The organism is Aeromonas sp. QDB03 (assembly GCF_027707985.1).
In the GTDB taxonomy this organism is placed as follows: Bacteria; Pseudomonadota; Gammaproteobacteria; order Enterobacterales; family Aeromonadaceae; genus Aeromonas; species Aeromonas hydrophila.
In genome coordinates this window covers 112898-170568 of the sequence record NZ_JAPCJG010000002.1, presented here as the reverse complement: position 1 = coordinate 170568, position 57671 = coordinate 112898, and the positions used below count along the sequence as shown (strand labels likewise).

Genomic DNA, 57671 nt, shown 5'->3' with positions numbered 1-57671 from the left:
CTCTTCGGCCAAGCTGGGTTGGCTGACCACCAGCAGATGCTTCAGTTTGCGATAGGCTTCGACGCGGGCCTGTTCCATGCTAACCAGGCCGGTCTTGTAGACATCGGCGGCCAGCTGGGTTTGTACTTGAACCGCCTGATAATCGGCGTTGACCTCGTTGAGGGCTTGCTTCTCGCTGCCGGTCAGTCGCTGTTTCTCTTGCGCCAGTTGGCGGGTGAGGGCATCCACCCGATCTTTTACCGCCACCACGTCAGGGGCATTGGGGTTCATGTAGATCTGCAGACGTTTAAGCTCGGCGTCCTGGCGTACCAGTTCCGCTTCCAGCTCAGACACCACGCCCATCATGGCGGTACTGGTAGCCTCGGGGCTCATCAGCTGGTGTTGGTTCTGGAAGGCGAGCATCTTTTCCCGTTCACTCAGCAGCCGCTCGTGGGAGCGGGCAACCTGAGATTCGACGAACTTGAGTTGCTCGACGGCGACCTGACGGCTCAGCCGGTTGATGAATCCTTCGCTCTCCTTGAGCATCAGTGCGACCACCTGCTTGGCATACTCAGGCTCAAAGGTTTGCAAACTGACGGTCAACACCCCGGAAAGCTCATCTAGGCTGACGGTCAGGTGGTCACGATAGAAGGCCAGAAACTCTTCGCGACTGGCGTCTGCCGGTAGGCGGGAGAAAAGATCTGCGTTGTCGCTCTGGTAGTGCTGTTTTAATTGCAGCTTTTTATCCAGTGTATTGAGCATGTCCCAGGATTTAAGGTAATCCTGGATCACCAGCACATCCTGATGATTGCTACCACCCAGCCCCAGCATGGAGAGGGCATCCGGCATCATCTTGAGCTGATCTGCCTGCTTGATGATAAGGCTGGCTTGACTGACGTAGCGATCGCTTGCCACAAAACTGTAATAGAAGGTTGCTAACATGAAGCAACCTAGGATCCATAAAAAACTGCCTAGCTTGATTGCTTTTTTCCACGACTGGCGGGCTACCCGATAACCCTTGGAATCGATGAGAAAGAGTTTTGGGTCCCGCTTGAATTTGCGAAGTTTTCGCTCAAGCAGGGCACTGAGATTGGCTTTGGTCATAGGTATCCGTGGCAAGGCTTAAAAGGAAAAATCAGAGCTTTTGATAGATGGTGATGGCGTCTTCAATGTCATCGTGCAGGGTCAATTGCCCATTTTGCAGCACGATGCCCATATCACACTGTTGGCGTAAAGTTTTCATGTCGTGAGAGACCATGATCAAGCTGGCGGTCTGCCGCTTTTGGGTGAAGACATCGATGCACTTTTGCTTGAATCTGGCATCCCCTACCGAGGTGATCTCGTCGGTGAGGTAGATATCGAAATCAAAGGCCATGCTGACGGCGAAGGAAAACTTGGATTTCATACCACTGGAATAGCCTTTAATGGGCAGTTCAAAGTGCTTTCCTATCTCCGAGAACTCCTTGACCCACTCTTCCACGGCTGCTGTATCGTGCACACCATGGATGCGGCAGACAAAACGGGTATTTTCCCGCCCCGTCATGCTGCCTTGAAAGCCGCCGCTCAAGGCCAGTGGCCAGGAAACCCGACTATGGCGAGTCACTTTGCCTTTGTTGGGCATATCCATGCCGCCGAGCAATCGCAGCAAGGTCGACTTGCCGGCGCCGTTGGCTCCGAGAATGCCGATATTGCGATCTCCCGGCAGGGTGAAGCTGACATCTTTAAGCACGTAATGACGGCCAAATTTGGTCGGATAATATTTTGAGACGTTTTCCAGCGTGATCATACGGTTAGCTTGCAATTAAGCGGCGATGGCTGAGGCGATAGGCACTCATGGCAAAGGTAAGTAATATCAATGTGATACCCGTGAGATAGCCCCAACTGCCTCCCAGAGTCTGGAAGCCAGCAATCCAGCCGGAGCGGATCAGCTCCAAGGCATGCACAACAGGATTCCATAGCAATAGATGCTGATAGTTCTGTGGCACCGCTGCCAACGGAAAGAATACCGCCGAGATCCACATCATAGGTCGCATTAGAATAGGGATTAGTTTGCGTGCTTCCTCGGAAAGCGAAGTCGCAACGCAGAACAAGGTTCCCAACGCGAATGAAAAAATCATCAGCAATCCATAGCCGGTCAGCACGGCCAGCGGATCGGCGGGCATAGCATCGAAGCCAAACCAGATAAGTCCCAAGATCAGTACAAAGGCGACCAGTACACCAATCAGGGTTTCCAGCAAGAAACGGGAAAACAGGGTGGCAAAGGGGGTCACCTGCCGATAGCAAAACAGTCCCTTGTTGGCACTGACTGCGGATTGCAGTTGACCGACCACGTTTTGGAACATCATAAAGGGCAGGTAACCGGCGGCGATAAAGACCGGTGCTTCCACCCCGCCGAAGCCGGTGCGCTGGCGCATACCAAAGATGAAACAGAATACTGAAATCGCAAACAAGGGATCGAGCACGGCCCAGGTGTAACCCATCCGGTAACTGCCGAAACGGGTCTTCAGTTCACGCATCAGCAGGCCGAAGGTGACATCCTTCAGCACGGCCAGCGAGGTTCTGCGATGAGTTGAGAGAATAGGGGTGTTCAATGTTTAATCTAATATCGACAATTGAATTTTAAGAAGGTGCGACTCTATCACAAACTGCTGATCCACTGACTACTGCAATGGTAGTAGGGCGTCAGTTCGTATTTGATTAGTACAGACATGTTGATGCCATGTTGCTTTGTTGTTATTTTTAGGGCTGCGATTAGGCATAGCTACCGCACGGCAATGACATATTCCCGAAGAAAGAAAGCAGATTGTGTTTAACGAAAATAAAATGGGGGTGATAGCGAGGCGTTGCTTGCTGTGAACAGCAAACATAAATGGACTTGCAAAGCAAGTAATCAACCCGTGCATATCGCGTCATTCTGTGATGCGCATCATGCTTAATTTTATTTGTGCTGCATACTACCCACCAGTTGCAATTGAGTCAACACGCAATATCAATTGGTGGAAAAGTCAACTGTCAAGTCTAACCATTTGTTGTTAATGTGTTTTTTTTGAAACTTTATGGTGATTGACACAGATCCGATGAGTATTAATGGTGAAAAAATGATTAATTAAGACTTTTCTTACATACGATGTTTTTTCATTGAAATACTGTTTTTGTGATCTTGGTTTCTTGTATTTTTTAATTTTCAAAGAAGTGCATCATTACTATTCCACTGCTCAAATAATATCCTTCCCATCTGATTTGTTCTGTAATTCATTGTTAATGTCTCCGCTTGCTAGACTATTTCCCCTGAAATGTTGAACTTTTTAGTTTTTCATATCCAATTGACAAACATCTTCCTCACTGACTATGCCTGATGTGTACCCATTCGAACTTGAGTGTGGCTACGCAGAACAACAAGGACAACAACAAGGACAACAACAAGGACGTTGGAGGGGAAGATGAACGCTAACATGCTTTTGCTTGCCGGGGCGCTGGCGACCTTGAGTGCCGGCACGAACGTTGTGGCCGGTGATGACATTATGGCGTTGCAGCTCGGCAAGCCCGCTGAAAATGAGAAACTCGACATCTATAGCGTTGATGTGAAATACCACCATATGTTTTGGCGTTGGGGCGACACAGGCTGTCAGCTTGGTCTGGGGGCTCGGGGTGGTATGTTGAAGGTAGGAGATGACAGCACAGCCAGACTCGGAACTGGTGCCAGGGCTGAGTGCCTGTGGGGCAACTGGGTGGTCTGGATCCCGGTTGAAGTGCTCTGGCTGGCGGAGCATGAATTCGGCCACCGTGGCAATGGCTTCAAGGACTACGGTGGGCCGTTCCAGTTTTCAAGTGGTATTGGTCTTGGCTATGCACTGACTTCAAACTGGCTGATTGGCTATCAATATGAGCACATGTCCAACGCCAACATGTATGAGCAGAACCCGGGTCTGGATAGTCACTCCATCCACATTGAATATCGCTTCTAGCTATTCCTTACTGCATTGCATGAGCCAAGCCCCTCTCCTCAGGGGCTTTTGCTTTGCGGGTGTTCATCAAGCCTAACATCTAGATCAGCGGCCCAGGTATTCCCGGTCGAAGAAGGTGTTGACCCAGTGGGGGCGGTAGATGGCGAGCAGGGTCATAGTCATGCCGTTGAGCAGCGCTTCGGGGAAGAGCAGCAGCGGCCAGATGGAAAGGTAGTCGGCGCTGATGGTGTACCAGGGATAGGTGTCGCTAAGGCCCATCAGGAGGGCACTGGCCACCACCTTGACCGAGATGGAAAGGGCGCCGCCAAGAAAGGCCACCACGAACAGGTAGACGAACAGATGGCGCGGTAGCCAGGCCCAGCTGGCCAGAAACAGCAGCCAGGTGGTGGCGACCGGCAGGGCCACGCCGATGAGGGCCTGCCAGCCGATCTCGGCTAGCGGGATGACGCCAAAATAGCTGAGCACCAGCAGGGTGAGGCAGGGGGCGAGCAGGGCGAGACGCCAGCCCAGCAGCAGGGTCAGGCTGGTGAGGCCGAGAAAGTGCACGTCCAGTCCCTCGTGCAGGCCGGCCCGCAGGGTCCAAAGCGGCACCAGCACGATGGCGCCGCCGAGGCAGAGATGCTGATAGAGCGGATTGTGGTAGAGGGTGCGCAGCAAAGCGCCGCGCAGGCTGAATATGAGCAGCAGTACCCAGAGCAGCAGGGCGGCGGCTTGTCCTTCACTCATGGCAGATCCTTGTCCGGTGACGGCATGCAGGTGGGCGAAGCCCGATGTGAAAGGGGCCGGCGTTTTCCCGGCCAGCCCCTGAGCTATCAGTATTTTACGTTGTTGTGGTACTTGGCGAGGATGCCCTGGACGCGGTCCATGGTCTCCTTGCTGGGCGGCTTGATCCCGTTGAGATCATAGGTGTCGCCCAGTACGTCCCACTTGTGCTTGCCAAGTTCGTGGTAGGGCAGCAGCTCCACCTTCTCGACGCACTCTCCCAGTTCGGCGATGAACTGGCCGAGCCCTTCGGCGCTCTCGTCGTCGTCCGACCAGGTCGGTACCACCACGTAGCGGATCCACATGGTCTTGCCCTTGGCGGCCAGATAGCGGGCAAACTCCAGGGTGTACTTGTTGCTGACGTGAGTCAGCGGAATGTGCTTGTCGTCGTTGATCTGCTTGATGTCGAGCAGCACCAGATCGGTATTGTCGAGCACCTTGTCGAGCTGCTCGTCGTAGTGGCGCACGAAGCCGTTGGTGTCGAGGCAGGTGTGGATGCCCTTCTCCTTGCAGGCGGCGAACAGTTCGGCGATGAAATTTTGCTGCAGCATGGCTTCGCCACCCGAGGCAGTGACCCCGCCACCCGAGGCATTCATGAAGTGACGATAGCTGGTGATGTCGCTCATCAACTCCGGCACTGTCACCTCGCGGCCGCCCTGGGTGTCCCAGGTGTCGCGGTTGTGGCAGTACTTGCAGCGCATCAGGCAGCCCTGCATGAACACGATGAAGCGTATTCCGGGGCCATCGACGGTGCCGCAGGTTTCAACGGAATGGATCCGGCCAATGACCCCGGATGCATCGGCGGTCACACTGGTTTCAGCGGCGGTGGCGCTGACTTCGACAGCGGGGATCCGATTAATGACAGACATAGACGACTCCAATGATTCGAGCAGGCCGTTATTTTATTACATAAAGCCCTATAAATCCTACATGTTTAGCCCGGTACCGCGGCACCCAGCAGGCTCTCGAGGGCTTTGGCGGTGAGCGGCCGGCTGGTCAGGAAGCCTTGATAATGCTGGCATCCGAGGGATTTGAGGATGGCGAGCTGCTCTTCGTCCTCCACCCCTTCGGCGGTGACGGTAAAACGAAAAACCTTGGCCAGTTCCAGGATCGCCTTGACGATGGCCTTGTCCTGTTCGCTGTGTACCAGGGTCTGAATGAAGCTTCGGTCAAGCTTAACCTCGTCCGCCGGCAGGTCGCGCAGGTAGGCGAGCGACGAGTAGCCGGTGCCAAAATCATCGATGGAGAGCAGGATGCCGAGCTCCTTGAGCTGGCGCATTCTGGCGATGCTCTCCAGCCGGTTCTCCAGCACCACGGATTCGGTCACCTCCAGCAGCAGGCGGGAGGGGGGCACCCCGGTATCGCGCAGTATGTATTCCACCTGCTGCACGAAGCCGACGGTGTGGAACTGGCGGGCACTGACGTTGACCGACAGGTGGGGAATGGCCAGCCCGCGATTGAGCCAGAAGCTGTACTGGGCGCAGGCGGTCTTCATCACCCAGTAGCCGATGTCCTGGATGAGGCTGGTCTCTTCGGCAATGGGGATGAACTCCGCCGGCGGCACCATGCTGCCGTCGCTGCGCTGCCAGCGCAGCAGCGCCTCGATGCCGGACAGTGCGCCGTTGTCGACCCGGTATTGCGGCTGATAGTGCAGTTGCAGCTCGTGGTGGCGCAGGGCGTCGCGTAGCTGGTTGTTGAGCGCGAGCTTGCTCTTCTCTTTCTCGGCCATCGCCTCGCTGAAGAACACATAGTTGCCCTGGCCGGATCGCTTGGCCATGTGGGTGGCGGTGTCGGCCTGCTGCATCAGCACCAGGTGATCCTTGTCCTCGCTGGAGAAGAGGCTGATCCCCACTGAAGCGCTGCAGTGCAGCTTGTGATCCTCGATGTCGAACGGAATGCGAAACAGCCCCATCAGCTCGCGGGCGAAGTGCTCGGCGAGGATCTTGGCGGTGACATAGCCCTGACCCAGGGCGGTGAACAGCAGGGCGAATTCGTCACCCGAGATGCGGGCCAGCACCAGGTTGTCCTGCGGCAGCCCCTTGAGCCGCTCCACCACTGCCTGCAGCAGCAGATCGCCGCAGGCATGGCCGAGGGAGTCGTTGATCGACTTGAAGTTGTCCAGATCCACCAGCAGCAGGGCGCCCCACTGGCCGCTGGCCTCCTGCAGAGTGCGCTGCATGATGTCGTTGAGGCTGCGGCGGTTGTAGAGGCCGCACAGATCGTCGTAGTAGGCGAGCTGCTCGATGTGGCGTGCCGCCTCCTTCTCCTTGCTGATGTCGTAGAAGCTGCAGACGTAGTGGCTGATCTCGCCGTGCTCGTCCTGCACCCCGCTCACCATCAACCGCACCGGGAACAGGTGGCCATCCTTGTGCAGGCAGCGCTCTTCCCCCATCCAGAACTCCTGGGCCGCCACCGCCTGGCGCACATCCTGTTTCAGGTGATCGCCATAGTAGGTGGGCCTGAGCCGGACGATATGCTGGCCGATCATCTCATCGTCGGCAAAGCCGGTGATGCGGGTAAAGGAGTTGTTGACCTTGAGGATGATCCCCTTGTGATCCATCACCAGCAGGCCGTCGTGGGTATTGAAAGCCACCTCGGCCAGCCGCAAGGCTTCGTCGGCGGCCAAGCGCTGTAGTTCGACGGCTGCCCGCTCGTGCTGGCTGCTGAGGGCATCGAGCAGTGGCATGGGGTCCGCCAGCGGCGTGTCGAGCAGCAGGGTGAGCTGGCCTATGGGGGCACCGTGCTGGCCGTGCAGCGGAATGCCGACATAGACGGGGGCATTGAGTGCCAGCAGCTGGCTGGCCTGAGGATAGCGCAGGGGCAGGTCTTCCACATAGACCGCCTGGCCGTGCTGGAACAGCTCCTGGCCGGGGCCCGGGTCCATCTGGATGGGTTTGAGCACCGAGAAGGTCTCCCCCTCCAGCACGCAGCGCGGGATCATCCACAGCTCCTGGCCGCGGGGCTGGTACTCGCCGATCCAGCCGATGCGGGCGCCACTGACGCTCATGCCCCAGCGCACCAGGGCGCGGCAATAGGCGATGCCGGTCAGCAGGGTGAGCTCGGCCGGCAGGGCCAGCACTGGGTTGTGCACAGGTTCGGGGAGCGGTTGCCAGTGGCCGAGCAGCTGGGCGCTGTGCCGCACCAGTTGCAGCATCTCCTCGCTGAGCGGGGTGGCGTTGAGGTATTCAAGGCTCAGCACGCCGATGAGTTTTTCCTGCTCCAGCAACGCGCCGTCCAGGCGCGAGCTCACCCCCGCATTGGCCAGATAGTAGTGTTGGCTCAGCATGGGCTGGTGCGCCGCCTCCGAAAAGCTCAGGGACTTGCGGGTGCGCAGGGCGCGGATGTAGCGGCTGTCGCCGCGAATGGCGGCCACTTCGTCGGCCCCCAGGGTGAAGACCGGGGTCAGCTGCTCGCTGCCGAGGGGCCCGTTGGCCTGATAGTGCCAGAGGATGAGGCGATCGGCCCCCAGACTCTCCTTGAGGGTCTCCAGCATGGCGGCAAACTGTTGCTGGCTCGCCATCTGGCTCAGGCGCGGCAGGTGCAGCGCCAGATCGGCCACCGGCTCCTGGCGCAGGGTCTGCAGGCAGATGAGCCAGAAGGCATCCTGCTCATGGGAGAGGGCGACGTGCCATTGCTGGCCGGCAAAGCGCAGCACCAGCTTGCCGCCATGGCCGCTGGTGAGCGCCTGCTCGATGGGCAGGCGCAGCGCATCCGGCAACTGGGCCGGCCAGGGGCCTCTGGGCTCATCGAGCCAGTAGAGCGGGGTTTGCATCACATCGGTCAGGGCGACCAGCCGCTGGCTGCGCACGTCCAGACGAAAGAACAGCGGTGTCTGGCTGGCAGAAGAAAGGTGACTGAGCGCGGTTGACGACATGAACTGATAACATCCTGTTGAACGACTGTCGGGTGGCAAGAATACTGCAAAATCGGTACAAACAAAATTTCATTGAATTCTAAATTAGGAAATACTAATTTAATGACAATCTGTCGTTGACTGGAGTCTTGCTGATGAAACGGATCCTGATTGTAGGCGGTGTGGCCGGTGGTGCCTCTGCGGCGGCCAGAGCCCGCCGTCTGAGCGAAGAAGCGGAAATTGTGATGTTCGAGCGGGGCGAGTTCGTCAGCTTCGCCAACTGCGGGCTGCCCTATCACATCGGTGGCGACATCCCCAACCGGGATGCCCTTCTGTTGCAGACCCCCCAGAGCTTCAAACGCCGCTTCAACGTGGATGTGCGGGTCTTTCACGACGTCATCGAGATAGAGAAGGCCGGCAAGAGCCTGCTGGTGCGCAACCTGCTGACCGGCGAAGAGCGCCGTGAAGCCTATGACATGCTGCTGCTGAGCCCGGGTGCGGCCCCCATCCGGCCTCCGTTCCCCGGCATCGACAGCCCGGGTGTGCACACCTTGCGCAATATTCCCGACATGGATCGCCTTCTGGCGGCGCTGGCGCACGATCAGCCGCGCCACGTCACCGTGGTGGGGGGCGGTTTCATCGGGCTGGAGATGATGGAGGCGCTGCACCAGCGCAAGCTGGATGTCACCCTGCTGGAGCTCTCCGATCAGGTGATGGCGCCGGTGGATAAAGAGATGGCCAACATGCTCCATGCCCGTATCCGGGAGGAGGGGATCGATCTGCGCCTGCGCACCGGCCTCTCGGCCATCGAGAGTCTGGATGTGTTGGCGGAAAAAACCGCTGCCGTGGCCACTGAACAACGGGGTGGATTACGCCTGACCCTGAGCGATGGCACCCGGCTCGATACCGGCCTGTTGATCCTCGCCATCGGCGTCAAGCCCGAGACCCTGCTCGCCGCCAAGGCGGGGCTGGAGCTGGGGCCGCGCGGCGGCATCAAGGTGGACGCCGGCATGCGAACCTCGGATCCCTTCATCTATGCGGTGGGGGATGCGGTGGAGGAGACCGACTTCGTCACCGGCGAGTCTGTGCTGATCCCGCTGGCGGGCCCCGCCAACCGGCAGGGGCGCATCGCCGCCGACAACATGCTTGGGCGCAGCGAAACCTACAAGAAGACCCAGGGTACCGCCATTTGCAAGCTGTTCGATCTGGCGGTGGCCAGCACCGGCCTCAATGAGAAGCGGCTGCTGCAGCTGGGGCTGCCGTTCGAGAAGGCCTATGTCCACCCGGGCAGCCACGCCGGTTACTATCCCGGCGCCCACCCGGTCAGCCTCAAGCTGCTGTTTGCCCCCGATGGCAAGATTTACGGCGCCCAGGCCATCGGCAAGGACGGGGTCGACAAGCGCATCGACGTGTTGGCGGTGGCCCAGCGCGCCGGTCTCACCGTGTTTGATCTGCAGGATCTGGAGCTCACCTATGCGCCGCCCTTCGGCTCGGCCAAGGACGTGATCAACATGGCCGGCTTCGTGGCCAGCAACCACTTGAAGGGGGACACCCTGCTCTGCCATGCAGCCGAGGTAGAGGCTCGTCACCCCCATCAGCAGGTACTGGACGTGCGCAATGTCCCCGAACTCGACAAGCTGGGTCGCATCCCGGGCGCCTTGCATATCCCCCTCGATGAGCTGCGCGGCCGCCTCCATGAGCTGCCCAGGGATAAAGAGCTGCTCATCAGCTGCCAGGTGGGTTTGCGCGGTCACGTGGCCTGTCGCCTGCTGAGCCAGCACGGCTTCAAGGTGAAGAATCTCTCCGGTGGCTTCAAGACCTGGCAGATGACCACCGCCGAATAGCGCTGACCCCGAGGGGGGATCAGGGGCAATGCCAACCAAAGGCCACTCGGGAGAGTGGCCTTTTTGTTTTGATTGCTTAACGGATGGATGGCTAGTGCGGCGTGTTGCCCAGTTGCTTGCGAACATGGTGTTGCAGGATCGCCAGCATGCAGGCACCGGAGAGGCCTATCATCAGGGCGCCATTGACCGCCTCGAGCGGCCCGAGCAGCTTCCACTGCGCACTCATGACGATGTCGCCATAGCCCAGGGTGGCGAAGTTGACGCCTGAGTGATAGACGGCCTCCTGCAGCGTGTTGAACTCGCCCAGCCACAGGAACAGGGCGCCCCAGATGCCGATCTGCACCAGGTTGCCCAGCATCACCAGGGTGATGATGCCAAACAGAGCCAGCACCCCGGCCAGCATGCCTTCCCGCTCGCTGAAGCGCTTGACGTAGAAGCGGATGCACCAGACGGACATCAGGGATTGCAGCAGCATGTTGGCCAGGATCACCGGGATGCCGACCAGAAAAATGGAAAACATATCACTCTCCTATTGATGCTTGTGCCAGTGGTCGGCCGACGGGCCAGCACTGTTCAAGCAGCCAGATACAGAGCCAGCCGTAGCCGGCCACCAACAGATAGAGACCGCAGCGCATCGCGGCTGCCAGCCAGACATCCTTGCCGGTGGCACTGTCCTCGATCGCCGGACCAAACAGGATCAGCGCGGTGATCCAGGCGTTGCTCCAGAACGAGGGTGGAAAGCGACTTGGCACCAGCCGTACCAGCCGTCGTGCCAGCCAGAGCGTCATCAGGACCAGCAGCAGTACCAGCATCAACAGCGAGGGCCAGAGGCCGAGCCCCTGCCAGAGCAGGAACGCCAGCAGGGCGCCCGTCAGGGTCGACAGCACCAGCTCCTTGCCCGCCTCTTTGGCAGTGAGCGAGCTGCTCTGCTGGGCCAGCATCACCGTCTTCATCACTGCCGGGATATAGAAGGCTGGATTGCCGAGCGCCAGCAGCCACACCGGCAGCACGATGGCCACGGCCCGTAGCGCGAGTCGCTCCGGACGTTCGGGGCGCTGAGGCTTGGCCCTGGTCTGGGTTCCCGTCACCGGCTGGGGCGGGAACAGGCTGTGGGCAAGTCGGTTGACCAGGGTGCCTATCAGGATCCCCAGCGCCATCAGCTGGGCAAGGGCGATGGCAAGTGCCTGCTCGATGAGGCCGGCCACCGGGATCACTGTGATGGCCATGATGAGCAGCATGGCGGCCGCTCCCTTGCCCGTCAGCGCCTGTTGCATCAGACCATGGAGCAGCAGTGCGACGAGCAGCACCGCCGCCAGCGCATAGTGGGTCAGCAGGGGCACCAGCAGCACGCCGCCGACCATCACGGCCAGCAGCAGGGCGCCACCCAGCAACCCTTTGCCAAGGCCGAGCGGCTCGCCGGGGCGACACAGTACTACCCAGGCCATGATGACCCCGAGATGCGGCATGGGCAGCGCCAGCCCGTAGCAGATCAGGGTTGCCAGTGCGATGCCGGTGCCAATGCGCAGTACTGTCCTGTCGGCGTTATGCATGGGAGCCTCAGTAGAGGAAGGAGCAGAGGCTCATCAGCCGGATATGGAGCGAGCCCAGCAGGTTCATCACCCAGCTGCCGCCGGCATTCCCACCGGTATAGACCAGCACGTCGGCCTGACCGCCGACCCGCAGCGCCTCGACCGGGGGGAAGTCAGCGGCCTTGAAGGCGATCTTGACCGGGAAGCGCTGAGCCTGGCGCAGCCAGTCGCGGTTGTTGTCCACGCTCGGCAAGGTGCCCGCCGGTTGACCCTTACCATCGCTCACCCCGTAGCCGATGCTGCGCACCTCCCCCTCGAACAGGCGGCCGGGCAGGCTGTCGAGCAGGATGGCGACCCTGTCACCGGCGTGAATGTTGCCGAGGTTGTTCTCCGTCAGATCCGCCGACACCCAGACGTCGTGGATGGCGATCAGGGTCATGGCCGGGGCACCGGCACCGATAAACTGGCCTGCATCGGTGTGAAGATCCGTGATGAGACCGCGGCCTGGCGCCACCACCCGGGTGTTCTGGCGATCCAGCTCGGCCTTGTGTACCGCCGCACGGGCGCTGAGCAGCTGGGAGTTGTGATCGCCGTTCGCCCCGGCGGCCTCGATGGCGCGGCGCACGTCGGCCTGGGCTGCCGCCACCTGGCTCCTGGCCGTCTCGCGGCTGGCCTGGGCCACCTCGAGGCGACGCACCGAGATGGCGCCCGGATCTTCCCGATAGAGCCGCTCCTGCCGCTCGGCGTCCTTGGCCGCGTTGTCGTAGGCGGCGCGCATGGCCATCAGGGCCGCTTCGGCCGCCTTGACCCCTTCGCTACTTGCTCTGACACCGCTCAACACCGTCTGGTAATCGGAGCGCGCCTTGGCCAGCGCGATGTCATAGGATTCGGCATCGATCTCGAACAAGGGGGTGCCGGCTTCCACGTCCTGATTGTCGCGTACATATACCTGCTTGATCTGGCCGGATACCTCGGCGGCGACGGGAACCACGAAGGCCTGCACGCGAGCCTGGGAGCTGTAGGGGGTCAGCCGGTCAGCCAGCAGATACCAGATGAGCAGCAGGAGGATGAGTACCAGCAACCCGAGCGTGGCGCGGCGGCTGGCCTGGCCGGGGGAGGCGGAGCTGTCAGTCATTCGAGGTTACCTTTCGGGCAGAGGTTGGGGTGGGCGGCGTCGAGCAGCGGGGCCCAGTCGGCACGCTGGCGCAAGCGGGCTTCCACTGCCGGGGTGACCAGAGGACGTTCTCGCCCCTGTTCCCAACCGCCACCCAGTGCCTTGTAGAGGGTGATGAGATCGCGCATCCGGGCACCGCGGCTGTTGACCAGCCGCTCTTGCTGATTGAACAGGGCGCGCTGGGAGTCGAGTACCCGCTGGAAGTCCGCCATCCCCTCGCGATACTGGGTGTTGGCGATGTTGAGGGAGCGGCGGGCGGCCTCGCCGGTCTGGGTCAGCAGGGCGATCTCGTCCTGGCCGTTGGCGTAGGCTACGGCCGCGTCGTCCACCTCTCTGGCCGCCTTGAATATGCTGTCGCGATAGCGTTCGTGCAGTTGCTGGAAGCGGGCATCCTGCACCAGGATCTGGTTGCCGAGCCGCCCCTGATCGAGCAGGTTCCAGCTCAGCGATGGCCCGGCGGCCCAGGAGAAGGTGCCGCTCTCCCCGCTGGTAGCGCTGATGCCCAGGGTCCCGAGCAGGGTGATGGAGGGGTAGAGTTCGCTCTCGGCCACGCCGATCAGCGCCGACTGGGCGGCCAGCTGTCGCTCCGCCACCCGTACATCGGGGCGACGGCGCAGCAGATCGGCCGGCAGTTCGGTGACCAGTGCCAGCTCGCCCCGGGGGATCTTGCCGGTATCGGCATTCATCTCGGGCAGGGGCCCTGGGGCTCTGGCGAGCAGGGTCGAAAGAGCATTCTGGCTCTGGCGCAGGCTGGTTTCGAGCTGCGGAATGCCGGAGAGGGTGCCCAGGTACTGGGTCTTGGCCTGCTGCACGTCCAGTTCGGCGCTGTTGCCGCTCTTGAACAGCCGCTCGGTGATCTCCAGGCTGCGCTGCTGGATGCGGGCATTCTCGCGAGCGATCTGCAGTCTGGCCTCGACGGTGCGAATGCTCACATAGAGCTGGGCCACCTGAGCCGCCAGCAGGACCTGGATGTCATCATATTGCGCCAGGGTGGCGAAGTAGTTGGCATCCGCCGCCTCGATCCCGCGCTGGAACTTGCCCCAGAAGTCGAGTTCCCAACCGAGGTTGAAGCCGGCGCCATAGCTGCTACCCGAGCTGCTGTGGCCGTTGCGGGTCTGGCCCGCCTGCAGCAGCTCGGCGGTGCCGATGGTGGCCTGGGGGCCGAGCAGGCTCTCGGCGATGCCGAGCTGGGCCCGGGCCTCGAGGATCCGCAGCCCCGCTATCCGCACATCCGGGTTCTTGATGAACGCCTCTTCCACCAGCGTGCTCAGCACGGGGTCGTGCAACCGGGTCCACCACTGGCGATAGTCGGTGGCCGAAGATATCTGCTGGCCCGTGCTGGCGGGGTGCCAGCCGGCCATCTCCTCGACGCGGGGGGCCTGATAGTCAGGGCCAAGCAGAGTGCAGGCACTCAACAACAGGCATGCGCCCCCCGTAAGCAGAGGACGCATGGTATGACGTTGGGCGGCCATGGGGCTATTTTTCCGCAGTAGCCAGACTTTCGTTGACCCAAGCCATGAAGATGCGATAACCGATGGAGAGCAGGGTGGCCCCGATGAACATGCCGAGGATGCCGCTGGTGGCCATGCCGCCAAGGGCGCCCAGCAATACTACCGGCATGGGCGCATCGACCCCGCGCCCGAGCAGCAGCGGTTTGAGCACGTTGTCGGCCATGCCGGCGACGATCAGCAGGACGCTGTAGAAGATGTTCAGCAGGGTGCCGTGATCGCCTGCGCTCCACATGTAGGCGATGGCGGGCCCCGTTACCAGGATCACGGGCACCTGGGCGATACCGAGGATCAGCGCCAGGACGAAGAAGATGCCGACCGCCGGGATCCCTGCCAGCATCATGACGATCCCTGCCAGCAGGGCCTGGATGAAGGCCACCCCGATGACCCCCATGGCCACGGCCCGGATGGTGCTGGTGCACAACTTGGTCAGCGACAATCCCTTGCGTTCATCCGTGATGCGCATGGCGATGCGATCGGCGCTCAGGGCGCCCGGAGCTCCCCAGGCCATCATGATGCCGGCCACGATGAAGGAGACGACGAAACCCAGCAGTCCACCCCCCATGCTGGCCAGCATGCCGACCACCTGCTTGGCGAGATCGCCGAGTTGCGGCTTGTAGCTGATGAGGAGGCTGGGCAAGTCCACCGATGCCTTCAGCCAGATGGCGTGGAGCTTGGTGCCGATCAGCGGGAGGCTGGCGATGTCGGCGGAAGGCGCCGGGATCTGCAGGGTGTTGTTGTCCATTCGCTCCATCAGGGCGCTGACGCTGTCACCCAGGGAACTCAGCATGGCCACGGTGGGAGCCACGATCAGCAGGATGCCCAGCAAGACCAGCAGGGTGGAGGCCCGCCCCTGCTTTCCCCCCAGCCGCACGGCAAAGCGCTGGTGGAGAGGATAGAGGGTGACGGCCAGGATCAGGGCCCACAACATCATGTTCATGAAGGGGGAGAACACGGTGAAGCAGAAAGAGCCCAACGCCAGGATCAGGCCGAACTTGATGAACATATCCAGGAACCGGGCAACCAATCGCTTTTCGACGATGGACAGATCGTTATTTTCCATTCTGGTATGACTCCAACGAGGGATGAGCACACAACCGTGCTTGTCTGACGTGAAGGACTGCCCAGCAAGCGGGTTGTACGGTAATAAATAGACTGAGTTCAGAGTGTAGGGGGTATTTCGAGGTTGCCCCCGGTTTATTTGTTGTGCCGACAATCCATGTTTAATAAATATTTAACTGATTGATATCTAGTCGATTGGTTCAATGGCGCTGATGAGGCTGGATAATAAGGAGTCCGATCACCTGCGGCACCAGAGAACAGTTGTTTCCAGTCTAGTCTGCAGCCAGAAAACGGGGCGGATTTGCCTATATAAAATAGCGTCGGCAGTGTGCGCAGTAGAATGGCGGATATTGCGGCCCTGTCATGGCTGGATATTTCTGTTGCCACAGATGGCGGTGAGGAAGACGTGTCCGCAGCCAGGTGCTCGATGTTGACAGTTGGACATTGACAGGAAGCATGCTGACGGCATCCATGTGTTGATGTGTACCAAACCGGTGCTTGTCATATTTTGAAACATGTTTTCCGCCGGTTTGCCGTTACAAATTAAACCCCGGTACAGCTTGCGGTGGTTATAACCCTGTCAACGTGAAGACAATACCGCCATTGGTAGGGTAGGTCTCACTGCGAACACTAACCGGCTTGTGGCGACTCGAACGCAACTTATTTCTCGCTGAGGTTGTTTGCCTGTGCCATGCTGGCAATCGCCATCCAGGGCGTTGCTTGGCGCGGGCTACCAGCACTGGCATCTACACGTGTCTTCCGCCCTTGACGGTCCACCCCGTTTTCATCTCATGCAAAGGGATCTGAATGAACAAATCCACATGTTGCCAGGGGCTCTCCATCGCCGCCATGCTGGCCCTTTCCTCGGCCATCACGCCGGTAACGAATGCAAGAGAGAGTTTGCCGACGCAGGCCCATCTTCTCTCCAGCCAGCTGCTGACCCAGCTCAATGATACAGTGGCAAGTGACAGCGAGCGTCTGATCGCGCTTTACAAGGACTTGCACCAGCATCCCGAAATTGGCTACACGGAGGTGCGTACCGCCGGTATCGTCAGTCAGCAGTTACGCGAGTTGGGGTTCGACGTCACCGAAGGGATCGCCAAGACCGGGGTGGTCGGGGTGCTCAGAAACGGGGACGGTCCGACGGTCTGGTATCGGGCTGACATGGATGCGCTGCAGGTACGGGAGGCGACTGGGTTCGATTATGCCGCCAAGACCAAACAACGCCTGGCAGATGGCAGCGAGATCGATGTGATGCATGCTTGTGGTCACGATGCCCATGTCACCTGGTTGCTTGGCATGGCCAAGGCCATGGTCGCGCTCAAGCCCGCCTGGTCAGGTACCCTGGTGGTATATGCCCAGCCTGCGGAAGAGCCGGGGACCGGGGCGCAGAGTATGGTGGATGACGGTCTGTGGCAGCGCGGTTTCCCCAAGCCGGATTACGCCTTTGGTGCCCACGTGGTACCTGGCCCCACCGGGCTGGTTGCCAGCGCGGCGGGAGTGCGGATGGCGGGGGTCGATCAGCTCGACATTACTTTTCACGGGGTAGGCGGTCACGGTTCGACCCCCGAGCTGACGCTGGATCCCGTGGTGATGGCGGCCCAGGCTGTGCTGGCCTATCAGACCATCATCAGCCGCAATCTCGATCCCCAGCAACCAGCGGTGCTGACGGTGGGTGCCATCGAGGCGGGGCGTGACAACAACGTGATCCCGGCCAGTGCCGTGCTCAAGCTCAATCTGCGCTGGTTCAGCCACGAAGTGCGTGAACTGCTGCTGCGGCGTATCGACGAGGTCAACCGGGGCATCGCCATCGCTGCCGGGGTACCGGATGACAAGTTGCCGACCCGGCTGATGAAAGGCAGTGCCGGTGCCGTGGTCAATGATGCCGAGTTGATGAGCCGAGTCACGCCTGTCTTGCGTCAGCTGCTGGGGGAGCAGAACGTGATCAGTGATTTCCCCTCTGCCATGGGCTCAGAAGATTTTGCCGAAGCCTTCAAGGGGATGAATGTCCCTTATGCCTATCAATTCATCGGAGTGGCACCGCCCGCGGTATTTGCCAAGGCCAGGGCGGAGGGAAAAACCTTCCCTTATGGGTTGCACAATCCCGACTTCTTCGTAGATCTGGCCGCCATTCCGGTCGGGGCCAGGGTCAATACGGCGACCGCGCTTAGCGTACTGGCCAAATCGGCGGGTCCGGCACAATAGCTGCGTTGAGCATTGACTACGGGTAAATAAAGGCAGGGTGTCTCGCGAGAGCACCCTGTTGTCATCGTGGCAGTTACCTCCTGTGTTGTCGCAAACATGGCAATGAGTTTTGTGTCAAGCGAGCCTGATCCCTTATCCTGTTGGCTATTGCGCTGCACTGGCAGCGAGCCAATCAGGGATGACATTTATGCGCCGCGTCGACTCTCACCCTCGCCTCTCTTGTTCCTCACCGCAACAGACGGCCGCCCCCGGGCGCCGCTGGCCGACCCTGCTGCTGGCGGGGCTCACGACATTGCTGCTGAGCGGCTGCGGCCCCGATAAGCCTGTTGTCGCCAATGGGCCGACCACACAAGCGGCTGTCCAGCAGGAGGCTGGGTCGCCGAGTTCAGTCGTACAAGCCAATGCCCGTCAATATCGCGATGCCCCGGCGCTGGCGTTGGTCTTCTCCGGCCCCTTGGTGCCCAAGGCAAACTGGCAGAGCTGGCTTGGGGTCAGTGAAGGGGGCAAGCAGGTGCAGGGGGAGTGGATCCTGGCCGACGATAGTCGCACCCTCTATTTCCCGAACGTCCAGCCCGATAAAAGCTATGAGGTGAGCCTCAAGGCGGGGCTGGGCCCATCCCCCCAGAGTTGGACCCTCAAGACCCGGCCGCTGGAGGCGGGGGCCTCCTTTACCGCGAGCGGCATGGTATTGCCGCTGCGCGACGAGCTGCGCCTGCCCATCAGCGCGGTCAATGTGGACGAGGTCAATATCGACTTCTTCCGGGTTGATGCCGAATATCTGCCCCGTTTCCTGGCCGAGTATCGCCCCGGTGCCGGCATGGGCAACTGGGAGCTTGAACAGATCACCAAGCGGGCCAAGCGGGTGTTCAGCGGCCGCTACGGGCTGGAGCTCGATGCCAATCGGCGCGAGACCCGCCTCATCAATGTGAAGGAGCCGCAGCTGGCCGAGGCCGGCGTCTACTTTGCGGTGATGTCGCCTCTTGGCAACTACGACTGGCGCAAGGAGACCACCTATTTCGCGGTGAGCGACATGGGGCTCAGTGCCCGTCGTTACCGCGATCAGCTGGAGGTGTTCGTGAGCTCCCTGGCCAGCGCCGACCCGCTCAAGGATGTGCAGCTCTCCCTGCTCGACGAGAAGGGCAACCGGCTGCAGGTGCAAACCACCGATCCGCAAGGTCATCGTCGCTTCGATCGGGTGCAGGGTGCCCGCCTGCTGCTGGCCGAACAGGGCAGCCATCTGGCGGTGCTGCGTCTCGATGGGGCGGCCCTCGATCTCTCCACCTTCGATCTCGGCACCCAGCCCTGGCAGGCCCAACAGTTGTATCTGTTCAGCGGGCGCGACCTCTATCGCCCCGGCGAGCGGCTCGACAGCGAGATCCTGCTCAAGGGGCAGGATGGCCAGCTGCTGCCGGGCATGGCGGTGGAGCTGGAGGTGAAACAGCCGGACGGCCAGCTGCTCGAGCAGAAACGGCTGCTGCCCGATAGCCTTGGCGCCGCCCACTACGGCCTGCGTCTGCCGGACGATGCGCCGCTTGGGCGCTGGACCATTAACCTCAAGACCGCCGCCGGTAGCCGCTTCGAGTGGCCCTTTTTGGTGGAGGAGTTCTTGCCGGAGCGGCTCAAGCTGCAGCTTGGCAAAGGGCCGGATGGGGAGGTCACAGATCTGGACGCCGCCCTCACTCTGCCGCTGCAAGGGGACTATCTCTACGGCGCGCCGGCGAGCGCCACCAAGGCCAAAGCCGAGGTGAAGTTAAGCCGCGCTACCATGCCCTTTACCCAGTGGCAGGAGTTCACCCTCGGGGACGTGCTGCTTGCCGAGCAGGCCAAGGATCTTGAGCCACTCAACATCACCCTTGATGCGCAGGGGCAGGGGACTTTTTCGCTGGCTGATGAGCTCGATGGAGTGCGCGCCCTTGGGCCGCTGGAGGTGGCCTATCGGGTGTCGCTTTCCGAGCCCGGTGGCCGCGCCGTCAATCGCAGCCGCACCCAGTATGGCTGGCCCGCAGGCAGCCAGTGGCCGGCACTCAAGGCCGACTTCGTGGCCGATCGGGTGGAAGGGGGCAAGTCGCTCCCCTTCCAGATCCTCAACCTCGATGACAAGGGGCAGCCGGTGGCGGGGGCGGTGAAGGTGCGCCTTGTCAACGAATACCGCGACTACTACTGGCACTACGCCGATGGCGAGGGGTGGAAGTACGAATTCAACAGCCAGCCCTATCTGGAGCAGGAGCAGACCCTGCAGCTGGATGGCAAGGGGCCGACCCCGCTCACGCTGCAGCTGGCGGCGGGCTGGTATCGGTTGGAGGTGGAGAACAGTCAGGGCCATCAATCGAGCCTGCGGGTGGAGATAGGCAGTTACGCCTGGGGCGGCGGTGGCGAGCAGGCACGGCCCGACAAGATTGCCATCACCCTCGACAAACGCGCCTATCAGGCGGGTGACAAGGCCAAAGTGACGCTGGTGGCGCCGCGCCCCGGCAAGGGGTTGCTGCTGGTGGAAGATGGCGACGGTCTGCGCTGGTGGCAGCGCATCGAGCTCAAGGGAGCAGGTGGCGAGGCCAAGGATGCCCGCGGCGAGTTCGAGATCCCGGTCAGTCCCGAGTGGCAGCGTCATGATCTGCATATCTCGGCCCAGATCGCCGCGCCAGACAGTGACTCAAAGCCGGTGAGCCAAAAGAGTGTGCAGAGCCTGCGCTCGGTCGGTCTGGTGCCGCTCACCCTGGATCGGGAAGCGCGTCGTCTGCCGCTCACCCTGAGCGCGCCTGATAAAGCGGTACCGCTTACCCGGCTGGAAGTGACCGCCACCTCTACCCCCAACAGTCAGGGGCGGGTGGTGCTGGCCGCGGTGGATCGGGGCGTGCTCAATATCAGCGACTACCAGCCTCTCGACCCGTTCGAGATCTTCTTTGGTCGCAAGCGCTTCGCCCAAGATTTGTTCGACAACTACGGGCAGGTGATCCCGCCGCAGGATGGCAAGCTGGCCCGCCTCAACTATGGGGGTGACCGGGCGCCGCTGAAAAAGGGCGGCGCGCTGGAGAGCCGGGTCGAGATAGCTGCACTCTGGAGCGGCGAGGTGAGTTTTGATGAGAGCGGCAAGGCGGTGATCCCGCTCGATCTGCCCAACTTCAACGGCGAGCTGGCGCTGATGGCGCTGGCCTGGAACGAGCAGCAAGTCGGCGAGGCCGAGCGTGCCGTCAAGGTGGTGGCGCCCTTGGTGGCCGAAATTGGCTGGCCGCGCTTTGGCGCCAGAGGCGATGAGACCCGGGCGCTGGTACAGCTGCGCAATATGAGCGGCGAGGATCAGACCCTCTCCCTTGCCTGGACCCTCAACGGCGGACTCAAGGCAAATGGCGAGTTGCCCCGCACCCTGGCCCTTAAAAACGGCGAAGAGCAGTGGCTGACCCTGCCGCTCACCGTGACCGGGGCGAGCGGTGTGGCAAGCCTGCAGTTGGCGGCCAGCGGCAAGGATTTTGCCATCAGCCGCGACTGGACTTTGCCGCTGCGATCCCCCTGGCCGGCCGAGACTCGCCAGCGCTACCAGATGCTGGCCCCCGGCCAAGAGATGGTTTTTGCGCCAGCTGAGCTGGCCGGGCTGGATCGCGCCAATCTGCAGGGGCTGCTCAGCCTCTCCGGTACTCCCCCCTGGGATCCGGCAGCCCAGTGGCAGGCGCTGGCTGATTACCCCTACGCCTGTCTGGAGCAGACCCTGTCCCGTGCCTGGCCTTACTTGCTGACCACGGCCGATGAGCGGGCTTTCTGGAGCAAACCCGCAGAGGGCAAGCAAGCGGCGAGCGAGGCGGATGTGCAACGCGCCCTGCTGCAACGGCTGCAGCGGTTGCAACTGCCAAGCGGTGGTTTTGGCCTCTGGGATGGTCGCTCCGACGAGGAGCAGTGGCTCACCGCCTATGCCGCCGACTACCTGCTGGCGCGCAAGGAGGCGGGCGATGCCGTGCCGGAGGCGATGCTCAATCAGGCTCTGAACCGGCTGCAAAGCTATCTCACCGACAGCCAGTATGGTGAGCGCTGGAGCAGTGCCCCCGAGCACAGCCGTCTTGCCTATCAGGCCTACAGTGCCTATGTGCTGGCCCGGGTGGGCAAGGCGCCACTCGCTACCCTGCGCCTTATCTGGGAGCAGCAGGCCGATCACGCCCGCTCCGGTTTGCCGCTCTTGCACCTCTCGCTGGCCCTCTCGGCCATGGGGGATGAGCAGAACGCCGCCAAGGCCCTCAGTCGGGCATTGGCGACCGAGCGCAGTGACGACTATCTGGGGGATTACGGCTCACCGCTGCGCGATCAGGCCCTTGAGCTCTCCTTGCTGCGCCAGCACAAGCTGGCTGTGGAGCGCTGGCCGGCCCTCAGTGCCAAGGTGGCCGATACCCTGGCTCACCGTCAGTGGCTCAGCACCCAGGAGCGGCTCGCCCTGTTGCGACTCGCCCGCTTCGATCCGGCCGCCGACTGGCAGGCCAGGGTAACTTCCTCTCTTGGCAGTGGATCCCTGAGCGGTTCGGCTCCGCTACAGCAGGGCACCCCCGAGGCACTGGCCGCCAGCGCCGTCACCAACGAGGGCAAGGGCTCCCTCTATGTGCAGCGCACCTTGATCGGTTACCCCGAGCAGGCTCCTACCCGGTTGAGTCAGGGGATAAGCGTGACCCGCAGCTGGTTCAACAGCGATGGTCAACCGTTTGATCCCGCCAAGGTGAAGGTGGGCGATCTGGTGGTGGTGCGGCTCAATGTCAGCAGCGAATCGGCGGTGCCCGATGCCCTGCTGGTGGAGATGGTGCCCGCCGGCTTCGAGCTGGAGAATCCGGCCCTTGGCAATAGCATCAAGCTGGAAGAGCTCTCCATCGAGGGGAAACCGGCGTGGCAGAGCGAGTGGAACGACTATCTCAAGCATCAGGAGTTTCGCGACGACCGCTACACGGCGGCGCTGGATCTGAGTGAGGGGAGCAACCAGCAACTGGTCTACCTGATGCGGGCGGTGACGCCGGGTCGCTATCAGGTGCCGCCGACCCAGGTGGAGGATATGTACCGCCCCGAGTTGCGTGCCGTGGGTGAGGATATCCATGAGGTAATCATCTCTGAGTAACATTCCCTCCCTTGAGCGGGTTCGCCCGCTCACTTTCTGGCAGCGTGGCTGGCTGAAATTGGGTCGCACTGGCCACGCTTGCTGGCGCTGGCTTGGTCGCCTGCCACGCTGGCTGCGTTGCTCGGTGCTGGGCGTTGTAGCACTGCTCCTGTCATTGCTGGCGCTGGATCGACTCTTCCCACCGCCACCGCTCGACCCTGCCTACGCACGGGTGGTGCTCGACATGAAGGGGCGGCCGCTGCGCGCCTTTGCCGATACCAGTGGCGTGTGGCGCTACCCCGTGACCCTGGAGCAGGTCTCCCCCCGCTATATCGAGGCGCTGCTGGGCTACGAGGATCGCTACTTCTGGCGTCATCCCGGGGTCAATCCGGTGGCCATGGTGCGCGGGGTCTGGCAGTGGCTGCGCTATGGGCGCGCCGTGTCGGGGGGCTCGACCCTCACCATGCAGGTGGCCCGTCTTATCGAGCCCTACCACAGGAGCGTGCCCGGCAAGCTGCGCCAGATGGCCCGCGCGCTGCAGCTGGAGTGGCACTACGACAAGCGCACCCTGCTCACCGTCTACCTCAACCGGGCGCCCTTTGGCGGCAATCTGGAGGGGGTGCAGGCGGCAAGTTTTGCCTATCTCGGCAAGAGCGCCGCCAAGCTGACCTATGCCGAGGCGGCGCTGTTGGCGGTGCTGCCGCAGGCTCCCAGCCGCAACCGACCGGACCGGCATCCCGAGCGGGCCCGCACCGCCCGTGACAAGGTGATGCAGCGGCTGGTGGCACAGGGCGTTTGGCCCGAACAGGTGTGGCTGGAGGGGCGCATCGAGCCGGTGCTGGCCCGCGGCCACTTTACGCCGATGGAGGCTCCGCTGTTTGCCCGCCTCGCCGCCGACAATCAGGCCGGAGCGCTGGTGCACACCACCATAGACGGCGATCTGCAGCGCTGGCTGGAGGGGCGGGTGGCAAGCTATATCCGGCGCTTCCCCGAGCAGACCTCAGCGGCGTTGCTCTTGGTAGACAACAAAACCATGGCGGTGCGCGCCTATGTGGGCAGCGCCGAGTATGGCAATTTGCGCCGCCACGGTTACCTCGACATGGTGCAGGCGATCCGCTCCCCCGGCTCTACGCTGAAGCCCTTTATCTACGGTCTGGCCATGGACGAGGGGTTGGTGCACTCGGCCTCTCTGCTCTCCGATGCGCCAAGGCTGGGCTCGGACTATCGCCCCGCCAACTTCTCCGGCGCCTTTCAGGGGCCGGTGACCTTGGCCCAGGCGCTGCAACAATCCCTCAACGTGCCGGCGGTGCAGGTGCTGGAGGCGCTGGGGCCCGACAAACTGGTCAGCCGTCTCGACAACGCCGGGGTGAGGCTGGCCCTTTCCGACAAGCCCAATCCGGCCATCGCGCTGGGGGCAGCGGGCATTCGGCTCGAGCAGCTGGTGGCCCTCTACAGCGCACTGACCCGGCAGGGGCAGGTGGCAATGCCGGTCTGGCTGGCGGGGCAGCAGGCGGTGTCGCGCCCCTTGCTGAGCCCGGGGGCCGCCTGGATCATCTGGCAAATATTGAGCGCGCAGGGGCGCTCAGATCAGCCCTTTGCCAGCGAAGCGACCGGCCGGGTCAACCGACTGGCCTGGAAGACCGGCACCAGCTATGGCTATCGCGACAGCTGGGCGATGGGGGTCTCCGGTCGCTGGACCATCGGCGTCTGGTTGGGGCGCCCCGACGGCACCCCCATGCCCGGTTTTTACGGCCAGAGCGCGGCGGTGCCGCTGCTGCTTTCGGTCTACTCGCGGTTGGCCGACAACAGCCCCCTGCCGGCACAGCCCAATACGGTGAGCGAAGCCGAGATCTGCTGGCCGCTGGGGCGCAAGGCCAGCGCGACCTTGCCAGAGGCCTGTTTGCAGCGCCAGAGCGCCTGGCTGCTGGAAGGGCGCGATCCCCCCACCTTGCCGGATCCCATGGATTGGTCCTCGCCGCTGCGGCAGGTCGCATTGACCGCTGGGGGTAAGCCGACTCTTATCCGTTGCCACGATGCTGCGCAATCTGCTTTTCGGGCGCTCTGGCCGCTGTCGTTGGAGCCGTGGCGGGCGCCTAGCGAGCGGCGGCAGGCGCTGCTGGCCAGCGGCTGTGCGGGGGAAGGGCAGAGTGCCGAGCTGCAGGCCCCCATTCGCATCGTGGCGCTGGGGGAGGGCAATCTTATCCGCAGCCAGCGTTACCGGCTGCAGCCCAAGGTGCTTGGAGGTGTTGGCAAGCCGGCCTGGTTTCTCAACGGCCAGCGGCTGCGCTGGGACGGGGATCAGGTGCTGAGCGAGGCGGGTCGTTATCAGCTGGTGGTGGTAGATGAGGCGGGCAACAGCGATCGCATCGAGTTTCGGCTGGAAAATCCCTCCTGAGGGGAGGCGCCTCTCTTCGGCGTGTCAGAATATTGACGACATCGGGGGATGGCTCCGATGCCGTCAGCGGATTGTCGATTTCCCGACAGGGCGTCGCGGAGTCAGGGCTTGACCTGACCCAGCCGGGTGAAAAAGTGCTGACTCTTGCGCTGGTGGAAGTGGCTCTTCTTGATGGAGTGAAACACCAGGTTGCTGTCCGGATGGCTCGCCTTGAGGCGATGGATCATCGCCATGGCAGGCAGGCCGGTACTCACCAGGGTAGTGAGCGGCAGGCTCTGGGTCTGCGGCCCCAGCAGCTGGTTGAGCCCCTGCTGGGCCTGCTCGAAGCGAGTCAGCACGGTGGGCTCGGCGTAGCCGCTGCCCAGCATGGCGAGCAGGGCATCGAGCGCCTGATTAAACTCGGCCAGCTGCTGGCGAAAGCCGCTGCGACTGCGCAGGGCGATCAACTCCTCGAACGGGATATCGCTCAAGTGAGTGGGCACTTGCAGCGGGATCTCGAGGTGGAAGCAATCTTGGCCACCGCGGTTGTGATAGCGGGATTCAAGCAGGTGGAGCAGCCGATCGAGATAGTCGTGATCGGTGATGAGGGCTCCCTCATTGGCGAGTGCCCACTCGCGGGCGAGTCGCATGGAGAGCAGGTTGGCAAAGCGCCGTGCCATCCTGAACCCGCCCTCTTCCTGGCTGGCAAAACCGTGCGCCAGGCAAAAGCCGTGCAGCCGCTCCAGCCCTGCCTGGGCCGGGCAGAAGCAGTCGTGGTTGGCCGGCGTGCGCCAGCGGCCGATCAGCTCCTTGTTGCCAAACACCTTGTGACGCACGAAGTCGGGGGCGAGCAGGCTGCTCAGCTGACTCTCCAGCTGGGGAGTGATGGTGGCAAAAAAAGCGGCATCCGGCCGTTCGGCCAGCAGATCTGTCTCCTGTTCGAGCGTCTGCAGCAGGGCGGTGAGGCCGCTCTTCTCACTGACGGTGAAGACGAAGGCGAGCCGCTCCAGATAGAGCAGGGCAAACTTGAGCCACAGCTCGTCGCGCACTTCCATGCCGGGGTAGTAGATATAGGTCTTCATCGAATGGGTCTGTGGTCAGGAATGTTGCCGGGACGCAGGTTCGGGAATATACGCAAGATTGCCTCGGTGCGGCAAACATTGCGTGGGGGAATGTGAGCAAACGCTCATCCAGTAGGCGCTGGCCACAAAGTTCTGATATAATTCGCGCCCTTAAATCAAGGTCACCCGAGTCATTACCATGAAGTTCATTATCAAGCTGTTCCCGGAAATCACCATCAAGAGCAAGTCGGTTCGCCAGCGTTTCATCAAGATCCTGCAGGGCAATATCCGCAATGTCCTGCGCCGCTTCGACGACGATGCCCGGGTGCGGATGGATTGGGACAAGCTGATCGTGAGCTCCCGCAATGACCAGTTCCGTGAACAGGCCATCGAAGCCCTGGCCTGCATTCCCGGCATCCAGGCTTTCCTCGAGGTGCAGGCCAGCAAGTTTACCGACCTGCACGACATCTTCGAGCAGGTGAAAGCCGTGTGGGGTGACCAGCTCGAGGGGAAAACCTTCTGCGTGCGCGCCAAACGCCACGGCAAACATGAGTTCTCCTCCCTCGAAGTGGAGCGTTACGTGGGCGGTGGCCTGAACCAGCATTGCGTGAGCAACGGCGTGCGTCTCAAGAACCCGGATGTGAAGATCAACCTCGAGATCGACGGCGAAGAGCTCTTCATCGTCAGCGCCATTCATCAGGGCCTGAGCGGCATGCCCATCGCTACCCAGGAAGATGTGCTGAGCCTCATCTCCGGCGGTTTTGACTCCGGTGTGGCCTCCTTCCAGTTCATCAAGCGCGGCTGCCGGGTGCACTACTGCTTCTTCAATCTGGGTGGGGCCGCTCACGAGATCGGCGTCAAGCAGGTGGCCTATCACCTGTGGAACCGCTTCGGATCTTCCCACCGGGTGCGTTTCACCGCGGTGGACTTCGAGCCGGTGGTGGCCGAGATCCTCGAGAAGATCGACAACGGCCAGATGGGCGTGGTGCTCAAGCGGATGATGATGCGCGCCGCCGCCAAAGTGGCCGACGAGTTCCAGATCCCGGCACTGGTGACCGGCGAGTGCGTGGGTCAGGTCTCCAGCCAGACCCTCACCAACCTGAACGTCATCGACCGAGTGACCGACAAGGTTATCCTGCGCCCGCTCATCACCTGGGACAAGCCGGACATCATCAGCGAAGCCCGCCGCATCGGTACCCTGGAGTTCGCCGAGACCATGCCGGAGTATTGCGGTGTCATCTCCAAGAAGCCGACCGTGAAGGCCGAGCTCTCTCGCATCGAGGCGGAAGAGGAGAACTTCGACTTCGCCATTCTGGACAAGGTGGTGGCCGAGGCCCGTTACCTCGACATTCGTCGCATCGGTGAAGAGACCGCCGCCGAGGTGCAGGAAGTGGAGACCACCGCCGAGAGCGGCGACAACGAGGTGATCCTCGATATCCGCTCCATGGACGAGCACGACGAGAAGCCGTTGCAGGTAGAAGGGCGTGAGGTCATGCATATCCCCTTCTTCAAGCTGGCCACCGCCTTTGGCGATCTGCCCAAGGAGAAGACCTACCTGCTTTATTGCGATCGCGGCGTGATGAGCAAGCTGCAGGCTCTCTATCTGAAAGAGAAGGGCTTTGCCAACGTCAAGGTGTACCGTCCGTAATGTGACGTTCAAGCGTGCATAAAAAATCCGGCCAATGTGCCGGATTTTTTTATTTCACTCGGGGGAGAAGATTTTCGTTAAGGGCAGGGCACCGGGGTAAAGGTGGATTGCCCCTGACAGCGCCACCCCATCTCCGCCTGGCGCATCTGCCACAGGTTGTTGCTGCGAAACAGGGTCAGGATGTAGATCATGTCGCTCTTGGTGCCGTCGAGGGCAACCGAGAGCACCAGATCGTTGTCCAGCTGTTGTGCCTGGATGCGACTGGGGATGTCGCTGTGGCCGACAAAACGCAATGCCACTTCACGATAGTCATTGACCCAGCTCTGCTGGGCAGTGCTTGCCTGTCGGATCTGCTGGTTGAACTGCTGCACCGGGGTGGAAGCGAGCCGTCCAAACAGTACCTGTGCTTCGGCCTGCGCCGTTGCCACATTCATCAATAGCAGTGATGTGATGAGTCCAAGTTTTTGCATGAGGGATTCCGGCTTACAACACTGGACCTTATGACAACAGAAAAGCCTGCTTGGTTCAACGCAACCTGACCAGGAGTGCGACTCTACCCCTGGCCACGGCATCAATTGCGCTGCAGGGAGAAGGTGGGCAGTGACAGATGCCAATAGATGGCCGCCACCCGCAAACCGAATACCGCCGTCATGCAGATGAGCATGGCGGTCACCCGATCCACGTTTATCTCCAGCGCCAGGGTATAGAGGATGCCCCCCAGGATGCAGGCGGTGGCATAGATCTCTTTTTGCAAGACCATGGGCACCTCCCGGGCCAGCACGTCCCTGATCATGCCGCCGGCCACCCCTGTCATGGTGCCCATCAATACGGCGATCAGCCCCGATGTACCAAAGTTGAGGGCTTTTTGCGCCCCGATCACGGTAAAGAGTGCCAGCCCGAAGGCATCGGCGACCGGCAGCACGTACCAGGGCATGCGACGGGGCAGCTTGACCATCCACATCCCGATGAGTGCCGTTGCTATCACTACCCAGATGTAGAGCGGGTCGCGTACCCAGAAGACGGGGGTGGCCCCCAGGATCATGTCGCGAATGGTACCGCCCCCGATGGCGGTGACTGCCGCCAATACCATGACGCCAAAACCGTCCATCCTGAGACGACCCGCCACCAGAACCCCCGAAAACGCGAATACCGCAGTACCAAACATGTCGCTGATGTAAACAATCTGCTCAACCAGTGTTTGCATGGAGAACAACTCACGTCCAATTGTTGATGGGGTCGCGATTTTAGGGGGATTGCGGCGTCTGACCAATGGCTGCCAGCAAGAAGTGGGAGCCAGACCAAGTTTTTGCCGGCGGTGATGATGCCGGTTGGTGTCATGGCGCCAGAGTTGTGCCAGATCGCCGGCAAGGCGCACGCTGCTTCACCCACCGCCCTCGGTTGTTTGCATCATGAACCTTGCAGGAAAAACAGAGCATTTTTTTCCTCAAGTTCAACGAGAACATGCCGATAAATAGGGTAAGCGGCGTTAATGCGATGAAGCGTTGAAAATAATGCTAAAGACATCGAAAAAGAGGCCGTTAAATAAGAGGCATCGAACAGGAAAGACAATAAAGTTCGAGCAAATTAAATAGTAAATTTAATAGCTTAGGAGAATAGTCATGGGTCTTTATATCAATACGAACGTTTCATCGCTTAACGCTCAGCGTAACCTGATGAACACCAACAAATCTCTGGATACATCCTACACCCGTCTGGCATCCGGTCTGCGCATCAACAGCGCCAAAGACGATGCCGCCGGTCTGCAGATTTCCAACCGTTTGACCTCCCAGATCAATGGTCTGGATCAGGGCAACCGCAACGCCAACGACGGTATCTCCGTCGCCCAGACCGCCGAAGGCGCCATGGAGGAAATCACCTCTATGCTGCAACGAATGCGTACCCTGTCCCAGCAATCCGCCAATGGCTCCAACAATTCGGATGACCGAGTGGCATTACAGGCTGAGTATAAACAACTGAATACAGAAATTAACCGTATTGCAAAAGACACAACGTTTGGCGGTCAAAATTTACTCGATGGTAAGTACAAGGGCACTTTTCAAGTCGGTGCGGATGCTGGGCAAACTATTTCTTTTAGACTAGACAAATTCGCATTCTCGCTAAGTGGAATTGCTGGTGGTACTACAGGTAAAGCAACAGTAGTTGCTGATACGACCACTAGTGATGCTTTCAAGGTAACTAAATCAACTACAGGGAATGTAAATTTTAGTGATATCAAGTCAATTACCAGCTCATTAAATGCACAAAAATCAATGGCTAACCTAGACTTTATGATTAAAGCAGTTGATAGTAAAAGGGCTGACTTGGGCGCAGTACAAAATCGTTTTGATTCTACCATTCGTAATCAGGCTAACGTGTCTGAGAATGTCAGCGCTGCGCGCTCACGTATCCGTGATGCTGACTTTGCCACTGAAACTGCCAACTTGACCAAGCAGAACATTTTGCAGCAGGCAGCCTCGACCATACTGTCTCAGGCGAACCAGCGGCCGCAGTCTGCACTTTCCTTACTACAAGGCTAACAAAAGAAAACAGGGCGGTTGTTCAGGCCGCCCTGGTCAAGAGATGGAACAAAGGGGTGTTCGGGTCGCACTCTGTTCTATCGTGAGAGAAATGCTTCTCTACTACTTATGTATTATGCAATGCCAAGTGTTGTCCAGTTGTTCAGTTCTGTCACGCTTGGTCATATTCTCCTGAGCGTATGCTCGTTTTAGGCCGGTTTACCGGCCTCTTTTTATTGTGCCGTCAAATTGACGCCACCCCACCATAGAAAGCACAAACTGTGCCAACATTCTGATTTCATCTCCTTCGCACCAGCGTTAGGGCGTACTCCCGAGCACTGGGGACGGCTTGCCACCATCTTGCCGCTTGCCGGATAAAACTTGCCGCTTTAGGCAACAATTTTCCTAAAGCTTATGTGAATGTTGCCGCTAACTAAGATGAAGCAATCGAGGGGTGTTCGGAATCCAACGTTTGCACTACTGCGGGTGGCCTGTTCGTTCAAACAGACACCCGCCAGAAGAATCAGGCTCGTTCAACCTGTTCTTCTAACGGTGGGACGCCGCTTTGGCGGCGCAACCCGCAGTCGCATGTTCTTCGGGAGAATATTTTATGGCCATGTATATCAACACGAATACTTCATCACTGAACGCCCAGCGTAACTTGATGAACACCAACAAGTCCCTGGATACGTCCTATACCAGACTGGCTTCCGGTCTGCGTATCAACACCGCCAAGGACGATGCTGCTGGTTTGCAGATCTCTAACCGCTTGACTTCACAAGTCAACGGGTTAGATCAGGGTAACCGTAACGCGAATGATGGTATCTCTGTTGCGCAAACGGCAGAGGGTGCAATGGATGAGATTACCAACATGTTGCAACGTATGCGTACGTTATCACAACAATCGGCTAACAGCTCCAACAACTCGGATGATCGAGTAGCATTACAAGCTGAATATAAGCAATTAAATACAGAGATAAATCGTATCTCCAAAGATACAACTTTTGGCGGTCAAAATTTACTTGATGGTAAATATAAAGGCACGTTTCAAGTTGGTGCTGATGCTGGTCAAACCATTTCATTTCGATTAGATAAATTTGCGTTTACTCTAAGTGGCATCGCTGGTGGGACAACAGGCAAAGCAACAGTGGTTGCTGACACAACGACTAATGATGCTTTTAAAGTGACAAAAGCCACTACGGGCAATGTGTCTTTTACTGATATTAAATCTATAACAAGCGCCTTAAATGCACAGAAATCAATGGCTAACTTGGATTACATGATTAAAGCTGTGGACTCAAAGAGGGCAGAGCTTGGTGCGATTCAGAATAGGTTTGATTCGACCATTCGCAACCAGTCCAATGTGTCCGAGAACCTGAGCGCTGCACGTTCTCGTATCCGTGACGCAGACTTTGCGACCGAGACAGCCAATCTAACCAAGCAGAACATTCTGCAACAGGCAGCGTCCAGCATCCTGGCGCAAGCCAACCAAAGACCGCAATCTGCTCTGTCCCTGCTGGGCTAACAGAAAAGCAGTGATGAGAAAGTAAAAGGAGCGACGATATGGCCAATGAAATTGGGATCCCGTCATCGGTCACTCCTTCTTCTCTTCAGTCAAGTAGCAAGAGCGGCCAATCGGCCGCTCAAGTGCTATCTGGCACGACGGAAGAGCAGCGGGTGACGGCACAACAGGATGTGAAAAAACAGCAGGATGCTCTGAATGGTGAAAAAATCGCCAAACAGGGTGTATCCAATGCCGATATTGAAAATGAGGTCCAAAACTTGCAGGAGTTCAGCAAGTTGCAAGGTTGGACTGTCAATTTCAGTGTTGAGAATGATCTGGATCAGGTGGTCATCAAGGTGATGGACGCCGAGACCAAGTCAATGATCCGGCAGATCCCGAGTGAGGAGCTGCTGGCCATCAGCAAGCGGATCAAGGATCTGCGTGAGGGTGATGTATCCGGCGGCGGTTCGCGGGTCGGGCTGCTGCTCGATAACGAGATCTGATACGAAAAAATTAAGAGGAGAGAGAGTATGCCCACCATTACGTCTGCCGGTGCCGGCTCCGGACTCGATTTGGAGTCAGTGATTGCTGCCAGTGTCGATGCCAAAAAGGCACAACTGATGCAGCCCATCACCACCAAGAAGACCAACACTCAAATCACTCTCTCCGGTGTGGGGCAGCTGAAGTCTGCCATCGCCTCGTTCGTGACCACTCTGCAGGCCATGGCGAAGGATGATGCGTTCAACAAGCGATCCATCAACATTACCCAGGACAAGGACAAACCCGTGCTCAAGGTGGAGAGCAAGGCGGGGGCCTCCAACGGTCAATATGACATCAGTGTCGAACAATTGGCGAAGTCCAGTAAATTTGACGGTACCTTCGACTCGTCGACGACCCCCCTCATCACCCAGGACGGGAAACTGACGTTCAAGGCTGGCGATAAAATGTTCGATGTCGACGTCAAAGCTGGCGATTCGTTGCAATCCATCCGAAAGCGCATCAACAATGACGCAGACAACTTCGGTCTGAGCGTCAACATCATGAATACCTCAGATGGTAAATCCAAGCTGATGATCGACTCCGGGGTCAGCGGCGACGGCAAGGATCTGCAGATCACCGGCAGCACCACCGAGTTGACCGACAACCTGGTGTCCAAGTTGACCCAAAGCCAGAGCGCTCAGGATGCCAAGATCAAGGTAGATGGCAACGCCCTGACGAGTGCGACCAATACCTTTGATGGCACCATAGTCGGGCTCAAACTGACCGTGCTCAGAGAGTCGGATAGCACGACCTCTACCGATGTAGGTGGCAATCCGGTCAAGACCTACAGCTCGAACAAGGTTGACATTAGCACTGACAAGGCCGGTATCAAAGATATGGTCAAAAGCTTTGTCGATGGTTACAACGCGCTGGTGAAGAAGAGTAATGAGTTGGGCAAACGTAGCTCTATCGTTGCTGGAAAAAACCAAAATGATGGTGGAGCGCTGGCTGGTGATGCGACAACACGCGCAGTGATCAACATGATGGGCGGTGCTATCAACGAGCCCTCACAAAAATCCTCAACCTATTCAACGATTTTCCAGATGGGTATCAAGATGGATAACAAGGGGGTATTGTCTATCGACGATACCAAGTTCAGCGAGGCCATCGACAAGAACTTTGATCAGGTGGTTGCTGTGTTTGGCGGCAAGGATGGGGTTGCAGGCAAGCTGGCCAGCCAGCTGGAAACCTACTCCAAGACCGGTGGCCTGTTGGCCAAACGGGAAGATTCGCTCAATACCGATCTGCGCGAAGTAAGCCGCAAGGAGTCGGATATTACCGCCCAGCTGACCAAGTATCAGGAGACCTTGCGGGCCCGTTATGGCAGCCTGGACAGTATGCTGGCTAAGATGAACAAGTCGGCCTCTTATCTGAATCTGCTCAATACCAAAACGAATTAATACGTAGTCAGGAGCCGTGCCTCTTATGTATCGGAAAAATATCAAGGCTTACACCACCCAGAATCTGCAGTCCGAGCTGGCGGTGGCAGATCCCTACCGGGTGATCCAGCTGTTGATGCAGGGTTGCCTCGAGCGTCTTGCCCAGGCCCGTGGTGCCATCGAACGTCGTGATTTCGAGGCCAAGTCCCAGTCCATCTCCAAGACCATGGCCATCATCAACGGTTTACAGGACTCTCTGGATCTTTCTTATGGTAAAGTTCCAGAGGATCTTTTTGCTCTGTATGACTATATGAAGGTACGGATGATGGATGCCAGTCGCGACATGGACATGGCCGCCATCGACGAGGTGATGAACCTGATGCTGACCATTAAAAGCGGTTGGGATGCTATACCTGTCGAGATGCGTGAAAAGGCTTTAGCTCAACAACATATTGGTAGACAAAATGAGCTATAACCGTTTCCCTGAATTAATGACAGTAGGTCGAGAGTTGCTGACCTTATTGGAAAATGGGGAAGTGAATGCAGCTGAGTTGTTAATTGATCGTTACCTAGAAATGTTTAATGATTTTTTTCAGAATGCTAAATTAGAACTTGTGATTGACATAGAGCAGCAGCAAGCATTGTTAGAATTTCAATCTATCTATAAACAAGTAGAAAATACTAAGAACCAGACTGAAGCTGCTTTGTTGAAAATTTCAAAAGCAGGTCGAGCATCTGATCTTTACAAGCTGAATCTAGGTTAGTGATCTATGATGGATTTTAATAAAAAAATTAATGAAATAGAAAGTGAGTTAACCCGTCTCGAGCGCCAGAAAGAGCAGGAAGCTGCTATGCTCGATGTACTACCAGTTCGTTATGAACTGAATATGATGGCATTAGAAAAATACATGCCAGATATATATAATTTTTTCAAAGATTATGTACCCGAACGTGCATTTCGATTTTTTTGTACTGAAAATGGAGAGCCAAATGTTCTCTGGTTATCAGAAAATAAGGCTCTCTATGGTAATGAGCCATTTAAAGATGCTGAGGAACAAGTTAAATATATATTTCAACACAATAAGTTACAATGCGTTAATTTTGTAAAGGACTGGTTCGTTGGTGGTCGTATACATATTAAATATAACAATGCCATTGCTGATTTGAAACCAGATATAACACGCTGTGATATGACTTTAAATAATTTTGTTGGCTTTGATATACCAATGGTAGTCATGTATGGTATAGGCCTTGGTTATCAGCTTGGATATTTGTATGAAAAGTTTAAGATAAAAAATCTTTTTGCTTTTGAGCCTGACTTAGATATATTTTATGCTTCTCTTTTTTGTTTTGACTGGAGTGCTCTTCTTGATTTCATGAGTAGGGAATCAATAAGTTTGCATATATTCCTAGGTGTTGATGAAAACCTCCTTGTGGGAGATATGATTAATGCCCTGAGTAGTAAAGGCGCATTTTGGTCATCAGCATATTTTTCGTTCGCACATTACAATTCAGATAAAATAAACAAATTGGTTGCTAGGGTTGAGAAGGAGTTTCACTTACTCAGGAGTGGGTGGGGGTTCTTCGATGACAATATATATTCATTGGCTCACAGTCGTATCCATCTATTAAATGAAGATTTTTTCTTAAAAAAAGAAAGAGATATGTCTTTTTTGAAAGATATACCAGCTTTTGTTGTTGGGAATGGACCTTCTTTAGATAAAAACATAAATTTTATTAAAAATTTATCAGATCAAGTAATTATTATTGCATGTGGTTCTGCAGTTAGTGCACTTTATAAAGAAGGAATTCAGGCTGATATATATGTTGCAGTTGAAAGAACCAAAAGTTCAGCTGACTTTCTAGACATAATGAATGCACGAAACTACTTGCGTGAGATGGCTTTCTTAAGTGTTGATGTCATTCATCCAGATTGTAAGAAGTTTTTTAGAAAAACAGGTTTAGCTTTTAAAGCAGATGAGCCTATTTATACATACTTATCGGCTTTATCAGAACAGAAATATGATACTCTAGATTATTCCAATCCTTTTGTTGGTAATTCAGGTTTAAATTATGCCTTGTTGTTAGGGTTTAAAAATGTATACTTGTTTGGTATTGACAATGGCTATAAAAATATAGAAACCCATCACTCCATATTAAGCCTATACTATAATGATAAAAAAGAAAGTAAAATTAAATCACATGTAGAAGATGCATTTTTATCCCCTGCAAATTTTGGCGGTGTAGCCTATACCAATAGGTTGTTTTCTCTTTCAGCATACAGAATGTCCCAACTCATTAGTGAATTTAAAAATACTATGTGTATGAATTGTAGCGATGGGATATATATTGATGGAGCAATTCCTCTTCATGCGGAAATGCTTAACCTTCATTCAAGAAAAATAGATAAAAAGAAGATAGTTGATAATATTTTTGATTGTGGGTTTATCAAGTTTGATGCCAGCAATCTAGATTTTGACATCCTACTAAATAAACCATTGTTTATTGATTTGATGGATATGTTCAGAAAGGACTGGAATGATGTATCTAGAGATTTCAATGATATATTATCATTGATGCAAAAACACCATGATTATTTGTATTATATTGGGCGTACCAGAGAAAGACACATATACAGAGTGCTAATTGGTTCATTGAATTATTTTTATGCCAATATGATTACACTAATGCTAATTATCATTGAGGTTGAGGGTAGCCTATTTAAGGAGAAGGTTGAGCAGGCGTTAAAAATATTAGATTCTTTTTTTGTTGAGGCTTGCGACCTATATTGTAATGCTTTTGAAAATGTCGATGATAATTATTTTACAGGCTTGAATGTTTTTAAGCATGACTGACAGTTTTAACGACATATAATCTGCTGGTTTGATACCTAAGTTGCTGTTCAGAATAGTATAGTACTGAATAAGGATGGGTTTACCTCACAACGGTAGATACATCCTATCCTCACGACGAGACCTGTTCAAAGGCCTCCCGGCTGACAGCAACTAACGTGGTTGTACCTTAGAACCCCGTTAAGAAAATTTCAATGTAATCTAAGATATTATCAGTACGGTAGCGGCATTTCTAATGCGATCTTTTTTCTTCAAACTGAAGAGCGATTCAGCTACCGCATTGTCCAGTTGTCACGTCGGCTCATAATTGGTGCTAGGTTGTTGGCCTGGCAGAAAGGCTGCTAGTCGTCACTATCATATTAGTTACTCTGGCCCCAGAGTGCACGATGACCTTGCTGTCTGGTTTACGCTGTCATTCGGCCATCAGCTGTGCACCCAACGCGAACTCGCGTGAAAGGATCTGTTTTATCCACCAGACCACCATTTTACAAGTAAAATATCTATAACTATAGCCAGATACAGCCAGCCAAATCAAGTGCGGATATAGGTGGTATTGGTAACCAAACCTGATTTACCCATATAACAATAACTTATCGCTGTATACAATTAGGTGCAGTGGTGGAAGATCTACGGGATACCCTACGTGGCGATTTATAGCCGAAAACCGTTGTGATCTGATTTATTTGCATAAGCTATCCCACCCGTTTTTACCACAGGTTTTGCCGTACTCATTCAGGTTGCCATCAATCTAGCGATAGCCATACACTGCGGCCTAAAGTGTGTGGGTCACGAATGAGTGTTTCTGGGGGCAGGTTGTTTTGAACACGTGAATAGCATCGAATGGTGCTGCTATGTATAAAAATAAGCCCAAGCGACATTTATTACCAGACACATTGTCATGACACTCCATACAGAGCGTGCTCGCTAATAAAATGATACTTCAGTCGGGCTCTCTTGTAAATTTCTGAGCGACCTTTTCAGTATATTCCACTTTTCTTTGATGCATTTTAACTGTACCCATAGCCTCAGGACCTCACTCTTTTCTTCCAGTAAGTCTCGAGCATGCTACTCACTATTATCCGGTTTGATGGCCCTCAGCCATTTATAAAAACTGTGTGCAGAAATCTCCAGCAAGTCATAGATTTCTACTCATTGAATAACCAAGAGCAGTTATCTAACGCACGGCTTTTCATTTAAAATTCAGGTGTAAATCGTGGAGTGCCCATACGCCCCTCTTATGCTAAAACTCTAGGGCTGGATCGTCTACTAGGGTGGGGACAGTCCACATTGTTACAATTATTGAAGTTGATGGTCGGACCAATCACGAAGAAGTCGTCGAACTCGAACGCGTAATAATGGTCCCCATTTGGGAATATTATTTGGTGAAATTTTCCTCGGAATGAATATCGATGATCTTATGTGACAGGTTTGGCGCCGTAGCACTGGTAAGATCCGAGATACGGACCAATGGCAATTTTGGAACAAAAATTCTTCCACCTTCATGCGATCAGAATTATTCAACATGAAGTATATCCCTTGATGCAAGGTGATATAGGCGCGGGTCATTTTTCTAATTGATGGTGGGTAAAGTATCTTCGCACTAGCCCATCTTCTTTGAAAAAATGGGGCGATAGAACAACTATAACTGACCATATCGCCATAGTGGGTTATGACAAAACTGGTAGGATTATAATGTATAATTGTAATATAGTTTGCTGTCATGAAGGATTTATTGGATGCCGGCAGTGGCGCCGTAGGAATGGATTGGGTTTGCGTCCTAGATGAGTTTTCAGCAATATGAACATTGGTTTTGATGCACTCTACTGGGTTGTATTCAGCAGCTGTAACCTGTTGCAAAGCTACTGCATGGACCACATAATAGATGCAACACATTGACTTGGTGAGCCGGCTATTACCTCTTAGATCACCAATAAAATACATTGAGGAGTTGTTGGGATTCCGCGTTACTTCGAGCGACTTCAGTTCGTCACGAGATTGAATAATGGTTATTTCCGTTTATGTTTATAAAGTTTCTGTGCTGTTTTGACCAATGTTTGTCCAAACGAGCTGGTACTGCCTGTGAATAGTAACATTTTATTGTGGCATCTAGTCATACAAACAGTAGATTCATTATATTCCAACAAGAAGAATACCCGCATTTTGGAATAATGTTGACTGTTTTTCACAAAACAGTGTGAATGATAGGGGTCTCAAGCCGGCAAATCGTTATGTCCTAATCAGAGTTAGCTATCAGGAAGAATCGCGAGTTTGCATGCAGGTCTGGATTGCTTGACATATCTGCTCCACCGCATTGAGTGCTCTTGGGGTGAAACGGTGCAGCTCATCCGAGTTGATGAGTTGCAGACGCTGATGGCGAACGGCATCCACCATGGGCCACTGTTGCCAGTGGCGCAGGGCGTCAGCGTCTTGACTCCCTGCCAGGATCAACGCCGGATTGGCCTTGATCACCTGCTCCAGGCTGACCTGGGGATAGGGAGTGGGGGCATCCGCCATCAGGTTATCCCCGCCACACAACTCGATGGCCTGGGCGGGCCAGGCGTTGCCGCTGACGCTGGTCAGCGGTGGATACCAGAGCTGGTAGAACACCTTGATATGCTTGGGTTTGCCGTAGCGCTGCCCAAGGTTGGCTAGGCGGTCGAGATAGGCGTCGGCCTCGGCATTGGCGGTTTTTTCCACCCCCAATGTTTTTCCCAAGGCCCGCATTTCGGTGGCGAGGGAGGCAAAGTCGGTCGGTTCTGAATAGAACACCGGGATCCCCAGCTGCTCGACGGGGGCCAGCATACGGGATTGGGCGGAGCGCCAGGCGACGATCAAATCGGGCTTTTGGGCCAGCAGGGCTTCCAGATTGATGCTGCGGTAATTGGCCACCTGGGGCAGGCGTTTGACCTCGGGCGGATAATCGGAGGCATCGTCGGTGGCCACGATGCGATCACCGGCACCGATGGCAAACAGCAGTTCGGTCAGATGAGGAGTGAGGCTGACGATGCGTGCAGGCGTCCCGGCCAGCAGGGCGGGCGACATGCACAACAGGCAGAGCAGGGTGAGCCATCTAGCCATGCAGGTGCTCCAGCACAGTGAGCAGCAATGCCAGCGCCAGCCAGCCCCAACCGGCTTGTTGCAGGCGGTTTAGCAGACGCAGGGCTGTACCGACATCCGGCTCGGCGGCGGCGTCAAACACGGGAAAACGGATCAAGCTGCCCTGATAGTAACGGGGGCCACCAAGCTTGCAGCCCAGCGAGCCGGAGAGCAGCGCCAGCAGTATTCCCATGGCGGGGTAGGGCCAGAGCATGGCTGTACGCAATCGGCTGGCCAGCTTGCGCAGCTGGGTCAGGCACAAGGGCAGCGCCAGCAACAAGATGGCAGGGGTACACAGGGCCTGGTAGAGCACGGCGGCGGCCCGGCCAAAGTGGGCAAAGGCTGGCAGTTTCGGGCTCCAGCCCTGGTTCATCAGCTGGGCGAGGCGCCACAACAGGGCCCCCTGCACCCCCGCCAGGGCGAACCCCAGCAGCGGGCCGGCCCACTGCCCGACCAGGCGCAGGGCGCAGCTTTCACTGACCGCCTTGGCAAGCCCCATCAGGGAGAGTTTACCGGTATCTCGTCTGAGCCAGGGGGCGGCCTGCAACCTGGCCACCACCAAGGTATCCTGGTCTGTCAGTGCGCGAGTGGCACGGGCCAGCTCCCGCAGCGGACGCGATTCCAGCATCAGCAGCAGAAACAGCAGATCGAACAGCTGCTCCGAGAGCGAAAGATTGCGAACCGCCCAGAGTCCGGCGGCGCACGGCAGCCAGACAATCAGCATGGCCAGCAGACCGGCCTGCAATTGCTGACCGGGGGCGCCATCGGGGCGACACACCTTGTGACCCAGCCGGGTCAGCAGGGGCACGACGGCGGAGAGCCGATAGTGGGCCGGCCAGGGCACGATGGCCTCCAGCAGCGCGGCCCCGAGCAAAATGGCCGCCGGAGTGGCGGCCATCTGTTCCAGCGTGGTGAGTGGGATCACAGCTTGCCGAGCATCTTGATGATCACCTCTGCGGAGTGCTTGCCGGCCACCTCGATGAAGGCATCGAAGGATTCGACCTGTTCCTTGCCGGCGATGTCGGACATGGCACGCACCACCAGATAGGGCACCTTGAACATGTGGCACACCTGACCGATGGCGGCGCCTTCCATCTCGACCGCCAGCATCTGCGGGAAATCGGCGCGAGCCTTGGCGATGGCGTCGGGCTTGCACATGAACTGATCGCCGGTGCAGATGAGGCCAACCTTGGTCTGATGCTTGCCTTGCTCGGCGATGCAATCTTGGGCGACAGCGATGAGCGTTTCGTCGCAGGGGAAGGCGGCCGGTTGCTGCGCCATCTGGCCCATCTCGTAGCCAAAAGCGGTGACATCCACATCGTGGAAGCGCATCTCGCTGGCGATCACCACGTCACCTATGTGCAGGTCCTGGGCAAAGCCGCCGGCAGAACCGGTATTGATGACGTAGTCGGGGGCGAATTTTTCCAACAGCAGGCTGGTGGCGACGCTGGCGGCGACTTTACCGATGCCGGAGCGGGTCAGGATCACCTCTTTGCCTGCCAGGGTGCCCTGATAGAACTCGCAGCCGCCCAGTTGCAGGGTGGTCGGGTTGCTCATCTGGCTGCGCAGCAGGGCCACTTCCTGTTCCATGGCGCCGATAATACCTACTTTCATCACTCACCTCGTCTTGATGGCCATGCGGCCGAATAAGTTGTTGTGGATCATAACAAAAGTTGGCGATGGCGCCGAGCATTCCGATACTGCGCGATGTGAAGGGGCGCTTAAGGGTAGCGCTTGGCGAGGTTAGCCAGCTCGCCGCTGTCTGCCAGCCGTTGCAGGGCATTGGCGAACAGGGCCAGCCGGGCAGGGGAGGTGCGCTGGTAAAACAGGATGTAGAAGGGAATGGTCTCCATGGCGGTGGGGAGGATGCGAATTTGGCCGCTCAGGTGGTGGCGCAGCAGGTCGGCCTCGAAGCCGGGTGAGCGGTAATAGACGAAGCGCCCTCGTTTCATCAGCAGCTTGTCATAATTGGCAGCACTGCTGATCCCGCCGCTGTCGATGACGAGTCCCTGCAGGGCCTGCAGTCGTTCGATGGCGCCGCTGCCGTGATTGATGAGGATGATGCCCTCTTCGCCAAGAGCCCTGACGTCGTTCCACTGGCGGATCTCGACCGGATCATCGCTGCGCACCGCGAGGTGGTAGCGCACGGTGAAGATGGGGGGCTGCAGATAGAGGAAGTGGTTGCGACGGTCCGGGTTGTCGCCCACGCCGCAGATGAAGTCGAGCTGGCCGAAACGCACCTGTTTCTCCAGTCGCTTGAGGGGCACAAAGCGCTGATCCCCCTGGATGCGCAGGGCGGGCTCCTGGCGCTCCAGCAGTCGAAACAGCTCGACGCAGAATCCCCCGATGCGGCCATCCGCCATCTGGATGTATTTGGGGGCGGATTCGGGCTGCGCCGCCGTGCGATAGATTTCGGTGGCAGAGACGGCCCGGTGAGCGACTGCCAGCAGACAACCCAGCACCATCACCCGGAATATCATGTCATGCTGGCCCTCAATGCGTGGGGAAATGCGACGTTGCCCGCGGATGTCACGGCGCTAGTGATCAAACATTACGCCATATATCAGGATCTTATCAACCAAGTGCCGTATCGAGGGTCATCATCAAGGCAAACCCGGCCATCAGGCCCAGGGTGGCGTGGGTTTGGTGGCCATTGCGGTGAGTCTCGGGGATCACCTCGTGGGAGACCACGAACAGCATGGCACCGGCGGCCAGTCCGAGGCCGATGGGATAGGCGATGGCCAGCCCGCTGGAGAGGCCGACGCCGAGCAGGGCCCCGAGCGGCTCAAGCAGACCGCTGCCGATGGCAACCAGCACGGCTTTGCCGGGGCGAAAACCGGCGGCGCACATGGCGAGCGCCACCGCCAGCCCTTCCGGTATGTCCTGCAACGCGATGGCGGTGGTGAGCGGCAGACCCACCGACATGTCGCCCTGCGAGAAGCTTACCCCGATGGCCATCCCCTCCGGCAGGTTGTGCAGGGCGATGGCAAACACGAACAGCCAGACCCGGGAGCAACTCTCGTGGCCGGGACCACAGGGGCCGGTCTTGTCATGCTCATGGGGGGTGAATTGGTCGAGCCCCAGCATCAGCAGCACCCCGAGGGTCATGCCTGCCACCACCACGGCAGCGGCGAGAAAGCCGTTGCCGGTGAGCCCCTCTGCCGCCTCGAGCCCCGGCAGCAGCAGGGAGAAGGCGCTGGCCGCCAGCATCATGCCGGCGGCAAAGCCCAGCATGCTGTCCTCCACCCGCTGGGGGACCGAGCGCAGAAAGAGGGCTGGCAAGGCGCCGAGCGCGGTGGCGGCAAAGCCGGCCAGGCCGCCGAGCAGGCCGTAGCGAACGCCGGGGCTGATGTCGCCGGCGGCCAGCATCACCAGGCTCTGCAGCAGCAACAGCACGACGGCCGCCAGTGCAACGAGCAGGCCGATGGCGATCACCGGGCGTGCCCGCAGTTGCTCGCGCAGCTGGGCAGACCAGGAGGAAAGGGGCAGGGCCGACGCGTTATCCATGAAGATCACCTCTCTTGCTTGATGGCGGGGACGGCGGGGCGCCATCCGGGGACTCTTGCATTACAGCGAGCCGGGCCTGACTTGTCCATGCCGGCGCATCGATAGCATTCATCGGCTAACTATTTGAAATGATTTGGTCGCCTTGAATAGTTTGTGATGAAGATCGGGTTGTACGGAAAAACAACTTGCTTTGTTACGGCGAAAGCTGGTGAAGGAGTAGGCAGGTTTGTGGTAAAGTGCCGCCCTCGCGAAACCCACCCTTCCCTTGGTCTTTCGCAACGTCCCATCTCCCGCCAGGAAAGCCCGGGTTACCAGTTCATACGGATGTGATCGCCACTGTGCACCTGCTTGTCAGCAGTCGAGGATCACCAGCCACCATGTTTTACAAAAATCTGTCTATCGGCAAAAAGATTGCCGTGGTCTTTGCGGTCATTGCGGCCGTCAACGTGATATTCGGTATTTTTCTCTCCAGCGAGCTGCGTGGCGTGCGCGATCGCGTGCTGAATTTTACCGATTCCACCCTGCCGAGCGTACTCTCGGTCGAGAACCTGCTCTACGACGTATCCTACGTGCGCCGTGCCCAGTTTGCCCTGCTGATGGTGGATGACGCCAGCGATCTGCAGGCGCGCCGCGGCCGGATCCAGGCTAGCGTCCAGAAAGTCGAGCAGGCCTTTCGTGCCTATGAGGCCACGGTCGGTGCCGACCATGAGCGCCAGGTGTTCAACCGCGCCAAACAGGAGTGGCAACGCTATCTGAACTCGGTCAATCTGGTGGATCAACTGCTGGTGCAGGGTCAGCTGGCCCAGGCCAAGGATCAGCTGTTCCAGTCCAACCCCATTTATGGCGAGCTGGAGCAGGCGGTCAACGGTCTGGTGGAAGTGAACCTCGGCTTTGTGAAAGAGAACCGTGGCAGCCTACTTGGCAGCGTCAACATGGTGACCAGTTTTGCCATGGTGAGCATCGGCAGCCTGCTGCTGTTCATGGTGGCCATGACCTGGTTCCTGACCCGCCAGATCTGCGTGCCGTTGCAGGCCGTGGTGGCGCAGGCCAACGCCATCGCCGCCGGCGATCTGACCCATCAGCTGGACCGCCAGCACATCGGTCGCGACGAGCTGGGCATGCTGGCCAAGGCTTCCCTCAAGATGCAGGACAACCTGCGTGGCCTGATTGAAGAGGTAGTCGCGGCTGTGACTCAGCTGGGTGCCGCCATTGAAGAGGTGAGCGCCGTCTCCGAGCAGTCGGCACAGGGGATCCAGAGCCAGCAGCAGGAGATCTCGCTGGTCGCCACCGCCATGGCCCAGATGAAGGCCACCGTGGCCGATGTGGCAGGCAACACCGAGACCGCGTCCGAGTCGGCCAGCTCCGCCAATGCCTTGGCACGCCGTGGCAATCAGGATGTGCAGAGCTCGCTGATGTCCATTACCCGGGTTGCCGAGGAGATTGAACAGGCGGGCACCCTGGTCACCGAGCTGGAGCGTGAATCCGCCCAGATCAACGTGGTAGTTGACGTGATCCGCGGCATCGCCGACCAGACCAACCTGCTGGCACTCAATGCCGCCATCGAGGCTGCCCGCGCTGGCGAGCAGGGGCGCGGCTTCGCGGTGGTGGCAGATGAGGTACGCACCCTGGCGGGCCGCACCCAGGCTTCCACCGGTGAGATCGTTGCCATCATCGAAACCCTGCAGGCACGTGCCAACCAGGCCAAAGAAGTGACCGGCCAGAGCTGCGAGATGATCCGCCAGTGCGTGGAGCAGAGCGAGCAGACCAGCAATGGCATCCAGCAGATTGAAGAAGCGGTGGCCCAGATCGCCGACATGGCCATTCAGATCGCCAGCGCCTGTGGCGAGCAGGATGCGGTCTCCGATGAGCTGGGTCGCAACGTGGAGCGGATCAACGAATCCTCCAACGAGGTCGCCGTTGGGGCCGATCATACCGCCCGCGCCTGCCTGGAGCTGAGCCAGCTGGCCGCCGGTTTGCGTCAGACCATCGGTCGTTTCCGTCTGGCGTAATGCTGCTGCGCGCCAGGGAGGGCGCAGCAACCGCTGCCTGTATTGGCAGGCACCCAAACAACCCGGCTCTGGCCGGGTTGTTTGTTATTGGCTGGCGGCTACTTGGACTAGTCATATGGTTTGCAATGAAGGGATAACAACACGGGTTCGGTGAACGGCGCTGCAAGTCTGCGATGGCAGAAGCTAGCAGCCGGGGTGGTTCGAGAGCCGCCTGAGGGAGGAGGCCGGGTGGTGGCGCAGAGCTGGTTCTGGTTCGAAGGGGGAGCATCCTCTTGCCGCGTTGACGAGATATCTACAAAGGCCGCCTTGGCTGGGCAACGGATGCAGTCACCCCGATGGGATAGGTAGGGCAATGACGTGTGGGGATAGGACGCAGACTGGCAAGCTTTCTGTGCTGACGGCCATAAAAAAACCCGGCCTGGGCCGGGTTTGTGGTACGTGCGCTGCGCGAGGCTGGCTTATTTGGCCAGGGACTCCGGCAGGTTCTCACGGATCTTGCCGAGCATCTCTTTCAGAACGCGCGGGTTGGCAACCACGATGTTGCCGGAGTTTTCGTAGTTGTGACCACCGACGAAGTCGGTGACGATGGCGCCGGCCTCTTTGGCCAGCAGCTCACCGGCTGCGGTATCCCAGGGCTTCAAGCCGATTTCCCAGAAACCGTCGACACGACCGGCAGCCACGTAGGCCAGATCCAGCGCCGCAGAGCCAGCACGACGGATGTCGGCACACTCGATGAACATGCTCTGGAATATCTTCAGGTACGGCTCGATGTGGTGCTTCTGCTTGAACGGGAAACCGGTGGCCAGGATGGTGCCGGCCAGCTCTTTGGCCTTGCCGACACGGATGCGATAACCGTTCAGCTGGGCACCACTACCACGGGTAGCAGTAAACAGCTCGTCACGGATCGGATCGTAAACAACGGCTTGTTCAGTCTTGCCCTTCACGCGCAGGGCGATGGAGACGGCAAAGTGCGGAATGCCTTTGACCAAGTTGGTCGTGCCATCCAGTGGGTCAATGATCCATTGGTAGTCCGGATTGGTACCGGTAATCTCACCAGACTCTTCAGCCACGATGCTGTGTTCCGGGTAAGATTTCTTGATGGTGTGAATGATGGCCGCTTCGGCTTCACGGTCAACGTTGGTCACGAAGTCATTGCTGCCTTTCTGGATAACCTCGATGTTCTCGGGTTGAGAGAAGGCTTTTACTACTACTTGACCGGCGTTGCGCGCAGCGCGCACGGCGATATTCAGCATCGGATGCATAGGTTCACCACTGGATGTTAAAGAACGGGGAATAAAAGGACGCGGTATCATACCAGTCTTCGCGAGAATGGCAACCGTTATACGCCATCCCCCCAGCCTTGGCGACTGCCAGATCTGACGGCTCCAATATAGGCTCCTTTTGGTCTAGTCTTATGGGCAGCAGCCGAATAACAGGCTGCATTGAGCATAGGGACGTGGATCATGAATTTGTCATTAGTCAGTCAAAAACCGTCGGCAATCACTACCCAGGGGCTGCTGGTTGCTTTGCGCGCATCGACCGGATATGGCGACTACTTCAACGAGGTGAGTATTGCCCAGCCTTGCCAATGGCAGCCAGGCAAGGAAGAGGCGGCGATCTTGCTGCTCGATGGCGATGCGGCCTGGCCGGAATTTGCCTGGCAGCGCAACAGCGATACGTTCGGCTTGCCGGTGTTGCCGCTGCTGATGCGCAAAGGCGATGCCACTCTCACTATTCAGGGGCCGGACGTGCGGGACCCGCGCTTCTACTTCGTCTCGAACGGCATCGTACTGGAAGAGTCAGAGCTTGCCGATCCCGCCTGCAGCCGGGTGCTGCTGAGCAAACTGGAGTCCTACTTCCCGCTCTTGTCCCGACTGATCCTGCTGCGCCAGCGCCAACCCATGGGGCTGTGCAACTAGTCGCGTCCTTCCCTGCGTCAGGGCTGTTCAAGCGGCACAATATTTGTCATAACTGACCAGTATTGTGCCGCTTTGCCATGCAGGCGCCGGAGCAAATGCCGGTGCGGCATCCACTCTATGTCCGTTGTCGTCTCGTATGAGCGAGGCTGTGGCCGTCTTTGCACAATGTGTGAATCACAAGGAGTTCATGATGATCGACTTTTATACCGCCGCTACGCCCAACGGCTTCAAGGTGGCGATTGCCCTGGAAGAGCTGGGCTTGCCCTATCGGGTGATCCCGCTCGATCTGTCGGCGCTGGATCAGAAGAAGCCCGAGTTTCTGGCCATCAACCCCAACGGCCGTATCCCGGCCATCGTCGATCGGGATAATGGTGACTTCGCCGTGTTCGAGTCCGGCGCCATCCTGCTTTATCTGGCGGAGAAGGCGGGCAAGTTGCTGCCGGCAGATCCCAAGCGCCGCTCCCAGGCCATCCAGTGGCTGATGTTCCAGATGGGCGGGGTCGGTCCCATGATGGGGCAGGCCAACGTCTTCTATCGCTACTTCCCGGAGAAGATCCCGGCCGCCATCGAGCGCTACCAGAAGGAGGGGCGCCGTCTGTTCGAGGTGCTCGACAGCCACCTGGCCCATCACGAATATCTGGCCGACGAGTACAGCATCGCCGACATCGCCACCTGGCCCTGGGTGCGCATTTATGACTGGAGCGGCATCTCCATCGAGGGGTTGCCTCATCTGCAAGCCTGGATGGACCGGATGGCAGAGAAGCCCGCCTGTCAGAAAGGGATCACCATACCGCCGCGCAACGAGAAGCCGGAGGATCTGGTCAAACAGGCCCAGCAGATGGTAACACGTTGATTTTTATTGCTGACGGGGCTAAAAACCCCGTCACATTAGAAAAACTAGGGAAAGCTGATTATAAAGATTCGTTCGTTTTTCGTGATCTGAATCACTAAGATCACCGCAAGCCTAGGGAGTGTCCTGCTCCTGGCCGGTGCGGGTTCTCCGCCTTGTAATTTCACCTTTTATTGACTCTGTGTTTTTGGATCCCCTCTGCAGGTTTCTGCCAGGGGTGCGGCAGCTTTTTGATGATTTTCGGGACTGAGATATGTATCGGCACAGTTTTTATTCGCTGTTTTTTCTGACCATTCTGATGGTCGCTGTGGGCCAGATGACCCAGACCCTGTATGTGCCCTCCATTCCCATGATGGCGGGGGACTTCAACGTGGCCTCCGGCCAGTTGCAGGCGGTGATGGCCTGTTACCTGATCCCGTACGGGCTCTCCCAGTTTGTTTACGGCCCGCTGTCGGATCGTATCGGCCGTCGCCCCATCCTGCTGATCGGCATGATGGTGTTTCTGGTGGGCACCCTGACCATTCAGTTGATCCCAAGCTTCATGGCGCTGCTGGTGGGCAGCTTCATCCAGGGGCTGGGCACCGGGGCGGGCGGCGCCATGAGCCGGACCGTGATGCGCGATCGCTACAGCGGCGCCGAGCTCAACCGGGCCAACAGCCTGGTGAGCATGGGGGTGATCTTCTCCCCGCTGCTGGCGCCGGTGCTGGGCGGCTGGTTGACCGAGCTGTTCAACTGGCGTGCCGGGTACTGGTTCCTGTTCGGCTTCGGTGCGGTGACGACTCTGGCGCTGCTGGCCTGGTTTGCTGAAACGCTGCCGGCGACGGCGCGCCAACAGCCGCTGCGAGTCGGTGCCGCCTATCGCCACGTGCTCGGCAACCCGCGCTTTCAGGGCAACCTGCTCTGTCTGATGGCGACCTTTGCCGGTCTGGCGGTGTTCGAGGCGGCGGCCGGCGTGCTGCTCGGCGATGTGCTCAAATTGAGTGCCCGCACCGTCAGCGTGCTGTTCGTGCTGCCGTTGCCCGGTTATCTGTTCGGTGCCTGGCTCTCTGCCAAGCTCAGTTTTCGCCTGAGTCAGGGCAAGTTGATGCGCCTTGGCATCGTCTTCCTGGCGCTGGGGTCGCTGATCATCCTGCTGCCGGGTCTGTTCGGGGTCGTGAGTGCGGCCTCCCTGGTCGGTGGCGCCGCCGTCTACTTCATCGGCAGCGGCATTCTCTATCCGACTGCTACCTCCTGCGCCATCGAACCCTTCCCGGGTCAGGCGGGCACCGCCGGTGCCATCCTAGGCGGCATGCAGAACCTGGGGGCCGGTATCGTGACGCTGCTGGCAGCCTGCTTCCCGATGGAAGGGCAGGTGACTCTGGGGGCCATCATGACACTGATGGTGCTGATCGTGGCGCTGAGTTTCCTCTGGCTGCGCCACCACGGCTCACCCCATCAACAGATGGCTGTCTGAGCCGAGCGCATAGAAAAGACCCGCCTAAGCCGGCGGGTTTTTTATGGGCCGCTTCTGGTGTGACTGGTGCCGCGGGCAGTGTCGAAGGGGGGCAGCGGCAGGGGAGAGGGATGGCGCAGGAAATAAAGAAAAAGCCCGTCACGTTGGTGACGGGCTTTTTGCTGTTGGTACCCCGGAGATGCCGTTGCCGGTTTGGGCCCTTGAACCGTCGGTTCAAGGCGGGGATCGGATCTGACCGCAGGCTTCTCGGTCGTGCCGAGCATGCGCAATAGCCAGAAGGCAGATCCCCTGTTTGGTATGAATATCGGCTCGGGGACTTGAACCGGCTGACAAACACCCCAGGGAATTTTAAAACGGTGGACGATTAGGGCTGCAGGCCTTCGTCGCTGGATTCGCCATATTGTCCGTGCTCGATCAAGGCCGCTTCGATAGTGCGTTGCAGCATCTTGATCCGCTTGTCCATGGTCTCAGAGTATTGGTGATTTTTCTCTTTTTCAAGGCAGAGCTCATGGCAAAAATTGAGCGCTGCCATCACCGCCAGCTGTTCGTTGCTGGAGACCTTGGAGCGTTGACGCAGCTCGATGAGTTTATCAGTCAGCTGGTCGGCGGCCTGGCGCAGGGCATCCTGCTGTCCCAGGGGACAGGATACCTTGTAGGGACGTCCCAAAATGACGATTTCTACGGCCTCTGTGCTCATGCCTTCCTCAATACGGCGGAGCTGATTTCCGCCTTTATCCACGTGGACAACTGGGCGGGACTATATAGCGCAGATGCAGAAGTTTCAAGGCCTTGCTGGCTCTGGAAGGGGGAGAATGCTAGGATCCTGACCATTAATTCTGCATATTTGCCTGAACTTTGAGCGGATCTTCGATGAGCAAAACGAACCCCCTGAAATACGCGGCCGTGGCCGACCTGATGGAGCAGCATGAGCTGATGGCGACGGCTGTAGAGGCCCATGGCGTGATCTGCGGTCTGGTGTGCGGTGGTGTGGCACTGGACGACAAGAGCTGGCTGCCCCATTTCAATGATCTGGTCAACGACGGTTTCGGTCTGCCGGCCCCGGTGCGCCAGGTGATGACCGATCTCTATCACCAGGTGATCGAGAGCTTGATGGCCCAGAAAGGGGTCGAGCTGCTGTTGCCGAGCGACGAAGCGCCGCTCGACGAGCGCATCGACTCGCTGGTGGATTGGTCCCAGGCCTTCCTGGCCGGTTTCGGCGTGGTGCAGCAGGAGCTCTCCAAGGCTTCCGAAGAGCTGCAGGAGATGATCCAGGACATCGCCAGCATCACCCAGGTCTCCGCCGAGTTCGATCAGGAAGATGAAGAGAACGAAGCCTCCTTCCTGGTGCTCTACGAGCACGTGCGCCTCGGGGTGATGATGAGCTTCGAGGAGTTCGGCAAGCGGCCGGATGCCCCGAGCACGCCGCCGACCCTGCACTGAGTCGGCCGAACCCTAAAAAGAGCGCCTGGTGGCGCTCTTTTTACATCTGGATGTTGCCCACGCCGACCCGCCGTGATGAGGCAAGTGACGACAGGGACTGCGCTTTTTTGCCCGTAGCTTCGCATCCCGACCCCACGCTTTGTGTTAGCATGACCCCACGTTTTCAGTCTTTCCCCTCATCTCATGTCTCAATCTGATCTGAACCACGTCGATGTGGCCATCGTCGGTGGTGGAATGAGCGGCGCCGTGCTGGCGCTCTCCCTCGCGGCCCTGCCAGGGCCCAAGCCCCTGCAGATCCTGCTGCTGGAGGCGAGCGTCCCCGAGCTCAATGTGCATCCCGGCTTCGATGCCCGCGCCATCGCGCTCTCCGCCGGCACCTGCGAAGCGCTGGCCCGGCACGGGCTCTGGTCCCGTTTTGCTCCCCATTGCAGCCCCATCAGCCAGATTCATGTGTCGGATCGGGGCCACTTCGGCCAGGCCGGCTTGACGGCGGCGGAGTATGGCCTGCCAGCCCTTGGCCAGGTGATCGAGCTGTCGGCGGCGGGCATTGCGTTGCAGCAGGCGATTGCCGCCAGCCCGCAGATCCGCATGCTGTGTCCGGCCCAGCTCGAGCGCGTGGAGCCATTGGCGGAGGGGGTTAACCTGACCCTGGCCGGTGGCGAGCGTTATCAGACCCGCCTGCTGGTGGCGGCCGATGGCGGCAACTCCTTCGTGCGCCAGCAGTGCAAGCTGGCGGTAAGTCGTCACGACTACGGCCAGAGCGCCATCATCGCCACCGTCAAGACCGCCGAAGACCCGGCCGGACGGGCTTTCGAGCGTTTCACCCAAGGGGGGCCACTGGCCCTGCTGCCGATGCAGGGCGGGCTCTCCTCCCTGGTCTGGAGCGTGGCGCGGGATGAGGCGCCAGCCTTGATGGCGCTCGATGACTCTGCGTTTCTGGCCCGCCTGCAGCAGGCCTTCGGCTGGCGTCTCGGCCGCTTCCTGCAAACCGGTCAGCGCCACGTCTATCCGCTGGTGTTGACGGTGGCCGACTACCCGCTGGCCCAGCGCACCGTGCTGGTGGGCAATGCCGCCCATCTGCTGCACCCCATCGCCGGTCAGGGCTTCAACCTAGGCATGCGCGATCTGGACCTGCTCACCCAGGCGGTGGGCCGGGCGCTGACGGCGGGGGAGGATATCGGCAGCTTTGAGGTGCTCAGCGGCTACTGGCAGCAGCGCAAGGGGGATCAGGCCCAGACGGTCTGGCTCACCTCCTCGCTGGCCCAGCTCTTCTCCAATGATCATGACCCGCTGGTGGCGGGCCGCAACCTGGCGCTCTCCCTGATGGGACGGCTGAGCTGCCTCAAGGCGCCGCTGGCCTCCCGCACCCTGGGCTTTGTCGCCGATGTGTGCCGCCCCTGAGGCGAGGTGACGTCATGGGTATTGAACGGGTGCGCCTTCGGGCGTGCCCTCGCTGATCCCGGCGATCAGCCCTGAAAGGATATAAACGATGCAGATGCAAAACGTGGATGTGGTGATTGTGGGGGGCGGCATGGTGGGCCTGGGGCTCGCCGCCGCGCTCAAGGGAAGTGCGCTCAAGGTCGCCGTGATCGAGGGCCAGCTGCCGGAGCCCGCGCTTGACGAGGCGCCGGACAACCGGGTCAGCGCCTTGAGTCTCGCCAGCCAGCGCATCCTGCAGCAGGTGGGCGCCTGGCGCGGGATCGAGGCCCGCCGCCTGCAGCCCTACGGGCAGATGGAGGTGTGGGAGCAGGACAGCTTTGGCCGGATCGCGTTTGATGCCGCCAGCCTGCGCCAGCCCGAGCTCGGCCACATCGTCGAGAACCGGGTCATCCAGCTGGCGCTGCTGGAGGCGATCCTCGATGGCGACAACATCCAGCTGCTGAGCCCGGCCCGGGCGAGCAGCCTGCAAAGCGGCGAGGCGGGCTCCCTGCTGTTGCTGGAAGATGGCCGCGCGCTGTCGGCCAAGCTGGTGGTGGCGGCTGATGGCGCTCACTCCTGGGTGCGCCGGCAGGCCGACATCCCGCTCACCAGCTGGGATTACGGCCACCATGCGCTGGTGGCGACGGTGCGTTGTGCCGAGCCGCACGAGGCGGTGGCGCGTCAGATCTTCACCCCCGAGGGGCCGCTCGCCTTCCTGCCCCTGTGGCAACCGGATCTCTGCTCCATCGTCTGGTCGGTGCCAGCGACCCGGGCCGAGGCTCTCTGTCAGTGCGATGAAGAGCAGTTCAACCGCCAGCTCACCACCGCGTTCGACGGCCGGCTGGGTCTGTGCAAGGTGGAAGGTGTGCGCAGCGCCATCCCGCTCACCGCCCGCTATGCCCGCGACTTTGCCCGCGAGCGGCTGGTGCTGGTGGGGGATGCCGCCCACACCATCCACCCGCTGGCGGGGCAGGGGGTCAACCTGGGGCTGCTGGATGCCGCCGCCCTGGCCGAGCAGATCCTGCGCAATCAGGCGGCGGGCAAGGACATCGGCCGGCTCACCAACCTGCGCGGCTATGAGCGCTGGCGCAAGAGCGAGGCGGCCAGCATGCTGGCGGCGATGGAGGGGCTCAAGCGGCTGTTCGCCGGTGCCAATCCGCTCAAGAAGCTGGTGCGTGGGGCCGGGCTGTGCGCCTTCGATCTGTTGACGCCGCTCAAGCAAAGCGTGATCCGGGCCGCCATGGGGTTAGAGGGTGAGTTGCCGGCCTTGGCCAAGGGGAACAATTTGCCGACCCGGCCGAAGTAAGAGGGTGATCCGGGCCGCCATGGGGTTGGAAGGCGAGCTGCCCGCCCTGGCCAAGGGTGAAAAAATCTAATAATACCAGGCTGTTTTCACAACAAAACTAATGTGATGAGGCTGATGACCCGTTTTGGGCATCAGCCTTTAATCTGGGCGCTCGGCGAAACGTTTTTCTCCAAATTGTGACGAAACGGTAAAAATCGAAATTTAATATCGTCATTACCGGGTTTGGTCTGTTTTTATCACTGTTTTTACCTTAGTGTCTGGGGTCTGTTTACTGGCGGTGGATTAGTTTTTTTTGAGCGGCATGCGCGTCCGCTTGGCTTATAATCCGCTGCGTTCAAGGAATCACTCTTGCCCTGCGGGGCCGGAACGAGCACAGACTCAGGCACGTCGCTTGCTGCCACCCAGGTAGACAACCATGGTGGCTGCCGGGCGAGCGATGCGTGAGTGTTGTCGCGAACGCTTAAGGAAACACAGCGATGATCCAGACTACAGTACTGCATCCCAAGCACCTGGAAGCCGGCGCCAAGATGGTGGACTTCCACGGTTGGGAAATGCCCATCAACTACGGCTCACAGCTGGAAGAGCACCATCAGGTGCGCACCGATGCCGGCATGTTCGACGTCTCCCACATGACCATCGTCGATTTGACCGGCGAGCGGGTCAAAGCCTTCCTGCAACACCTGCTGGCCAACGACGTGGCCAAGCTCACCGTCTTCGGCAAGGCCCTCTACAGCGGCATGCTGACTCCGGAAGGCGGTGTGATCGATGACCTCATCACCTATTACCTTGGCGAGACCTTCTACCGCCTGGTGGTCAACTCCGCCACCCGCGAGAAGGATCTGGCCTGGATCCGCCACCACGCCCAGGACTTCGGGGTGACCGTGACCGAGCGCCCCGAGCTCGCCATGATCGCGGTGCAGGGCCCCAACGCCAAGGCAAAGGCGGCCAAGGTGTTCAGCGCCGAGCAAAATGCCGCAGTGGAAGGCATGAAGCCCTTCTTCGGCGTGCAGGCCGGCGAGCTCTTCATCGCCACCACCGGCTACACCGGTGAAGACGGCTACGAGATCGTGGTGCCGCAAGAGCAGGCGTGCGATCTGTGGCAGGCACTGCTGGACAACGGCGTGGCCCCCTGCGGCCTGGGTGCCCGTGACACCCTGCGCCTCGAGGCCGGCATGAACCTCTACGGCCAGGACATGGACGAAACCGTCTCTCCCCTTGCCGCCAACATGGCCTGGACCATCGCATGGGAACCGAGCGATCGCCAGTTCATCGGCCGCGCCGCGCTGGAAGCCCAGAAAGCCGCCGGCAGCCAGCCCAAGCTGGTGGGTCTGGTGATGGAAGAGAAGGGCGTACTGCGCAGCGGCATGCCGGTCACCTTCACCACCGCCGCTGGAGAAGAGCGGGAAGGTGTGATCACCTCCGGCTCTTTCTCGCCCACCCTGGGGTACAGTATTGCGTTGGCGCGGGTGCCCCGTGATATCGGCGAGCAAGCCTCGGTGGAGATCCGCAAGAAGCTGGTCACCGTCAAAGTGACCAAGCCGGCTTTCGTGCGCAACGGCCAGAAGCTGGTGTAACGACCCTATTGCGGCGAAGGGGCTGCCCTTCGCCAGACCCCCTTGCCCCGGCAACGCCTGTCGAACGCGCCGGGACAAGTGATCCAAGTGAATAAAGGAAGCACAAATGAGCCATATCCCGAGCGAACTGAAATATGCCACCTCCCACGAGTGGATCCGTGTCGAAGCCAACGGCGAGGCCGTGGTCGGCATCACCGAGCACGCCCAGGAGCTGCTGGGTGACATGGTGTTCGTCGATCTGCCGGAAGTGGGCAAAAAGGTCGGTGCCGGTGATGACTGCGCCGTGGCCGAGTCGGTCAAGGCCGCCTCTGACATCTACAGCCCGGTGAGCGGCGAGATCCTGGCCGTCAACGAAGAGCTGGAAGGCAGCCCCGAGCTGGTCAACTCCGACCCCTACGGTGCCGGCTGGCTGTTCCGCATCAAGCTGGACGACGCGGGCGAGCTCGCCAACCTGCTGGATGCCGAAGGCTACCAGAACGTGGTGGACGAAGAGTAATGCCCCCGGGCCCTGCCAATGCGCAGGGCCCGCTTGTATAGGTGCCCGTCGGCCTGGAGGCCGACCGGCGAGGGTGAAGTCGTCCGCACCGGTTTGCCCGCGGCAACCCGGTCAGCCGCAAGACGGCCCCCTGTCGCTATGAGCGACATCCGGTGCCGGCAGGGGCCACCCTGCCAGCCGAACATGAGTGACGCCGGTCGAGGTCGGCTGTCAGGCACTTAGTTATCAGGACTTTTTATCAGGAATAGGGAAATGACCCAGTCACTGTTTGAACTCGAGCAAAAAACCGATTTCATCCGCCGTCACATCGGGCCGGGTGAGGAAGATCTGCGCGCCCTGCTGGCCGTGGTGGGCGCCGAGAGCCTGGATGACCTGATTGAGCAGACCGTCCCCGCCGCCATTCGCCGGCCGGGTCCGCTCGGCATTGGCGCCTCCATGACCGAGGTGGAAGCGCTGGCCAAGCTCAAGGGCTATGCGGCTCAGAACAAGGTCGCCAAGAGCTACATCGGCATGGGCTATCACGATACCCACGTGCCCCACGTCATCTTGCGCAACGTGCTGGAAAACCCGGGCTGGTATACCGCCTACACCCCGTACCAGCCCGAGCTGGCGCAGGGTCGTCTCGAAGCCCTGCTCAACTTCCAGCAGCTGACCCTGGACTTGACCGGCATGGATCTGGCCAGTGCCTCCCTGCTGGATGAGGCGACCGCCGCCGCCGAGGCGATGGCGCTGGCCAAGCGGATGGCCAAGTCCAAAGCCAATCTCTTCTTCGTGGCCGACGACGTGCACCCGCAGGTGATCGACGTGGTCAAGGAACGGGCGGTCCACTTCGGTTTTGACGTGGCCGTCGGTCCGGCCGCACAGGCCTGCGCCGAAGAGGTGTTCGGTGCCCTGTTCCAGTACCCCACCACTACGGGTGAAGTGAAAGACCTGCGGGCGCTTATCGCCGCCGTGCAGGCCCAGAAAGGGCTGGCCTGCGTCAGCGCCGATCTGCTCTCCTTGCTGCTGCTCAAATCCCCGGGCGAGCTGGGAGCCGACGTGGTGCTGGGCTCGGCCCAGCGCTTCGGCGTGCCCATGGGCTACGGTGGCCCGCACGCCGCCTTCTTCGCCACTCGCGATGCCTACAAGCGCTCCATGCCGGGCCGCATCATCGGTGTCTCCAAGGATGCCCGTGGCAAGGCTGCCCTGCGTATGGCGATGCAGACCCGCGAGCAGCACATCCGCCGCGAGAAGGCCAACTCCAACATCTGTACCGCTCAGGTGCTGCTGGCCAACATGGCGAGCTTCTACGCCGTCTACCACGGCCCGGTGGGACTGAAAACCATCGCCTCCCGCGTGCACCGTCTGACCACCATTCTGGCGCTCGGCCTCAAGGCCAAGGGTGTGGCCCTCAAGCATGCCAGCTGGTTCGATACCCTAACCGTGCAGACTGCCGACAAGGCTGCGGTGATCGCCAAGGCCGAGGGGCTGGGCATCAACCTGCGCGCGGATCTGGATGGTGCGGTGGGCGTGTCGCTCTCCGAAACCACCACCCGTGGCGATGTGGCCGAGCTGTTTGAACTGTTCCTGGGCACAGGCCACGGCCTGGACATCGAGGCCCTCGACCAGGCGGCCCAGGCCCATCACGCCATCCCGCAGGATCTGCTGCGTACCGACGCCGTGCTGACCCACGAGGTGTTCAACAAGTACCACTCCGAGACCGAGATGCTGCGCTACATCCACCGTCTCGAAGCCAAAGATCTGGCCCTCAACTACGCCATGATCTCCTTGGGCTCCTGCACCATGAAG

Annotated in this window: 45 protein-coding genes, 1 other RNA gene and 1 pseudogene (2 of these 47 running past the window's edge); 23 read left to right on the top strand and 24 right to left on the bottom strand. The window is 58.8% G+C overall.

The features are described 5' to 3' along the window. The 3 genes in view from PG900_RS05505 to PG900_RS05495 are tightly spaced (at most 31 nt apart) and all read right to left on the bottom strand, a layout consistent with a single transcriptional unit that may run on beyond the window. On the bottom strand, nucleotides 1–1083 hold the 5' portion of the coding sequence (locus tag PG900_RS05505; RefSeq protein WP_323937457.1) for a sugar transporter. It extends 111 nt beyond the left edge of the window; only the first 1083 of its 1194 coding nucleotides appear in the window; the start codon lies at nucleotides 1081–1083; the stop codon falls past the left edge of the window. Between the two features lie 31 nt (nucleotides 1084–1114). After that, a complete protein-coding gene (locus PG900_RS05500; RefSeq protein WP_171280412.1) occupies nucleotides 1115–1765 on the bottom strand; it encodes an ABC transporter ATP-binding protein in 651 nt (216 codons plus the stop codon). A gap of 4 nt (nucleotides 1766–1769) precedes the next feature. Beyond that, entirely contained in the window at nucleotides 1770–2570 is an 801-nt protein-coding gene (locus tag PG900_RS05495; protein ID WP_270831042.1) for an ABC transporter permease, read from the bottom strand. A gap of 849 nt (nucleotides 2571–3419) precedes the next feature. Between PG900_RS05495 and PG900_RS05490 the strand changes: the two genes are divergently transcribed. After that, nucleotides 3420–3944 carry an acyloxyacyl hydrolase gene (locus tag PG900_RS05490; protein WP_049049034.1) on the top strand — a complete coding sequence of 175 codons (525 nt, stop codon included), beginning with the start codon at nucleotides 3420–3422 and terminating at the stop codon, nucleotides 3942–3944. An 84-nt stretch (nucleotides 3945–4028) separates the two neighbouring features. Here the strand turns inward: PG900_RS05490 and PG900_RS05485 are convergent, their stop codons facing one another. The 3 genes from PG900_RS05485 to PG900_RS05475 all read right to left on the bottom strand — a co-directional run bounded on the left by PG900_RS05485 (nucleotide 4029) and on the right by PG900_RS05475 (nucleotide 8580). Next, nucleotides 4029–4670: an energy-coupling factor ABC transporter permease gene (locus PG900_RS05485; RefSeq protein ID WP_043121963.1), complete on the bottom strand. Its 642-nt coding sequence runs from the start codon at nucleotides 4668–4670 to the stop codon at nucleotides 4029–4031. A gap of 86 nt (nucleotides 4671–4756) precedes the next feature. Further along, nucleotides 4757–5575 carry a pyruvate formate lyase 1-activating protein gene (gene pflA, locus PG900_RS05480; RefSeq protein ID WP_011705579.1) on the bottom strand — a complete coding sequence of 273 codons (819 nt, stop codon included), beginning with the start codon at nucleotides 5573–5575 and terminating at the stop codon, nucleotides 4757–4759. A 65-nt stretch (nucleotides 5576–5640) separates the two neighbouring features. Beyond that, nucleotides 5641–8580: a sensor domain-containing phosphodiesterase gene (locus PG900_RS05475; protein ID WP_270831041.1), complete on the bottom strand. Its 2940-nt coding sequence runs from the start codon at nucleotides 8578–8580 to the stop codon at nucleotides 5641–5643. A 134-nt stretch (nucleotides 8581–8714) separates the two neighbouring features. Between PG900_RS05475 and PG900_RS05470 the strand changes: the two genes are divergently transcribed. Then, nucleotides 8715–10403 carry an FAD-dependent oxidoreductase gene (locus tag PG900_RS05470; protein ID WP_270831040.1) on the top strand — a complete coding sequence of 563 codons (1689 nt, stop codon included), beginning with the start codon at nucleotides 8715–8717 and terminating at the stop codon, nucleotides 10401–10403. 91 nt (nucleotides 10404–10494) lie between these two features. On the opposite strand, the gene PG900_RS05465 is transcribed toward PG900_RS05470, so the two are convergent. From PG900_RS05465 to PG900_RS05445, 5 genes are read right to left on the bottom strand one after another with little or no spacing between them, the layout of a single operon-like run. Beyond that, nucleotides 10495–10923 (bottom strand): ion channel, encoded by a 429-nt coding sequence (locus PG900_RS05465; RefSeq protein WP_016350335.1) that lies wholly within the window; start codon nucleotides 10921–10923, stop codon nucleotides 10495–10497. A gap of 1 nt (nucleotide 10924) precedes the next feature. After that, nucleotides 10925–11953, bottom strand: coding sequence for a hypothetical protein (locus PG900_RS05460; protein ID WP_269383673.1), 1029 nt, complete (start codon nucleotides 11951–11953; stop codon nucleotides 10925–10927). A gap of 7 nt (nucleotides 11954–11960) precedes the next feature. Further along, on the bottom strand, nucleotides 11961–13067 hold the full coding sequence (locus PG900_RS05455) for an HlyD family secretion protein (protein WP_270831039.1): 1107 nt from the start codon (nucleotides 13065–13067) through the stop codon (nucleotides 11961–11963). After that, a complete protein-coding gene (locus tag PG900_RS05450) occupies nucleotides 13064–14557 on the bottom strand; it encodes an efflux transporter outer membrane subunit (protein ID WP_270831038.1) in 1494 nt (497 codons plus the stop codon). The genes PG900_RS05455 and PG900_RS05450 overlap by 4 nt, the downstream gene beginning before the upstream one ends. A gap of 25 nt (nucleotides 14558–14582) precedes the next feature. Next, nucleotides 14583–15677 (bottom strand): AI-2E family transporter, encoded by a 1095-nt coding sequence (locus tag PG900_RS05445; RefSeq protein ID WP_270831037.1) that lies wholly within the window; start codon nucleotides 15675–15677, stop codon nucleotides 14583–14585. Nucleotides 15678–16483: 806 nt separating this feature from the next. Between PG900_RS05445 and PG900_RS05440 the strand changes: the two genes are divergently transcribed. The 3 genes from PG900_RS05440 (at nucleotide 16484) to pbpC (ending at nucleotide 25335) form a co-directional block, all read left to right on the top strand. Then, nucleotides 16484–17881, top strand: a complete 1398-nt coding sequence (locus PG900_RS05440) for an amidohydrolase (RefSeq protein ID WP_024943695.1) — start codon at nucleotides 16484–16486, stop codon at nucleotides 17879–17881. A gap of 187 nt (nucleotides 17882–18068) precedes the next feature. Beyond that, entirely contained in the window at nucleotides 18069–22961 is a 4893-nt protein-coding gene (locus PG900_RS05435; protein WP_442866153.1) for an alpha-2-macroglobulin family protein, read from the top strand. 52 nt (nucleotides 22962–23013) lie between these two features. Further along, the gene (gene pbpC, locus PG900_RS05430; RefSeq protein WP_270831314.1) at nucleotides 23014–25335 is read left to right on the top strand and encodes a penicillin-binding protein 1C; all 2322 of its coding nucleotides are present in this window, start codon (nucleotides 23014–23016) and stop codon (nucleotides 25333–25335) included. 101 nt (nucleotides 25336–25436) lie between these two features. Here the strand turns inward: pbpC and PG900_RS05425 are convergent, their stop codons facing one another. After that, on the bottom strand, nucleotides 25437–26396 hold the full coding sequence (locus PG900_RS05425; protein WP_270831035.1) for a hypothetical protein: 960 nt from the start codon (nucleotides 26394–26396) through the stop codon (nucleotides 25437–25439). 178 nt (nucleotides 26397–26574) lie between these two features. Here PG900_RS05425 and thiI point away from each other — a divergent pair, with 178 nt between their 5' ends. Then, nucleotides 26575–28023, top strand: coding sequence for a tRNA uracil 4-sulfurtransferase ThiI (gene thiI / locus PG900_RS05420; protein WP_017410255.1), 1449 nt, complete (start codon nucleotides 26575–26577; stop codon nucleotides 28021–28023). Between the two features lie 77 nt (nucleotides 28024–28100). On the opposite strand, the gene PG900_RS05415 is transcribed toward thiI, so the two are convergent. Next, complete coding sequence (locus PG900_RS05415; RefSeq protein ID WP_039214967.1) at nucleotides 28101–28493, bottom strand: hypothetical protein; 393 nt, start codon at nucleotides 28491–28493, stop codon at nucleotides 28101–28103. A 101-nt stretch (nucleotides 28494–28594) separates the two neighbouring features. Then, a complete protein-coding gene (locus PG900_RS05410; protein ID WP_011705587.1) occupies nucleotides 28595–29227 on the bottom strand; it encodes a trimeric intracellular cation channel family protein in 633 nt (210 codons plus the stop codon). Between the two features lie 415 nt (nucleotides 29228–29642). Between PG900_RS05410 and flaA the strand changes: the two genes are divergently transcribed. The 7 genes from flaA to PG900_RS05375 all read left to right on the top strand — a co-directional run bounded on the left by flaA (nucleotide 29643) and on the right by PG900_RS05375 (nucleotide 36817). Further along, nucleotides 29643–30560 carry a flagellin A gene (gene flaA, locus PG900_RS05405; RefSeq protein ID WP_024942783.1) on the top strand — a complete coding sequence of 306 codons (918 nt, stop codon included), beginning with the start codon at nucleotides 29643–29645 and terminating at the stop codon, nucleotides 30558–30560. 589 nt (nucleotides 30561–31149) lie between these two features. Next, entirely contained in the window at nucleotides 31150–32064 is a 915-nt protein-coding gene (flaB, locus tag PG900_RS05400) for a flagellin B (RefSeq protein WP_024942782.1), read from the top strand. Nucleotides 32065–32102: 38 nt separating this feature from the next. Next, the gene (locus PG900_RS05395; protein ID WP_270802814.1) at nucleotides 32103–32546 is read left to right on the top strand and encodes a flagellar protein FlaG; all 444 of its coding nucleotides are present in this window, start codon (nucleotides 32103–32105) and stop codon (nucleotides 32544–32546) included. A 27-nt stretch (nucleotides 32547–32573) separates the two neighbouring features. Continuing rightward, nucleotides 32574–33983 (top strand): flagellar filament capping protein FliD, encoded by a 1410-nt coding sequence (fliD, locus tag PG900_RS05390; RefSeq protein WP_024942780.1) that lies wholly within the window; start codon nucleotides 32574–32576, stop codon nucleotides 33981–33983. A 25-nt stretch (nucleotides 33984–34008) separates the two neighbouring features. Then, entirely contained in the window at nucleotides 34009–34437 is a 429-nt protein-coding gene (fliS, locus tag PG900_RS05385; RefSeq protein ID WP_024942779.1) for a flagellar export chaperone FliS, read from the top strand. After that, the gene (locus PG900_RS05380; RefSeq protein ID WP_024946099.1) at nucleotides 34427–34726 is read left to right on the top strand and encodes a hypothetical protein; all 300 of its coding nucleotides are present in this window, start codon (nucleotides 34427–34429) and stop codon (nucleotides 34724–34726) included. The genes fliS and PG900_RS05380 overlap by 11 nt, the downstream gene beginning before the upstream one ends. Nucleotides 34727–34732: 6 nt before the next feature. Next, the gene (locus tag PG900_RS05375; protein WP_232105232.1) at nucleotides 34733–36817 is read left to right on the top strand and encodes a motility associated factor glycosyltransferase family protein; all 2085 of its coding nucleotides are present in this window, start codon (nucleotides 34733–34735) and stop codon (nucleotides 36815–36817) included. 109 nt (nucleotides 36818–36926) lie between these two features. Here PG900_RS05375 and PG900_RS23040 read toward each other — a convergent pair. The 7 genes and pseudogenes from PG900_RS23040 to PG900_RS05350 form a co-directional block, all read right to left on the bottom strand. After that, a pseudogene (locus tag PG900_RS23040) lies at nucleotides 36927–38040 on the bottom strand (DDE-type integrase/transposase/recombinase). A gap of 70 nt (nucleotides 38041–38110) precedes the next feature. Further along, entirely contained in the window at nucleotides 38111–38815 is a 705-nt protein-coding gene (locus tag PG900_RS23035) for a polysaccharide biosynthesis protein (protein WP_353736703.1), read from the bottom strand. A 249-nt stretch (nucleotides 38816–39064) separates the two neighbouring features. Then, nucleotides 39065–39892 carry a cobalamin-binding protein gene (locus PG900_RS05370; RefSeq protein ID WP_024946101.1) on the bottom strand — a complete coding sequence of 276 codons (828 nt, stop codon included), beginning with the start codon at nucleotides 39890–39892 and terminating at the stop codon, nucleotides 39065–39067. Continuing rightward, the gene (locus tag PG900_RS05365; RefSeq protein WP_024946102.1) at nucleotides 39885–40835 is read right to left on the bottom strand and encodes a cobalamin biosynthesis protein; all 951 of its coding nucleotides are present in this window, start codon (nucleotides 40833–40835) and stop codon (nucleotides 39885–39887) included. Before PG900_RS05365 ends, PG900_RS05370 begins: the two co-directional genes overlap by 8 nt. Beyond that, on the bottom strand, nucleotides 40832–41524 hold the full coding sequence (mtnN, locus tag PG900_RS05360) for a 5'-methylthioadenosine/S-adenosylhomocysteine nucleosidase (protein ID WP_024946103.1): 693 nt from the start codon (nucleotides 41522–41524) through the stop codon (nucleotides 40832–40834). Before mtnN ends, PG900_RS05365 begins: the two co-directional genes overlap by 4 nt. Before the next feature lie 107 nt (nucleotides 41525–41631). Beyond that, nucleotides 41632–42390 (bottom strand): substrate-binding periplasmic protein, encoded by a 759-nt coding sequence (locus PG900_RS05355; protein WP_024946104.1) that lies wholly within the window; start codon nucleotides 42388–42390, stop codon nucleotides 41632–41634. A gap of 94 nt (nucleotides 42391–42484) precedes the next feature. Then, nucleotides 42485–43417 carry a ZIP family metal transporter gene (locus tag PG900_RS05350; protein ID WP_024946105.1) on the bottom strand — a complete coding sequence of 311 codons (933 nt, stop codon included), beginning with the start codon at nucleotides 43415–43417 and terminating at the stop codon, nucleotides 42485–42487. Nucleotides 43418–43794: 377 nt separating this feature from the next. On the opposite strand from PG900_RS05350, the gene PG900_RS05345 reads away from it, so the two are divergent. Then, on the top strand, nucleotides 43795–45426 hold the full coding sequence (locus PG900_RS05345) for a methyl-accepting chemotaxis protein (protein WP_024946106.1): 1632 nt from the start codon (nucleotides 43795–43797) through the stop codon (nucleotides 45424–45426). A gap of 458 nt (nucleotides 45427–45884) precedes the next feature. On the opposite strand, the gene suhB is transcribed toward PG900_RS05345, so the two are convergent. Beyond that, complete coding sequence (gene suhB / locus PG900_RS05340; RefSeq protein WP_166464384.1) at nucleotides 45885–46688, bottom strand: inositol-1-monophosphatase; 804 nt, start codon at nucleotides 46686–46688, stop codon at nucleotides 45885–45887. Between the two features lie 201 nt (nucleotides 46689–46889). On the opposite strand from suhB, the gene PG900_RS05335 reads away from it, so the two are divergent. The 3 genes from PG900_RS05335 (at nucleotide 46890) to emrD (ending at nucleotide 49648) form a co-directional block, all read left to right on the top strand. Continuing rightward, the gene (locus tag PG900_RS05335; protein WP_270697690.1) at nucleotides 46890–47345 is read left to right on the top strand and encodes a hypothetical protein; all 456 of its coding nucleotides are present in this window, start codon (nucleotides 46890–46892) and stop codon (nucleotides 47343–47345) included. Between the two features lie 190 nt (nucleotides 47346–47535). Further along, complete coding sequence (locus tag PG900_RS05330; RefSeq protein WP_029301260.1) at nucleotides 47536–48198, top strand: glutathione S-transferase family protein; 663 nt, start codon at nucleotides 47536–47538, stop codon at nucleotides 48196–48198. 250 nt (nucleotides 48199–48448) lie between these two features. Then, entirely contained in the window at nucleotides 48449–49648 is a 1200-nt protein-coding gene (emrD, locus tag PG900_RS05325) for a multidrug efflux MFS transporter EmrD (RefSeq protein ID WP_270801387.1), read from the top strand. Nucleotides 49649–49813: 165 nt separating this feature from the next. Here emrD and ssrS read toward each other — a convergent pair. Continuing rightward, nucleotides 49814–49996, bottom strand: a non-coding RNA gene (ssrS, locus tag PG900_RS05320) — 6S RNA. A 16-nt stretch (nucleotides 49997–50012) separates the two neighbouring features. Further along, the gene (gene zapA / locus PG900_RS05315) at nucleotides 50013–50345 is read right to left on the bottom strand and encodes a cell division protein ZapA (RefSeq protein ID WP_016350376.1); all 333 of its coding nucleotides are present in this window, start codon (nucleotides 50343–50345) and stop codon (nucleotides 50013–50015) included. Between the two features lie 173 nt (nucleotides 50346–50518). Here zapA and PG900_RS05310 point away from each other — a divergent pair, with 173 nt between their 5' ends. From PG900_RS05310 to gcvP, 6 genes are all read left to right on the top strand, one after another. Next, nucleotides 50519–51088, top strand: a complete 570-nt coding sequence (locus PG900_RS05310; RefSeq protein WP_011705605.1) for a UPF0149 family protein — start codon at nucleotides 50519–50521, stop codon at nucleotides 51086–51088. Between the two features lie 183 nt (nucleotides 51089–51271). Continuing rightward, on the top strand, nucleotides 51272–52489 hold the full coding sequence (gene ubiH / locus PG900_RS05305) for a 2-octaprenyl-6-methoxyphenyl hydroxylase (protein ID WP_270831033.1): 1218 nt from the start codon (nucleotides 51272–51274) through the stop codon (nucleotides 52487–52489). Nucleotides 52490–52577: 88 nt separating this feature from the next. Then, nucleotides 52578–53813 carry an FAD-dependent 2-octaprenylphenol hydroxylase gene (locus PG900_RS05300; RefSeq protein WP_270801391.1) on the top strand — a complete coding sequence of 412 codons (1236 nt, stop codon included), beginning with the start codon at nucleotides 52578–52580 and terminating at the stop codon, nucleotides 53811–53813. 476 nt (nucleotides 53814–54289) lie between these two features. Further along, nucleotides 54290–55387, top strand: a complete 1098-nt coding sequence (gene gcvT / locus PG900_RS05295) for a glycine cleavage system aminomethyltransferase GcvT (protein ID WP_016350379.1) — start codon at nucleotides 54290–54292, stop codon at nucleotides 55385–55387. Nucleotides 55388–55493: 106 nt separating this feature from the next. Then, a complete protein-coding gene (gcvH, locus tag PG900_RS05290) occupies nucleotides 55494–55883 on the top strand; it encodes a glycine cleavage system protein GcvH (RefSeq protein WP_270801392.1) in 390 nt (129 codons plus the stop codon). 252 nt (nucleotides 55884–56135) lie between these two features. Beyond that, nucleotides 56136–57671: the 5' portion of an aminomethyl-transferring glycine dehydrogenase gene (gcvP, locus tag PG900_RS05285; protein WP_270801394.1), read on the top strand. It continues 1341 nt past the right edge of the window; the window shows 1536 of its 2877 coding nt (coding positions 1–1536); it begins with the start codon at nucleotides 56136–56138; its stop codon lies beyond the right edge, outside the window.

Excerpts from the sequence above, each read along its gene's own strand:
- PG900_RS05500 (WP_171280412.1), bottom strand. The coding sequence starts at position 1,765 with ATGATCACGCTGGAAAACGTCTCAAAATATTATCCGACCAAATTTGGC.
- PG900_RS05490 (WP_049049034.1), top strand. The coding sequence starts at position 3,420 with ATGAACGCTAACATGCTTTTGCTTGCCGGGGCGCTGGCGACCTTGAGT.
- PG900_RS05485 (WP_043121963.1), bottom strand. The coding sequence starts at position 4,670 with ATGAGTGAAGGACAAGCCGCCGCCCTGCTGCTCTGGGTACTGCTGCTC.
- pflA (WP_011705579.1), bottom strand. The coding sequence starts at position 5,575 with ATGTCTGTCATTAATCGGATCCCCGCTGTCGAAGTCAGCGCCACCGCC.
- PG900_RS05475 (WP_270831041.1), bottom strand. The coding sequence starts at position 8,580 with ATGTCGTCAACCGCGCTCAGTCACCTTTCTTCTGCCAGCCAGACACCG.
- PG900_RS05470 (WP_270831040.1), top strand. The coding sequence starts at position 8,715 with ATGAAACGGATCCTGATTGTAGGCGGTGTGGCCGGTGGTGCCTCTGCG.
- PG900_RS05465 (WP_016350335.1), bottom strand. The coding sequence starts at position 10,923 with ATGTTTTCCATTTTTCTGGTCGGCATCCCGGTGATCCTGGCCAACATG.
- PG900_RS05460 (WP_269383673.1), bottom strand. The coding sequence starts at position 11,953 with ATGCATAACGCCGACAGGACAGTACTGCGCATTGGCACCGGCATCGCA.
- PG900_RS05455 (WP_270831039.1), bottom strand. The coding sequence starts at position 13,067 with ATGACTGACAGCTCCGCCTCCCCCGGCCAGGCCAGCCGCCGCGCCACG.
- PG900_RS05450 (WP_270831038.1), bottom strand. The coding sequence starts at position 14,557 with ATGCGTCCTCTGCTTACGGGGGGCGCATGCCTGTTGTTGAGTGCCTGC.
- PG900_RS05445 (WP_270831037.1), bottom strand. The coding sequence starts at position 15,677 with ATGGAAAATAACGATCTGTCCATCGTCGAAAAGCGATTGGTTGCCCGG.
- PG900_RS05440 (WP_024943695.1), top strand. The coding sequence starts at position 16,484 with ATGAACAAATCCACATGTTGCCAGGGGCTCTCCATCGCCGCCATGCTG.
- PG900_RS05435 (WP_442866153.1), top strand. The coding sequence starts at position 18,069 with ATGCGCCGCGTCGACTCTCACCCTCGCCTCTCTTGTTCCTCACCGCAA.
- PG900_RS05425 (WP_270831035.1), bottom strand. The coding sequence starts at position 26,396 with ATGAAGACCTATATCTACTACCCCGGCATGGAAGTGCGCGACGAGCTG.
- thiI (WP_017410255.1), top strand. The coding sequence starts at position 26,575 with ATGAAGTTCATTATCAAGCTGTTCCCGGAAATCACCATCAAGAGCAAG.
- PG900_RS05415 (WP_039214967.1), bottom strand. The coding sequence starts at position 28,493 with ATGCAAAAACTTGGACTCATCACATCACTGCTATTGATGAATGTGGCA.
- PG900_RS05410 (WP_011705587.1), bottom strand. The coding sequence starts at position 29,227 with ATGCAAACACTGGTTGAGCAGATTGTTTACATCAGCGACATGTTTGGT.
- flaA (WP_024942783.1), top strand. The coding sequence starts at position 29,643 with ATGGGTCTTTATATCAATACGAACGTTTCATCGCTTAACGCTCAGCGT.
- flaB (WP_024942782.1), top strand. The coding sequence starts at position 31,150 with ATGGCCATGTATATCAACACGAATACTTCATCACTGAACGCCCAGCGT.
- PG900_RS05395 (WP_270802814.1), top strand. The coding sequence starts at position 32,103 with ATGGCCAATGAAATTGGGATCCCGTCATCGGTCACTCCTTCTTCTCTT.
- fliD (WP_024942780.1), top strand. The coding sequence starts at position 32,574 with ATGCCCACCATTACGTCTGCCGGTGCCGGCTCCGGACTCGATTTGGAG.
- fliS (WP_024942779.1), top strand. The coding sequence starts at position 34,009 with ATGTATCGGAAAAATATCAAGGCTTACACCACCCAGAATCTGCAGTCC.
- PG900_RS05380 (WP_024946099.1), top strand. The coding sequence starts at position 34,427 with ATGAGCTATAACCGTTTCCCTGAATTAATGACAGTAGGTCGAGAGTTG.
- PG900_RS05375 (WP_232105232.1), top strand. The coding sequence starts at position 34,733 with ATGATGGATTTTAATAAAAAAATTAATGAAATAGAAAGTGAGTTAACC.
- PG900_RS05370 (WP_024946101.1), bottom strand. The coding sequence starts at position 39,892 with ATGGCTAGATGGCTCACCCTGCTCTGCCTGTTGTGCATGTCGCCCGCC.
- mtnN (WP_024946103.1), bottom strand. The coding sequence starts at position 41,524 with ATGAAAGTAGGTATTATCGGCGCCATGGAACAGGAAGTGGCCCTGCTG.
- PG900_RS05355 (WP_024946104.1), bottom strand. The coding sequence starts at position 42,390 with ATGATATTCCGGGTGATGGTGCTGGGTTGTCTGCTGGCAGTCGCTCAC.
- PG900_RS05350 (WP_024946105.1), bottom strand. The coding sequence starts at position 43,417 with ATGGATAACGCGTCGGCCCTGCCCCTTTCCTCCTGGTCTGCCCAGCTG.
- PG900_RS05345 (WP_024946106.1), top strand. The coding sequence starts at position 43,795 with ATGTTTTACAAAAATCTGTCTATCGGCAAAAAGATTGCCGTGGTCTTT.
- suhB (WP_166464384.1), bottom strand. The coding sequence starts at position 46,688 with ATGCATCCGATGCTGAATATCGCCGTGCGCGCTGCGCGCAACGCCGGT.
- PG900_RS05335 (WP_270697690.1), top strand. The coding sequence starts at position 46,890 with ATGAATTTGTCATTAGTCAGTCAAAAACCGTCGGCAATCACTACCCAG.
- PG900_RS05330 (WP_029301260.1), top strand. The coding sequence starts at position 47,536 with ATGATCGACTTTTATACCGCCGCTACGCCCAACGGCTTCAAGGTGGCG.
- emrD (WP_270801387.1), top strand. The coding sequence starts at position 48,449 with ATGTATCGGCACAGTTTTTATTCGCTGTTTTTTCTGACCATTCTGATG.
- zapA (WP_016350376.1), bottom strand. The coding sequence starts at position 50,345 with ATGAGCACAGAGGCCGTAGAAATCGTCATTTTGGGACGTCCCTACAAG.
- PG900_RS05310 (WP_011705605.1), top strand. The coding sequence starts at position 50,519 with ATGAGCAAAACGAACCCCCTGAAATACGCGGCCGTGGCCGACCTGATG.
- ubiH (WP_270831033.1), top strand. The coding sequence starts at position 51,272 with ATGTCTCAATCTGATCTGAACCACGTCGATGTGGCCATCGTCGGTGGT.
- PG900_RS05300 (WP_270801391.1), top strand. The coding sequence starts at position 52,578 with ATGCAGATGCAAAACGTGGATGTGGTGATTGTGGGGGGCGGCATGGTG.
- gcvT (WP_016350379.1), top strand. The coding sequence starts at position 54,290 with ATGATCCAGACTACAGTACTGCATCCCAAGCACCTGGAAGCCGGCGCC.
- gcvH (WP_270801392.1), top strand. The coding sequence starts at position 55,494 with ATGAGCCATATCCCGAGCGAACTGAAATATGCCACCTCCCACGAGTGG.